The 57671-nt window shown below is 49.4% G+C and carries 64 protein-coding genes, 4 tRNA genes and 1 pseudogene (2 of these 69 running past the window's edge); 12 read left to right on the forward strand and 57 right to left on the reverse strand.

Going from position 1 to position 57671, the window contains the following annotated elements:
* Nucleotides 1-49, forward strand: partial view of a porphobilinogen synthase gene (hemB, locus tag RGU75_RS05875; protein WP_322233905.1) — the final stretch only. It extends 977 nt beyond the left edge of the window; the window shows 49 of its 1026 coding nt (coding positions 978-1026); its start codon lies beyond the left edge, outside the window; it ends in the stop codon at nt 47-49.
* Nucleotides 50-237: 188 nt separating this feature from the next.
* Nucleotides 238-1395 (forward strand): magnesium transporter CorA family protein, encoded by a 1158-nt coding sequence (locus tag RGU75_RS05880; RefSeq protein ID WP_322233907.1) that lies wholly within the window; start codon nt 238-240, stop codon nt 1393-1395.
* A gap of 80 nt (nt 1396-1475) precedes the next feature.
* Here the strand turns inward: RGU75_RS05880 and RGU75_RS05885 are convergent, their stop codons facing one another.
* From RGU75_RS05885 to rpsL, 38 genes are all read right to left on the reverse strand, one after another.
* A complete protein-coding gene (locus tag RGU75_RS05885) occupies nt 1476-2114 on the reverse strand; it encodes a peroxiredoxin (RefSeq protein WP_322233909.1) in 639 nt (212 codons plus the stop codon).
* 373 nt (nt 2115-2487) lie between these two features.
* Nucleotides 2488-4356, reverse strand: coding sequence for a protein-disulfide reductase DsbD (gene dsbD / locus RGU75_RS05890; protein WP_322233911.1), 1869 nt, complete (start codon nt 4354-4356; stop codon nt 2488-2490).
* Nucleotides 4357-4659 (reverse strand): divalent-cation tolerance protein CutA, encoded by a 303-nt coding sequence (cutA, locus tag RGU75_RS05895; protein ID WP_322233913.1) that lies wholly within the window; start codon nt 4657-4659, stop codon nt 4357-4359.
* Between the two features lie 43 nt (nt 4660-4702).
* The gene (locus RGU75_RS05900; protein ID WP_322233915.1) at nt 4703-5479 is read right to left on the reverse strand and encodes an ABC transporter permease; all 777 of its coding nucleotides are present in this window, start codon (nt 5477-5479) and stop codon (nt 4703-4705) included.
* A 1-nt stretch (nt 5480) separates the two neighbouring features.
* Complete coding sequence (locus tag RGU75_RS05905) at nt 5481-6422, reverse strand: ATP-binding cassette domain-containing protein (RefSeq protein WP_322233917.1); 942 nt, start codon at nt 6420-6422, stop codon at nt 5481-5483.
* A 221-nt stretch (nt 6423-6643) separates the two neighbouring features.
* Nucleotides 6644-7039, reverse strand: a complete 396-nt coding sequence (gene rplQ, locus RGU75_RS05910; protein ID WP_205322885.1) for a 50S ribosomal protein L17 — start codon at nt 7037-7039, stop codon at nt 6644-6646.
* 180 nt (nt 7040-7219) lie between these two features.
* Nucleotides 7220-8197, reverse strand: a complete 978-nt coding sequence (locus RGU75_RS05915) for a DNA-directed RNA polymerase subunit alpha (protein WP_205322884.1) — start codon at nt 8195-8197, stop codon at nt 7220-7222.
* A 99-nt stretch (nt 8198-8296) separates the two neighbouring features.
* Nucleotides 8297-8920, reverse strand: coding sequence for a 30S ribosomal protein S4 (gene rpsD / locus RGU75_RS05920; RefSeq protein WP_108441470.1), 624 nt, complete (start codon nt 8918-8920; stop codon nt 8297-8299).
* Between the two features lie 173 nt (nt 8921-9093).
* Nucleotides 9094-9498 carry a 30S ribosomal protein S11 gene (gene rpsK / locus RGU75_RS05925; protein ID WP_014004417.1) on the reverse strand — a complete coding sequence of 135 codons (405 nt, stop codon included), beginning with the start codon at nt 9496-9498 and terminating at the stop codon, nt 9094-9096.
* Between the two features lie 42 nt (nt 9499-9540).
* Entirely contained in the window at nt 9541-9906 is a 366-nt protein-coding gene (gene rpsM / locus RGU75_RS05930; RefSeq protein ID WP_108441471.1) for a 30S ribosomal protein S13, read from the reverse strand.
* Nucleotides 9907-9933: 27 nt separating this feature from the next.
* Nucleotides 9934-10047: a 50S ribosomal protein L36 gene (gene rpmJ / locus RGU75_RS05935; RefSeq protein ID WP_168054150.1), complete on the reverse strand. Its 114-nt coding sequence runs from the start codon at nt 10045-10047 to the stop codon at nt 9934-9936.
* A 40-nt stretch (nt 10048-10087) separates the two neighbouring features.
* Nucleotides 10088-10306: a translation initiation factor IF-1 gene (gene infA, locus RGU75_RS05940; protein ID WP_014004414.1), complete on the reverse strand. Its 219-nt coding sequence runs from the start codon at nt 10304-10306 to the stop codon at nt 10088-10090.
* Between the two features lie 35 nt (nt 10307-10341).
* Nucleotides 10342-11673: a preprotein translocase subunit SecY gene (gene secY, locus RGU75_RS05945; protein WP_108441473.1), complete on the reverse strand. Its 1332-nt coding sequence runs from the start codon at nt 11671-11673 to the stop codon at nt 10342-10344.
* 26 nt (nt 11674-11699) lie between these two features.
* Nucleotides 11700-12131 carry a 50S ribosomal protein L15 gene (gene rplO, locus RGU75_RS05950; protein WP_168054152.1) on the reverse strand — a complete coding sequence of 144 codons (432 nt, stop codon included), beginning with the start codon at nt 12129-12131 and terminating at the stop codon, nt 11700-11702.
* Nucleotides 12132-12157: 26 nt separating this feature from the next.
* Nucleotides 12158-12337 (reverse strand): 50S ribosomal protein L30, encoded by a 180-nt coding sequence (gene rpmD / locus RGU75_RS05955; RefSeq protein WP_205322882.1) that lies wholly within the window; start codon nt 12335-12337, stop codon nt 12158-12160.
* Between the two features lie 10 nt (nt 12338-12347).
* A complete protein-coding gene (gene rpsE, locus RGU75_RS05960; protein WP_322233924.1) occupies nt 12348-12866 on the reverse strand; it encodes a 30S ribosomal protein S5 in 519 nt (172 codons plus the stop codon).
* A 12-nt stretch (nt 12867-12878) separates the two neighbouring features.
* On the reverse strand, nt 12879-13241 hold the full coding sequence (gene rplR, locus RGU75_RS05965; RefSeq protein WP_108441477.1) for a 50S ribosomal protein L18: 363 nt from the start codon (nt 13239-13241) through the stop codon (nt 12879-12881).
* A 12-nt stretch (nt 13242-13253) separates the two neighbouring features.
* Complete coding sequence (gene rplF, locus RGU75_RS05970) at nt 13254-13787, reverse strand: 50S ribosomal protein L6 (RefSeq protein WP_205322881.1); 534 nt, start codon at nt 13785-13787, stop codon at nt 13254-13256.
* A gap of 10 nt (nt 13788-13797) precedes the next feature.
* Nucleotides 13798-14193, reverse strand: coding sequence for a 30S ribosomal protein S8 (gene rpsH / locus RGU75_RS05975; protein WP_205322880.1), 396 nt, complete (start codon nt 14191-14193; stop codon nt 13798-13800).
* 14 nt (nt 14194-14207) lie between these two features.
* Nucleotides 14208-14513 carry a 30S ribosomal protein S14 gene (rpsN, locus tag RGU75_RS05980; protein WP_108441480.1) on the reverse strand — a complete coding sequence of 102 codons (306 nt, stop codon included), beginning with the start codon at nt 14511-14513 and terminating at the stop codon, nt 14208-14210.
* Nucleotides 14514-14520: 7 nt separating this feature from the next.
* Nucleotides 14521-15060 carry a 50S ribosomal protein L5 gene (gene rplE / locus RGU75_RS05985; protein WP_205322879.1) on the reverse strand — a complete coding sequence of 180 codons (540 nt, stop codon included), beginning with the start codon at nt 15058-15060 and terminating at the stop codon, nt 14521-14523.
* A 6-nt stretch (nt 15061-15066) separates the two neighbouring features.
* Complete coding sequence (gene rplX / locus RGU75_RS05990; RefSeq protein ID WP_205322878.1) at nt 15067-15381, reverse strand: 50S ribosomal protein L24; 315 nt, start codon at nt 15379-15381, stop codon at nt 15067-15069.
* A 9-nt stretch (nt 15382-15390) separates the two neighbouring features.
* Nucleotides 15391-15759, reverse strand: a complete 369-nt coding sequence (gene rplN, locus RGU75_RS05995; RefSeq protein ID WP_108441483.1) for a 50S ribosomal protein L14 — start codon at nt 15757-15759, stop codon at nt 15391-15393.
* 226 nt (nt 15760-15985) lie between these two features.
* Nucleotides 15986-16258: a 30S ribosomal protein S17 gene (rpsQ, locus tag RGU75_RS06000; RefSeq protein ID WP_168054164.1), complete on the reverse strand. Its 273-nt coding sequence runs from the start codon at nt 16256-16258 to the stop codon at nt 15986-15988.
* The gene (rpmC, locus tag RGU75_RS06005; RefSeq protein ID WP_205322877.1) at nt 16258-16449 is read right to left on the reverse strand and encodes a 50S ribosomal protein L29; all 192 of its coding nucleotides are present in this window, start codon (nt 16447-16449) and stop codon (nt 16258-16260) included. Before rpmC ends, rpsQ begins: the two co-directional genes overlap by 1 nt.
* A 12-nt stretch (nt 16450-16461) precedes the next feature.
* Nucleotides 16462-16881, reverse strand: coding sequence for a 50S ribosomal protein L16 (gene rplP / locus RGU75_RS06010; protein WP_168054168.1), 420 nt, complete (start codon nt 16879-16881; stop codon nt 16462-16464).
* Between the two features lie 2 nt (nt 16882-16883).
* Nucleotides 16884-17726: a 30S ribosomal protein S3 gene (gene rpsC, locus RGU75_RS06015; protein WP_322233932.1), complete on the reverse strand. Its 843-nt coding sequence runs from the start codon at nt 17724-17726 to the stop codon at nt 16884-16886.
* A gap of 9 nt (nt 17727-17735) precedes the next feature.
* A complete protein-coding gene (rplV, locus tag RGU75_RS06020) occupies nt 17736-18068 on the reverse strand; it encodes a 50S ribosomal protein L22 (RefSeq protein ID WP_184013448.1) in 333 nt (110 codons plus the stop codon).
* A 6-nt stretch (nt 18069-18074) separates the two neighbouring features.
* Nucleotides 18075-18350 (reverse strand): 30S ribosomal protein S19, encoded by a 276-nt coding sequence (gene rpsS / locus RGU75_RS06025; RefSeq protein WP_108441488.1) that lies wholly within the window; start codon nt 18348-18350, stop codon nt 18075-18077.
* A 10-nt stretch (nt 18351-18360) separates the two neighbouring features.
* Nucleotides 18361-19188 carry a 50S ribosomal protein L2 gene (gene rplB, locus RGU75_RS06030; RefSeq protein ID WP_322233934.1) on the reverse strand — a complete coding sequence of 276 codons (828 nt, stop codon included), beginning with the start codon at nt 19186-19188 and terminating at the stop codon, nt 18361-18363.
* Nucleotides 19188-19502, reverse strand: a complete 315-nt coding sequence (gene rplW, locus RGU75_RS06035; protein ID WP_168054172.1) for a 50S ribosomal protein L23 — start codon at nt 19500-19502, stop codon at nt 19188-19190. The genes rplB and rplW overlap by 1 nt, the downstream gene beginning before the upstream one ends.
* Nucleotides 19499-20119: a 50S ribosomal protein L4 gene (rplD, locus tag RGU75_RS06040; RefSeq protein ID WP_168054174.1), complete on the reverse strand. Its 621-nt coding sequence runs from the start codon at nt 20117-20119 to the stop codon at nt 19499-19501. Before rplD ends, rplW begins: the two co-directional genes overlap by 4 nt.
* Before the next feature lie 3 nt (nt 20120-20122).
* Complete coding sequence (rplC, locus tag RGU75_RS06045) at nt 20123-20791, reverse strand: 50S ribosomal protein L3 (protein ID WP_240162494.1); 669 nt, start codon at nt 20789-20791, stop codon at nt 20123-20125.
* A gap of 196 nt (nt 20792-20987) precedes the next feature.
* A complete protein-coding gene (gene rpsJ, locus RGU75_RS06050; RefSeq protein WP_108441493.1) occupies nt 20988-21305 on the reverse strand; it encodes a 30S ribosomal protein S10 in 318 nt (105 codons plus the stop codon).
* Nucleotides 21306-21400: 95 nt separating this feature from the next.
* Entirely contained in the window at nt 21401-22600 is a 1200-nt protein-coding gene (gene tuf / locus RGU75_RS06055; RefSeq protein WP_205322864.1) for an elongation factor Tu, read from the reverse strand.
* 105 nt (nt 22601-22705) lie between these two features.
* Complete coding sequence (fusA, locus tag RGU75_RS06060; protein ID WP_322233939.1) at nt 22706-24811, reverse strand: elongation factor G; 2106 nt, start codon at nt 24809-24811, stop codon at nt 22706-22708.
* A gap of 126 nt (nt 24812-24937) precedes the next feature.
* Entirely contained in the window at nt 24938-25408 is a 471-nt protein-coding gene (gene rpsG, locus RGU75_RS06065) for a 30S ribosomal protein S7 (RefSeq protein WP_108441496.1), read from the reverse strand.
* Between the two features lie 134 nt (nt 25409-25542).
* Nucleotides 25543-25926 (reverse strand): 30S ribosomal protein S12, encoded by a 384-nt coding sequence (gene rpsL / locus RGU75_RS06070; protein ID WP_205322873.1) that lies wholly within the window; start codon nt 25924-25926, stop codon nt 25543-25545.
* 527 nt (nt 25927-26453) lie between these two features.
* On the opposite strand from rpsL, the gene RGU75_RS06075 reads away from it, so the two are divergent.
* Entirely contained in the window at nt 26454-27530 is a 1077-nt protein-coding gene (locus RGU75_RS06075) for a sulfatase-like hydrolase/transferase (protein ID WP_322233945.1), read from the forward strand.
* A gap of 16 nt (nt 27531-27546) precedes the next feature.
* On the opposite strand, the gene istB is transcribed toward RGU75_RS06075, so the two are convergent.
* Both istB and istA read right to left on the reverse strand, forming a co-directional pair.
* Nucleotides 27547-28317 (reverse strand): IS21-like element helper ATPase IstB, encoded by a 771-nt coding sequence (gene istB / locus RGU75_RS06080; RefSeq protein WP_322232626.1) that lies wholly within the window; start codon nt 28315-28317, stop codon nt 27547-27549.
* 11 nt (nt 28318-28328) lie between these two features.
* Nucleotides 28329-29852, reverse strand: coding sequence for an IS21 family transposase (istA, locus tag RGU75_RS06085; protein WP_322240175.1), 1524 nt, complete (start codon nt 29850-29852; stop codon nt 28329-28331).
* A 247-nt stretch (nt 29853-30099) separates the two neighbouring features.
* Between istA and RGU75_RS06090 the strand changes: the two genes are divergently transcribed.
* A complete protein-coding gene (locus RGU75_RS06090; protein ID WP_322233947.1) occupies nt 30100-30957 on the forward strand; it encodes a phosphoethanolamine transferase in 858 nt (285 codons plus the stop codon).
* A gap of 377 nt (nt 30958-31334) precedes the next feature.
* Here the strand turns inward: RGU75_RS06090 and rpoC are convergent, their stop codons facing one another.
* The 14 genes from rpoC to RGU75_RS06160 all read right to left on the reverse strand — a co-directional run bounded on the left by rpoC (nt 31335) and on the right by RGU75_RS06160 (nt 47189).
* Nucleotides 31335-35576: a DNA-directed RNA polymerase subunit beta' gene (rpoC, locus tag RGU75_RS06095; RefSeq protein ID WP_322233949.1), complete on the reverse strand. Its 4242-nt coding sequence runs from the start codon at nt 35574-35576 to the stop codon at nt 31335-31337.
* Between the two features lie 204 nt (nt 35577-35780).
* Nucleotides 35781-39887 carry a DNA-directed RNA polymerase subunit beta gene (gene rpoB, locus RGU75_RS06100; RefSeq protein WP_322233950.1) on the reverse strand — a complete coding sequence of 1369 codons (4107 nt, stop codon included), beginning with the start codon at nt 39885-39887 and terminating at the stop codon, nt 35781-35783.
* 324 nt (nt 39888-40211) lie between these two features.
* The gene (gene rplL, locus RGU75_RS06105) at nt 40212-40586 is read right to left on the reverse strand and encodes a 50S ribosomal protein L7/L12 (RefSeq protein WP_205322868.1); all 375 of its coding nucleotides are present in this window, start codon (nt 40584-40586) and stop codon (nt 40212-40214) included.
* 84 nt (nt 40587-40670) lie between these two features.
* Nucleotides 40671-41207 (reverse strand): 50S ribosomal protein L10, encoded by a 537-nt coding sequence (rplJ, locus tag RGU75_RS06110; protein WP_205322867.1) that lies wholly within the window; start codon nt 41205-41207, stop codon nt 40671-40673.
* 359 nt (nt 41208-41566) lie between these two features.
* Nucleotides 41567-42262, reverse strand: a complete 696-nt coding sequence (rplA, locus tag RGU75_RS06115; protein WP_322233953.1) for a 50S ribosomal protein L1 — start codon at nt 42260-42262, stop codon at nt 41567-41569.
* Nucleotides 42262-42693: a 50S ribosomal protein L11 gene (gene rplK, locus RGU75_RS06120; protein ID WP_168057399.1), complete on the reverse strand. Its 432-nt coding sequence runs from the start codon at nt 42691-42693 to the stop codon at nt 42262-42264. The genes rplA and rplK overlap by 1 nt, the downstream gene beginning before the upstream one ends.
* Nucleotides 42694-42914: 221 nt before the next feature.
* Nucleotides 42915-43451 carry a transcription termination/antitermination protein NusG gene (gene nusG, locus RGU75_RS06125; RefSeq protein ID WP_370446503.1) on the reverse strand — a complete coding sequence of 179 codons (537 nt, stop codon included), beginning with the start codon at nt 43449-43451 and terminating at the stop codon, nt 42915-42917.
* 71 nt (nt 43452-43522) lie between these two features.
* Nucleotides 43523-43903: a preprotein translocase subunit SecE gene (gene secE, locus RGU75_RS06130; RefSeq protein ID WP_322233957.1), complete on the reverse strand. Its 381-nt coding sequence runs from the start codon at nt 43901-43903 to the stop codon at nt 43523-43525.
* Nucleotides 43904-43942: 39 nt separating this feature from the next.
* Nucleotides 43943-44018 (reverse strand) — tRNA-Trp (locus RGU75_RS06135).
* Between the two features lie 139 nt (nt 44019-44157).
* The gene (tuf, locus tag RGU75_RS06140; protein WP_205322864.1) at nt 44158-45357 is read right to left on the reverse strand and encodes an elongation factor Tu; all 1200 of its coding nucleotides are present in this window, start codon (nt 45355-45357) and stop codon (nt 44158-44160) included.
* Between the two features lie 137 nt (nt 45358-45494).
* Nucleotides 45495-45569 (reverse strand) — tRNA-Thr (locus RGU75_RS06145).
* A gap of 114 nt (nt 45570-45683) precedes the next feature.
* Nucleotides 45684-45757, reverse strand: a tRNA-Gly gene (locus RGU75_RS06150).
* Between the two features lie 70 nt (nt 45758-45827).
* Nucleotides 45828-45913 (reverse strand) — tRNA-Tyr (locus RGU75_RS06155).
* Nucleotides 45914-46103: 190 nt separating this feature from the next.
* On the reverse strand, nt 46104-47189 hold the full coding sequence (locus RGU75_RS06160; protein ID WP_322233959.1) for a type 1 glutamine amidotransferase: 1086 nt from the start codon (nt 47187-47189) through the stop codon (nt 46104-46106).
* A 441-nt stretch (nt 47190-47630) separates the two neighbouring features.
* On the opposite strand from RGU75_RS06160, the gene kefC reads away from it, so the two are divergent.
* Nucleotides 47631-49469, forward strand: a complete 1839-nt coding sequence (gene kefC / locus RGU75_RS06165; protein WP_322233962.1) for a glutathione-regulated potassium-efflux system protein KefC — start codon at nt 47631-47633, stop codon at nt 49467-49469.
* Between the two features lie 147 nt (nt 49470-49616).
* Nucleotides 49617-50060, forward strand: a complete 444-nt coding sequence (locus RGU75_RS06170; RefSeq protein ID WP_322233964.1) for an ArsC/Spx/MgsR family protein — start codon at nt 49617-49619, stop codon at nt 50058-50060.
* 58 nt (nt 50061-50118) lie between these two features.
* Here RGU75_RS06170 and RGU75_RS06175 read toward each other — a convergent pair whose 3' ends face one another.
* Both RGU75_RS06175 and RGU75_RS06180 read right to left on the reverse strand, forming a co-directional pair.
* Nucleotides 50119-50313, reverse strand: a complete 195-nt coding sequence (locus tag RGU75_RS06175; protein WP_322233966.1) for a DUF2905 domain-containing protein — start codon at nt 50311-50313, stop codon at nt 50119-50121.
* Between the two features lie 171 nt (nt 50314-50484).
* The gene (locus tag RGU75_RS06180) at nt 50485-51663 is read right to left on the reverse strand and encodes a class I SAM-dependent methyltransferase (protein ID WP_322233969.1); all 1179 of its coding nucleotides are present in this window, start codon (nt 51661-51663) and stop codon (nt 50485-50487) included.
* Nucleotides 51664-51895: 232 nt separating this feature from the next.
* On the opposite strand from RGU75_RS06180, the gene RGU75_RS06185 reads away from it, so the two are divergent.
* From RGU75_RS06185 to glmU, 6 genes and pseudogenes are all read left to right on the forward strand, one after another.
* Nucleotides 51896-52684, forward strand: a complete 789-nt coding sequence (locus tag RGU75_RS06185) for an SDR family NAD(P)-dependent oxidoreductase (RefSeq protein WP_322233972.1) — start codon at nt 51896-51898, stop codon at nt 52682-52684.
* 49 nt (nt 52685-52733) lie between these two features.
* Nucleotides 52734-53149: pseudogene (locus RGU75_RS06190) on the forward strand (dihydroneopterin aldolase).
* A gap of 32 nt (nt 53150-53181) precedes the next feature.
* Nucleotides 53182-54144, forward strand: coding sequence for a tRNA 2-thiocytidine(32) synthetase TtcA (gene ttcA / locus RGU75_RS06195; RefSeq protein ID WP_416186851.1), 963 nt, complete (start codon nt 53182-53184; stop codon nt 54142-54144).
* Nucleotides 54145-54451: 307 nt separating this feature from the next.
* The gene (locus tag RGU75_RS06200; RefSeq protein ID WP_322233976.1) at nt 54452-54784 is read left to right on the forward strand and encodes a YegP family protein; all 333 of its coding nucleotides are present in this window, start codon (nt 54452-54454) and stop codon (nt 54782-54784) included.
* Between the two features lie 238 nt (nt 54785-55022).
* Nucleotides 55023-55607 (forward strand): hypothetical protein, encoded by a 585-nt coding sequence (locus RGU75_RS06205; RefSeq protein ID WP_322233978.1) that lies wholly within the window; start codon nt 55023-55025, stop codon nt 55605-55607.
* Between the two features lie 345 nt (nt 55608-55952).
* Complete coding sequence (glmU, locus tag RGU75_RS06210; protein ID WP_322233980.1) at nt 55953-57311, forward strand: bifunctional UDP-N-acetylglucosamine diphosphorylase/glucosamine-1-phosphate N-acetyltransferase GlmU; 1359 nt, start codon at nt 55953-55955, stop codon at nt 57309-57311.
* Nucleotides 57312-57432: 121 nt separating this feature from the next.
* Here the strand turns inward: glmU and RGU75_RS06215 are convergent, their stop codons facing one another.
* Nucleotides 57433-57671 carry the 3' portion of an Lrp/AsnC family transcriptional regulator gene (locus RGU75_RS06215; protein ID WP_322233982.1) on the reverse strand. 226 nt of this gene lie beyond the right edge of the window, so only the last 239 of its 465 coding nucleotides appear in the window; the start codon falls outside the window, past its right edge; the stop codon is at nt 57433-57435.

The following is a 57671-nucleotide window of genomic DNA, read 5'->3' on the forward strand; positions in this document are numbered from 1 at the left end:
ACTCACCTATTTCGCTCTGGATATTGCGCGACTCTTGCACAAAAATTAAACGAACTAATCAATGTGGTGCTTCTTTGTACCAAAGAGTCACCGCATACAAAACTTGCTTTTGCGAGCGAACAGCTTTCGCACATTCGACAATCACGAAAGTCAGATGATGGCAGAACAAGGCCATGTAATTAGCAATAATTACATGGCGCATCACTCCCATACACTTCAGCGGTTTCGTCACTCAATATGGATATTTTTTTAATCGGTGACAATCAAGTCACCCAAACTAGCGAACTACCAGACAGCGTTCCGCCGCAAGGTTTTTTATGGATAGACACCACCCATGAAGAAGTTGCCGCTGATCCAGAAGGCTGGCGCGATCTGATTGCTTGCGCTACCGGCACGCAGATCTACGACCCTCATTTAAAGGATGCGATCAATCCGGCTCACCCATCCTATTTTGACTCAACGCAAGATTACGGCATGGTGGTATTTCGCAAGCTATCGCTACATGGGAATGATAATGGTAGTCGCAATATCGATACGGCAGCGGTTGCAGCGGAGGAGCCTGATAACCCCACCACTGCGATTGGTAGTAAGCGCCCGCTGCCCGCCGCTTTTGGCAACCTGACCACGCAACCGATTACATTTTTCATTCTGGAAAATGCGCTGGTGACAGTGCACGAGCACCACAGCCGCACCATCAGCGCAACGCGCAGCCGACTGCTGGATTATGCGAATAAAAGTAACAAAGCACAGCACACAAACCGATTGCCCACGTCACCCGAAGACTTGATGCTGCGGCTTTTAAATGCAATGGTCGATAAATATTTGGAATTGCGCCAGCCGCTGACAACACAACTGGATCGCTGGCAACGTGCCTTGCTCGATCCGGCACGGCCGTTCAAGGATTGGCTGACATTACTTGATGCACGGATTGAATTACGCAAACTTGAAAGTTTGTGCGAAGAACAGCACGATGCGATGCAAGAGCTGCGCGATTATTTTGTGGATATGGATGATGAGGGTGACGGGGTTACCATCAGTCGTACCCGCGACCTGTTATTAGTGCGCATCAACGATGTCATGGAACATATCACCCGCGTGCTCAATCATGCCAGTCGTCTCGAATCATCGATTGAATCTGCTGTACAAATCCACTTCTCTGCGGTTGCACATCGGACCAATGAAGTGATGCGCACGTTGACCGTTATTACCGCGCTATTCATGCCGCTTACCTTGATTACCGGTATTTTCGGAATGAATTTTGCCGTCATGCCATTGCTACAAAATAAGACTGGATTTTGGTTGACCATGATCAGCATGGTCCTCATTGTCGTCGGGATGTTAGCGTTCTTTCGCCGCCGCCGCTATCTTGAAAATCCTCCGTCAGAGCGCCATTAATGCGGTCATCGCGGCGTAATGAAGATAGAAAAAAAAGGCCTCAAACACACGTGTTTGAGGCCTTTTTTTAAGGTACGTTTTTATTTATTTGGCTGCGGAGTTAAGCGTAAATAAGGCCGTATCGCCTTGTATCCTTTAGGAAATTTTTGCTTGAGAATTTCCTCATCTTGTAACGAAGGCACGATCACCACATCGTCACCATCCTTCCAATTACCTGGCGTTGCGACCGAGTGACTGTCAGTCAATTGCAACGAATCAATCACCCGCAAAATTTCATCAAAATTACGGCCCGTGCTGGCCGGATACGTAATGGTCAAACGTACTTTTTTGGCTGGATCAATGACGAACAATGAACGTACAGTGGCCGTTGTACTCGCGTTCGGGTGAATCAAATCGTATAGTTCCGAAACCTTGCGGTCGGCATCGGCGATAATAGGGAAGCCCACTATGGTGTTTTGGGTTTCATTGATGTCCTTAATCCATTCCAGATGTTTATCCGCAGGATCAACCGAGAGTGCAATCACCTTAACGCCGCGCTGCTCAAACTCCGATTTCAATTTAGAAGTCAAACCAAGTTCGGTCGTGCATACGGGTGTAAAGTCAGATGGATGAGAAAAGAGTACCACCCAGGAATCGCCAGCCCAATCGTAAAATTTAATCTGGCCCAGCGAAGAATCTTGCTGAAAATCAGGGGCAACGTCGCCAAGACGTAGGGTCATGTCAATCTCCTTTAAATAATTCGGTTATCGGACAAATTTGCGCCAGTGAATCGGCAAAATATCTGTAAAGATATCGTAAAAAATACCGACGGCATTCTGAAAACCACAGAAAACATTAACGCAATCTCATGAAATTTGTCTGCTCATCTGACTGCCTTCGGTGCGCATTACCAATTTCTTAGAACCGTTATTGATTCCAGCCGGGACTTTGATAGCCCTAAAACTATAATCTCATCGAAAGACTTTTCTAAGGATTTTTAACGACTATGCAAATAACTTTACCCTATGTTGAAACTCGTGACATGTTGATTTTAAGAACTTGATGCAAGGCACTATCACTGATCACTTGTAACCGGCGGTGTACCCCTTTACCTTACCGAGGCTGATCTAAAACAGCCAATGACTGCGTAAATTTATCCGCATTCTGAAAACCAATCACTCGACCGCCAGCCAACTCTTTACCTCGGTGATCAAAAAGTATAATTCCCGGAGGCCCAAATAAATTAAAGCGTTTGAGCATGGCCTTGTCGTCGGCGTTATTTGCGGTCACATCAATTTGCAGCAACACAATATCGTTGAGGCGGGCTTTAACACGCGGATCAGTAAACGTAAATTTCTCCATCTCTTTGCACGATACGCACCAGTCAGCATAGAAATCCAGCAATGCCGGTTTACCATTCGTTTGGGCCAACGCTGCATCCAGCTCAGCAACCGACTTGACTCTCACAAATTCGGTATGCGCCGCTTGCGTGCCACTACCTAATTGCGCCAGCGGTGCCAGTACATCACGACCACCCGTTACAACGCTCACTAACTGCAAAATTCCGAGTGCAGCGAACACCAAACCGACCGCTTTCGAAAACCAACTGGTGGACACGTGCCACAACAAATAAGCGCCGTAACCGATTCCTAGCGCGGCCCAACACAGAATTTGCACTGCCGCAGGAATGACCGGCGAGACCATCCACACCGCCACGCCTAACATCAGCACACCAAAGAATCGTTTAACAGACTCCATCCACGCACCTGCGCGGGGCAATAGCGCACCGGCCGAAATACCGACTAATAATAACGGCACGCTCATCCCCACAGCCATCGCAAACAACGCACTACCGCCAATAACCACATTGCGCGTTTGACTGATGTATACCAACGCGCCCGCTAGCGGAGCCGCGACGCAAGGACCAACGATCAATGCAGAAAGCGCACCCATTACGAAAACACCTACCAGTTTGCCCGATGATTGCTTATCCGACACTTGTGACAACTTGGTTTGCATCGATCCGGGCAACTGCAATTGATATACACCAAACATAGATAGCGACATCAATACCATCAGCAGCGCGAAAGCAGACAATACCCACGCGTTCTGCAACGCCGCCGACAAACCTTCGCCAGCAAGACCTGCTGCGACGCCGAGCGCGGTATAAACGAGCGCCATTCCCAACACATAAGCAACCGATAACACAAACGCACGACGTCGTTTAACCTTCGTCCCTTCGCCGACAATAATCGACGACAAAATAGGGACCATCGGTAACACGCAAGGAGTGAATGACAAGCCGAGCCCTAATAACAAAAACAACGGCATGATAACCAGCAGTTTGCCGCCCTTCAATGATGATTCGATACGGCCGATGTCAGAGCCGCCGGATAAGTCCACGGAAGATACTGCGGAATTACTAACAACAGAATTCGATGGCGTATCGATATTTGGATTTGATGTACGGGACGATGAGGAGGTATCAAGCGCTGCGCCAGCACCTTTCGCTGCAGAGATTGCACCCATCAAGCCTCCGCCAGCTGTAATGCCATCGGCAGACAGATTAACGCGATGCTCCATAGGTGGGTAACACAAGCCCTTATCCGCGCATCCCTGACCTGTAACAATCAACGTAAATGCCTTGGTGGACTCGACCGGAATATTGATGGTCACCCTGTGATGATAAATCTCCACATTTTTCTGAAAAGTCCGATCAAATTTAACCACACCCGCGGGAATTTTCGGCTCACCCAACGTCGCGCCCTCAGCCTTAAAGCTAAACCGCTCACGGTACATGTAATAACCATCTGCAATTGCATAAGTCACTTCGGCGGTTTTGGGATCAGCCATACGCGCAGAAAATTTAAATGCGACTTCAGGCGCCAGATAATCCTCTTCTGCACGCGCAGAAGACATCAATAGAACCATCAGGCTCAGGATGACAAAAAACATCGATCGCAGTTTGCTCCAGGTAAACATTCAATTCCTTTGTGTTGCTGCGCCTATCCATTCGAGATAGGCTGGTAAGCCGCTAACCAGCGGGATCGCAATGATTTCTGGCAGCGCATAGGGATGCGCCGCTTTTATAAATTCCTCAAGTTCACTGTAACGCTCCGTCGTAGTCTTAATCAGCATCGCCACCTCGTTTGCTCGCTCTAAAACTCCCTCCCATCGATATACAGACTGCACCGCCGGCAGTAGGTTGACACACGCCGCCAGCTTACGTTCCACGAGTTGCTCCGCGAGTACGTTTGCGTCGACCACATTCGGCATTGTGGTCATCACTAAAATCACATCCAACATAGTCGCCCCACGAGTCTACTCCTTACAACAAACGCCGCCGGGTCAAGACCACGGCAGCATAAAATCCCACGCAACAATACGCTACTAAAATAGCCAAATCAGTGATTGGCGTGACCGGCCAATTGCCTAACAATAGCGGTCGCACCAGATTTACCGCGGCATTCAGAGGCAATATATGGGCGACTATTTGTAGCCATGAAGGCAACTGTGCGGATGGATAATAGACGCCAGACAAAAAAATCATGGGCGTCAACACTAAAGTGAAATAATAAGTGAAGAAGTCATAACCTTTGGCCAGCGCATTGAAGACCAAGCCTAACGACCCAAACGTCATGCCGATCAAGAACAATAGAGGCAGTACCAGCAACGTGTGGAGATGCAACCCTATTCCCAGACAAAACATCACCAGAAGAATCGCCACACCGGAAAAAATCGACTTCGTCGCGGCCCACAACATTTCGGCTAATATCACGTCATCGAGCGCCAATGGCGCATTTAAAAGCGCATCCCAGGTTTTTTGCACGTGCATGCGTGAGAAAGCTGAATACAATGCCTCAAAAGACGCCGCCCACATGATCGACATGCAAATAGAGCCTGATGCGAGATAGTGAATGTAGGGAATGCCGTCAACTTCTTTTAACAAACTACCGAGGCCGTAACCGAACGCGAGCAAGGTAATCAGGGGATCAGCTATATTACCCAGAACACTGGCGACAGCGAGCTTCTTCCATACCAGAAAATTGCGTCGCCAGATCGGTTGGAAGCGTTTAGAAAATTCAGGAAGTGCGTAGATATTCATTTTAATCCCGCATTTCACGGCCAGTGAGTTTTAGAAATAAGTCCTCAAGATTAGCGGGGCGATGAATGTAACGCACGCCGTGTGCCCCCTGAAGCATTCTGACCAACGTCTGCGCATCGTTGGTATAACAAAAAACCGTTTCACCACTTATCTCTATCCGCGCCGAAGCATGGCCATTATTTGCATCAAGCCACGCCTTTGCATTGTCGCCGTAAATTTCAACGACCTCAGACTCAATATGCTGCGCGATCAACTCACGCGGCGATCCCTCAGCAATCATTTTTCCATGATCAACAACCGCGAGTCGGTCACATAAACGCTCTGCTTCGTCCATAAAGTGCGTAGTCAACAGGATTGTCTTGCCCTGACTCAGCAAAGTCTTCAATCGCTCCCAGATCATATGCCGGGCTTGTGGATCGAGGCCGGTAGTCGGCTCATCCATAAAAATCAGATCAGGATCATTCACCAAAGCGCGCGCCAGGGTCAAACGTCTTCGCATGCCGCCCGACAATTCATTGATACGCGCATGCTGCTTGGTACCTAGATTGGCAAACTCCAGCAACTTCGGAATCCTGGCGTTAATAACCGCGTCAGGAATGCCAAAATAGCGACCAAATACCAAAAGGTTTTCCGACACGGTGAAATCAGGATCCAGGTTGTCGCCCTGTGGCACCACACCGACTCTTAAGCGAGCCAAACGCGCGTCTGCCGGCACAGGGTGTCCTGCGAGGCAAATATCTCCACTGTCCGCTGTCGTCAAGCCCAGACACAAGCGCAATGTGGTTGTCTTACCTGCACCATTCGGCCCCAACAATCCGTAGCATTCGCCCGCCCGCAAGGCAAACGAAAGCCCATCGATGACAACCGTCCGAGAACCTTTTGCACCAAAGGATTTACGTAAGTCAGTGACGCTTAAAATAGATGAATCTGGGATTTCAGACATAAATTATCAATTTACCTATTTCACCTATTACGAAAGCCACGCGCCAATGCGTAGCAAATCATCGGACAGCGACGTTTCATATCAATGATAAAAATCGTGACTAATCGACAGCAGAATGAACAACCGCAAAAACTTCTTTCAGTGTACGGGAAATGCAAAAAAGCCAGGCATAGCCTGGCTTTCGATTTTAACGCAATGCGTTACTTGTAACCTGTGACGTCTTAGTCAGCTGTTGGGACTTCAGCGTCGTCGCTGACTTCAGGACGATCCATCAGCTCGATGAATGCCATCGGAGCGTTATCACCAACACGGAAACCCATTTTCAAGATGCGTAGGTAACCGCCATTACGGTTTGCGTAACGAGGGCCGAATTCAGCAAACAATTTCAATACCATTTCGCGGTCACGCAGACGGGCGAAAGCAAGACGTTTGTTCGCTAGTGTATCGGTCTTGCCCAATGTCAGAATCGGCTCGATAACGCGACGCAATTCTTTTGCTTTTGGCAATGTCGTCTTGATTGCTTCGTGACGCAGCAACGAAACAGTCATGTTGCGCAACATGGCCAAACGATGGGAAGAGGTACGATTTAACTTACGTAGGCCGTGACGATGACGCATGATAATTCCTTTCAGTTTTTGAGTTTAAATCCAGCTCTTCGATCGATTTAGGCTTATCACCTAGTCGCGGGCCGGTTAGTACGAGTTAACAACAGCTTGGTCAACATAACCAAATCGTCTCAACAGGGCCGAGATTTTAACCCGCCCGCGTTGAAACAACAAATATTAATTACAACAGAATTACTTTTCCAGACCAGCAGGAGGCCAGTTCTCTAATTTCATACCCAGAGTCAGACCACGAGATGCCAAAACTTCTTTGATTTCGTTCAATGACTTGCGACCCAGATTCGGTGTCTTCAACAGCTCATTTTCACTACGCTGTATCAAATCACCAATATAGTAAATATTTTCTGCTTTCAGGCAGTTCGCTGAACGCACTGTCAGTTCCAGATCATCGACCGGACGCAGCAGGATAGGATCAACTTGCGGTGCGCGTGATGGTGCTTCAGCAGCTGCTTCAGTACCTTCCAGTGCGGCAAACACATTCAATTGATCAACCAGCACACGTGCTGACTGACGAATCGCTTCTTCTGGCGTAATTACACCATTCGTTTCAATGTTGATGACCAGCTTATCCAAATCCGTACGTTGTTCGACACGAGCCGACTCAACTGCGTATGACACGCGGCGAACTGGTGAGAAAGATGCATCCAAAATAATACGGCCAATCGTCTTGTTCGAATCTTCCGACAAACGACGAACATTACCCGGTACATAACCACGGCCTTTTTCGACCTTGATTTGCATATCCAACTCACCGCCACCGGTCAAATGCGCAATAACGTGGTCTGGATTAACCAGTTCAACATCGTGCGGCAGATCGATATCGGAAGCCAATACAGCGCCTTCGCCGCCTTTTTTCAAGGTCAGTGTTACTTCGTCGCGGTTGTGCAGTTTAAAAACTACACCCTTCAAATTCAACAAAATATCAACAACGTCTTCTTGCACGCCATCCAATGATGAATATTCATGCACAACACCAGCGATAGTAACTTCAGTCGGTGCATAGCCTACCATCGATGACAGCAGGACGCGACGCAACGCATTGCCTAAAGTGTGACCATAACCACGCTCAAACGGCTCCATCACAACTTTAGCGTGACCTGCACCAAGCGCTTCTACTTCGATAATACGGGGCTTCAACAAACTGTTTTGCATGAAATGTCCTTTTCAATACCCTCGGCTCATTACACCGATAAGGCTGATGGCATTACGAAAAAAGCCCATCCGAGGATGGGCAACAAAAATAATAACGAATTAACGCGAGTACAGTTCGACGATCAACGATTCGTTGACATCAGCGGCGATTTCGCTGCGATCTGGCATGGACTTAAAAGTACCTTCCATTTTCTTAGCGTCAACGGATACCCATGAAGGCATACCGATTTGCTCTGCAAGCGACAACGCCTCAACTATACGTACTTGCTTTTTCGATTTTTCACGAACAGCAACAACGTCACCAGCCTTGACTTGATAAGAAGCGATGTTAACAACGTTACCGTTGACTGTGAACGCTTTGTGCGAGACCAATTGACGGCCTTCAGCACGAGTCGAACCAAAGCCCATACGATAAACAACGTTATCCAGACGCGCTTCCAGCAATCTCAGCAGCGTTTCGCCGGTGTTACCCTTGCGACGGTCTGCTTCAGCGAAATAACGACGGAATTGACGTTCCAAAATACCGTACATACGTTTAACTTTTTGCTTTTCGCGCAATTGGTTACCGTAGTCCGAAGTACGCGCACCTGACGTACGACCATGTTGACCCGGCTTTGAATCCAGTTTGCACTTCGAATCCAAAGAGCGACGTGCGCTTTTGAGGAACAGATCCGTACCTTCACGGCGTGATAGTTTTGCTTTAGGTCCAATATAACGTGCCACTTTAATTCCTTTGATGAGTGACGCCTGGCTGTATAGCCTGTAAGGGCTAACGCTACCTGACGCTAGTCTGTTCTACCTACAAACAGACGGTGGGCTTAAGAACAAAACCCGCCAAGGTCATTGGCGGGTTACTTGCTAACTGTCAATCCGAAAACTAACAGCGCAATAATTGCTTAGATGCGACGACGCTTTGGAGGGCGGCAACCGTTGTGTGGAACTGGTGTCACGTCTTGAATTTGGGTAATTTTGATACCCAGGTTATTCAAAGCGCGAACTGCAGATTCGCGACCAGGACCAGGGCCCTTGATACGAACTTCCAGATTTTTTACACCACATTCAACTGCTACTTTACCGGCGGCTTCAGCTGCTACCTGCGCTGCAAATGGAGTCGACTTGCGGGAGCCTTTAAAGCCAGCACCACCAGATGTCGCCCATGACAACGCGTTACCTTGACGATCGGTAATCGTGATGATGGTGTTGTTAAAGGACGCGTGAATATGTGCGATACCTTCTGCAACGTTCTTTTTAACTTTTTTACGCACACGTGCAGCTGCGGCGTTATTGGGGGACTTTGCCATAATAATTTCCTTGAATCCGACTACAAATCAACGCGAAGTTAATTATTTCTTCAGCGATTGAGCGGCTTTACGCGGCCCCTTACGGGTACGGGCGTTGGTACGGGTACGTTGACCACGGCAAGGTAGACCCTTACGGTGACGCATACCACGGTAGCAACCCAGATCCATCAGACGCTTGATGTTCATCGACAGTTCGCGACGTAGATCACCTTCGACGATGAATTTTGCAATTTCATCGCGCAGCTTTTCTAATTCGCTATCGTCTAGATCTTTGACCTTTTTACTGGTCGAAATACCCGTCGCGTCGCAAATTTTCTGCGAACGTGGGCGGCCAACACCATAAATGGCGGTTAAGCCGATAACAGTGTGTTGATGGTTTGGGATATTTACCCCTGCAATACGTGCCATTCGTTATTCCTCGATCAATAACGTTAGTTAACCTTGACGCTGTTTATGGCGCGGTTCTATGCAAATGACGCGTAGAACGCCTTTGCGCTTAATGATCTTACAGTTGCGGCAAATCCGCTTAACTGATGCGAGCACTTTCATGGTAGCCCTCTTTCTTTCAGCTTAAGGTTCTAAATACTATTTATTTGGTACGGAAAACAATCCGTGCCCGGCTTAAATCATAAGGAGTCAATTCTACCGTCACCTTATCTCCTGGAAGGATACGAATATAATTCATTCGCATCTTGCCAGAAATATGACCGAGAACGATATGTCCGTTTTCCAACTTGACTCTAAATGTAGCATTGGGGAGATTCTCAAGAATCTCGCCTTGCATCTGGATAACGTCGTCTTTTGCCATTCGGTCTACTGGTTCCTCTGGGCGCTGCATCCAACTTAACGCGTAGGAATTCCGCCCTTAAAATTTGCTTTACGAAGCAGCGATTCATATTGCTGCGACATCACATAATTTTGTACTTGCGCCATGAAGTCCATGGTAACCACAACAATAATCAACAAAGATGTACCACCGAAATAAAATGGTACTTTCCAGCGCGCAATCAAGAACTCTGGTAACAAGCACACCAGTGTAATATAAACCGCACCTGCAAGCGTCAAGCGCATCAAGATCTTGTCAATATACCGTGCAGTCTGATCACCCGGACGAATCCCTGGAACAAATGCACCGCTCTTTTTCAGGTTATCTGCTGTTTCCTTGCTATTAAATACCAATGCGGTATAGAAAAAGCAAAAGAACACAATCGCAACTGCATACAATAACGCGTGAATCGGTTCGCCAGGAGCCAGTGACGCAGCCAGATCTTTCAGAAAACGTACTACCGGATTAGTAGTATCACCTGAAATGAACCAGCTGGTAATCGTTGCCGGAAACAAGATAATCGACGAAGCGAAGATAGGAGGAATTACTCCAGCCATATTTAGCTTCAGTGGCAAATGACTACTTTGACCACCATAAATCTTATTACCGACTTGCCGTTTGGCATAGTTCACCAGAATCTTGCGTTGACCACGTTCGATAAATACCACCACAAATGTGACCGCCGCAACAATAAGGCAAATCAAAATCGCTGATAGTGCTGCCATCGAACCAGTACGCACCAACTCAAACAAACCACCAACTGCATTCGGCAAACCAGCCGCTATACCCGCAAAGATAATGATCGAGATCCCGTTACCAAGACCACGCTCGGTAATTTGTTCGCCCAACCACATCAAAAACATCGTACCAGTCACCAGAGTAACTACCGTCGTGAAACGAAAAGCTAAACCTGGGTCAAGTACTAAGCCTGCTTGTGATTCAAGTGCTACTGCTATCCCTAAAGCCTGAAAAGTCGCTAATAGTAGCGTACCGTAACGTGTATATTGCGTGATCTTACGTCGCCCCGACTCGCCTTCCTTTTTCAAGGCCTCGAGTTGAGGTGACACGATCGACATCAGTTGCATAATGATCGATGCCGAAATATACGGCATGATACCTAATGCAAAGACAGTAAAGCGTGATAACGCACCACCGGAAAACATGTTAAACATACCCAGAATACCGCCCTGGTTCTGTTTAAACAACTGGGCTAACTGTGTCGGGTCAATGCCCGGCACAGGAATATGTGCGCCAATCCGGTAAACAACCAATGCTGCAAGCAAGAACCACAAACGGCCCCAAGGGAAACCGCTAGCAGCACTTTTCGCAAGTTGTGGAGTAGTCGCCAATTTTCGCTCCGAATCAGTAAGCCAAATTAAGCAACAGTGCCGCCAACTGCTTCAATCGCAGCTTTAGCGCCTTTAGTGGCGATCAAGCCTTTCAAGTTTACTTTTCTTGTCAGCTCGCCAGACAGGATAACCCGTACCACACGTGCCAGTTCACCGATAACACCGGCTTGCTTCAAGACCAAAATATCGATCTCAGTAACAGGCAATTGTTCCAGTTCCGACAAGCGAACTTCTGCTTTGAACGGTGTCGCCATTGATTTAAAACCGCGCTTAGGCAAGCGGCGTTGCAAAGGCATCTGACCGCCTTCAAAACCGACTTTATGGAAACCGCCTGAACGAGATTTTTGACCTTTATGACCACGACCGGCAGTTTTACCGATACCTGAGCCAATACCGCGACCTACGCGACGCTTGTAATGCTTTGCGCCATCTGCTGGTTGGATAGTATTCAATTCCATAATTTGCTCCGTTCGTAAGCCTAAGCTTACGAAACTACTTTCACAAGATAGGACACTTTATTGATCATGCCACGCACAGACGGTGTGTCTTGCAATTCGGAAACCGAATTAACACGACGTAAGCCCAAACCGCGCACTGTCGCACGATGTGTTTCACGCGTACCGATCAAACCTTTGATCAATTGTACTTTTAGAGTCTTTGTCATCTTGATCACCTTAGCTGATAATGTCTTCAACGGACTTACCGCGCTTAGCAGCAATTTCCGATGGAGTGTTCATTTTTGCCAGACCATTCAACGTAGCCCGAACCAAGTTGTAAGGATTAGTGGAACCGTTGGATTTAGCCACAACGTTAGTTACACCCATCACTTCAAAAATAGCGCGCATTGGACCACCAGCAATAACACCAGTACCTTCTTTAGCGGGAGCCATCAAAACAGATGAGGCGCCATGCTTACCGGTCAGGGTATGCTGCAAAGTACCGTTTTTCAGCGTTACTTTGATCATCTTGCGACGGGCTTCTTCCATAGCCTTTTGCACAGCAACTGGCACTTCTTTCGATTTGCCTTTGCCCATGCCAATACGGCCATCGCCATCACCAACAACAGCCAATGCTGCGAATCCCATGATACGACCACCCTTAACCACTTTGGTTACACGGTTGACCGCAATCATTTTTTCGCGCATGCCATCATCCGGCTTGTCGCTTTGCATTTTCGATTGCATTTTTGCCATGACGATTTTCCCTTAGAACTTCAGACCAGCTTCACGTGCGGCATCTGCCAACACTTTGACGCGGCCATGGTAACGGAAACCGGAGCGATCAAACGCAACTTCGGTAACTCCGGCTTTCAATGCCTTCTCAGCGACACGCTTACCAACCAGCGATGCAGCAGAAGTGTTTCCGCCCTTGCCAGATTGGCCTGCCAACTCTTGGCGAACTTCGGCTTCCAGTGTCGAGGCCGAAGCCAACACTTTTGCGTCAGGGCCAATGATGCTGGCGTAGATGTGCAAGTTAGTACGATGCACTGCTAGGCGAGTCACCTTTAACTCTGCGATCTTGGCACGCGTTTGGCGTGAGCGGCGCAGACGTGATTGTTTCTTATCCATCGTCAACCCCTATTACTTCTTCTTGGTTTCTTTAAGGATTACCACTTCGTCCGAGTAACGAACGCCCTTGCCTTTATAAGGCTCAGGTTTGCGGTAAGCACGAACTTCAGCAGCAACCTGACCAACACGTTGCTTATCGATACCCTTGATGAGGATCTCGGTTTGCGTCGGAGTTTCACACTTTACGCCTTCTGGCATTTGGTGAGCAACAGGATGCGAAAAACCGAGCGACAAATTCAACTTATCGCCTTGCGCTTGCGCACGAAAACCAACACCTACCAAGTTCAGCTTCTTTTCGAAACCCTTAGTAACGCCGGTAACCATATTGTTGACCAGAGCACGTAGTGTTCCGGACATCGCATTGGCTTCGCGACTGTCATTCGCAGCTGCGAAATTAAGCGTACCGTTGTTGTTTTCGATAGTCACCAGACCTGTTAAGGACTGGGACAAAGTGCCCAACGGGCCTTTTACTACGATCTGCTCTGCAGAGATGGTCGCTTCCGCGCCAGCTGGCAGTGCAATCGGCATTTTACCTACACGTGACATGTTGGGCTCCTTAGGCGACGTAGCAAATAACTTCGCCACCGACACCGGTTGCGCGCGCTTTGCGGTCCGTCATGACACCTTGTGGTGTCGAAATAATTGCAACACCCAAGCCGTTCATCACATTTGGAATGTCATCTTTGCCCTTGTAGACGCGCAACCCTGGACGGGATACGCGCTCAATGCGCTCGATAACTGGACGGCCAGCGTAATACTTTAAACCGATTTTCAGTTCTGCTTTGCCACCTGCTTCGGCAACAGCAAAATCTTCGATGTAACCCTCGTCCTTAAGGACGTTAGCAATCGCAACTTTGACCTTCGACGATGGCATTGCCACGGCGGTCTTTTGTACTACTTGCGCATTGCGGATACGGGTCAGCATATCGGCGATAGGATCGCTCATACTCATTGCATATTCTCCTATTACCAGCTAGCTTTAGTCATGCCCGGAATCTCACCACGCATGGCGATTTCACGGAGCTTAATACGGCCCAGACCGAACTTGCGGAAAGTGCCACGTGGACGACCAGTCAAGGCGCAACGATTACGTTGACGAGTCGGATTCGAGTTACGTGGCAGCGCTTGCAATTTCAAGCGAGCTTCGTAGCGCTCTTCTTCCGACTTCGATTGGTCATCAATGATTGCCTTTAACTCGGCACGCTTACCAGCAAATTTCTTTACCAGGTCAGCACGCTTTTGTTCACGGTTAATCAGTGCCAGTTTTGCCATGGCAACCTCAGTTTCTGAACGGAAATTTAAATGCGGCGAGAAGCGATTTTGCTTCATCGTCGGTCTTAGCAGTCGTCGTAATACTAATATTCAGACCACGCAATACGTCAATCTTGTCGTATTCAATTTCGGGGAAAATGATCTGCTCTTTCACACCGATATTGTAGTTTCCACGACCGTCAAATGCACGACCGGACACACCACGGAAGTCACGAACGCGCGGTAGCGCGACAGTGACCAGGCGATCCAAAAACTCGTACATATGAGCGCCACGAAGCGTAACCATGCAACCAATTGGGTAGCCTTCACGGATTTTAAAACCCGCAATCGCTTTACGCGCCTTGGTCACAACTGGCTTTTGACCTGCAATCTTGGTCAAATCGCCAACAGCGTGCTCAATGATTTTCTTATCCGCAATGGCTTCAGATAAACCCATGTTCAGGGTGATCTTTAGAATACGCGGAACTTCCATTGCCGATTTGTAAGCGTATTTCGCTACCAGATCAGCAACGATCTTATTTTTATAGAACTCTTGGAGACGGGCCATGATCTCTTAAACCTTAACAACTTCGCCGCTGGACTTGAAGACGCGAACTTTTTTACCGTCCACGTCTTTAAAACCAACGCGATCTGCCTTGCCAGTTGCTGCGTTGAACAACGCAACATTTGACACATGAATTGGCATCAGCTTATCAACGATGCCACCAGTTTCACCCGTCATCGGATTTGGCTTAGTCGCTTTTTTAGCGATGTTAATACCATCAACGATAACGAAGTTAGCATCAACGCGTTGCTTTACAACTCCGCGCTTGCCCTTGTCTTTACCAGTCAGGACGATTATCTCGTCACTTTTCCGAATCTTATCCATCTCGACTCCTTACAGCACTTCAGGCGCGAGTGAAACAATCTTCATGAAGCGCTCTGTGCGCAATTCACGAGTGACTGGTCCAAAAATACGCGTACCAATTGGCTCCAGCTTTGCGTTCAGCAACACAGCTGCGTTACCATCGAACTTGACCAACGAACCATCGGGGCGGCGCACACCTTTAGCAGTGCGAACAACCACGGCGTTGTAGATCTCGCCCTTTTTAACACGACCACGCGGCGCAGCAACTTTGACAGTTACCTTGATAACATCGCCGATGCTAGCGTAACGACGCTTGGAACCACCCAGAACCTTGATGCACATAACTTCGCGCGCACCAGTGTTGTCGGCTACTTCGAGCCGGCTTTCCGTTTGAATCATAATATTTTCTTTCCCAACTTAACTCGCGGCCGCACTATGCGGATTTACGGTCAGTCTTGGTCCTGTCAGAAACATCCTGATGGATGTACTGCTTAGGTGGACGACTTCCAAAACTTCTTGCTAATTCTAACTTTCAACTGCAGAGTATTTATTTCGCTCTCATCGGGAACCAACAAGAGCGAAGCCAAGCATTATTACATCAAAATGCTTGGCTCGCAACAAATACTTATAAAACTTGTCCAACCTGTACAACACGCGTCACACTCCAGGCTTTAGTCTTGGAGATAGGGCGGCCTTCCTGGATCTCAACTACGTCGCCTTCCTTGGCCTGATTGGCTTCGTCATGCGCGTGGTACTTGTTAGTACGTACGATGATTTTGCCATACAGAGGATGCTTTACGTGGCGTTCGATTAGGACGGTAACTGTCTTATCCATTTTATCGGATACGACCTTACCAACCAGCGTGCGCTTCAGCGGTTGTTTCACTTGATCGTTCATTACTGGGCGCCCTTCAGATTGATGACGGTCTTTACCCGTGCGATATCGCGACGAACTTTCTTCAATTGCGACGTATTGTTCAATTGCTGAGTACCGATTTGCATACGAAGGCTAAACTGCGCCTTCAGCAACTCTTTCAGCTCTTTCGCCAATGCCGCTTGATCTTTGTCGCGGAGTTCAGATGCTTTCATGATTCACTCCAATTATTGGCCGATTTGACGCACGACGAACGTGGTCAATAGCGGCAATTTAGCTGCAGCCAAACGGAATGCCTCACGCGCGAGTGTTTCATCGACGCCATCCATCTCGTAAAGCATTTTACCTGGCTGAATTTCAGCCACGTAGTACTCAGGATTTCCCTTACCGTTACCCATTCGGACTTCGGCAGGTTTTTGGGAAATTGGCTTGTCTGGGAAAATACGAATCCAGATCCGACCACCCCGTTTGATATGACGTGTCATTGCGCGACGTGCAGCTTCGATCTGACGTGCCGTAATACGACCACGGCCAACCGCTTTCAGACCAAACTCACCGAACGACACAGCAGTGCCGCGCGAATGAGAAATGCCTTTGTTGCGGCCTTTTTGCTCTTTACGAAATTTTCTGCGTGCTGGTTGCAGCATGATTATTCTCCTGCTTTCTCAGCCGGTGCAACAACAGCACCTTCAGCAGCGCCATCCGGCTTTTTGGCACGGGCTGGGCGCGCAACTGCTGCACCTGGTCCTGCTGCCGTTGTAGTTTTAGGGCGTGGACGGCTAGACGGCTTACCATCGTCACGACGTGGACCACGACGCTTTTTGTCATCGTCATTAGGGATGTCGACTACCGGTGTTTCACCGTTAGGCAAACGATCGCCTTTGTAAACCCAGACTTTGATACCGATAATGCCGTACGTAGTTTCAGCTTCGCCGAAACCGTAGTCAATGTCAGCGCGCAGAGTGTGCAGTGGCACACGGCCTTCGCGATACCATTCAGTACGAGCAATTTCGATACCATTCAGACGACCGGCTGACATGATTTTGATCCCTTGCGCGCCCAAACGCATTGCATTCTGCATTGCGCGTTTCATCGCACGGCGGAACATAATACGCTTTTCGAGCTGCTGAGCAATCGAATCAGCAATCAATTGTGCATCAGTTTCAGGCTTACGAATTTCTTCGATATTAACGTGAACCGGTACACCCATCAATTTAGTCAACGCTGACTTCAATACTTCGATGTCCTCGCCTTTTTTACCGATAACAACACCAGGACGTGAGCTGTAAATTGTAATACGGGCGTTCTTTGCAGGACGCTCAATAACAACACGGCCAACGGAGGCGTTCTTCAGTTTTTTCTTGAGGTAAGCGCGAACTTTCAGATCTTCATTTAGCATAGTGGCAAAATTACTATTGCCAGCATACCAACGTGAGCTCCAGTTACGCGTTACTGCAAGTCGAAAACCGGTTGGATGAATCTTCTGTCCCATCGTGACTCCTTAGTTTCCGACAGTCACGTAAATGTGACAGGATTGCTTCGAGATACGATCACCACGGCCCTTTGCACGCGCTGTGAAGCGCTTAAGGACCGAACCTTTTTCGACATAGATCGTCGTGATTTTCAGTTCGTCGATATCAGCACCATCATTGTGCTCGGCGTTCGCAATTGCGGACTCCAGAACACGCTTAATGATAGCTGCACCCTTCTTCGGACTAAACGTCAGAATATGAAGAGCTTGATCAACTTTTTTGCCGCGAATCAGATCGGCGACCAGACGGCCCTTTTGGGCCGACAGACGCACACCGCGGAGGGTAGCTTTAGTTTCCATCATCGGACCTTATCTCTTAGCCTTTTTATCGGCGGCATGACCCTTGAACGTACGAGTCAAAGCGAATTCGCCGAGTTTGTGACCGACCATATTTTCGGAAACATAAACCGGGACGTGTTGTTTGCCGTTATGCACAGCAATCGTCAAACCGATAAAGTCCGGCATGATGGTTGACCGACGCGACCAAGTCTTAATTGGCTTTTTGTCTTTGATTGCCTGAGCAGCCTCGACCTTTTTCACCAGGTGGGCGTCGCAGAACGGCCCTTTTTTCAATGAACGTGTCATGTGTTACCCCTTATTTCTTGCCACGGCGCGAGACAATCATTGAAGTAGTACGCTTGTTACGGCGTGTCTTCTTCCCTTTTGTCTGTTGACCCCATGGCGAAACTGGATGACGACCAGCTGCGGTTTTACCTTCACCACCACCGTGAGGATGATCGACCGGATTCATAACCACACCGCGAACGGTAGGACGAACACCACGCCAACGCATCGCACCCGCTTTACCAATCTTGCGCAGACTATGTTCCGCATTGCCGACTTCGCCGACCGTTGCACGACATTCGACGTGCACACGACGGACTTCGCCGGAACGCAGGCGAACCTGAGCGTAGATTCCTTCGCGAGCCATCAACACAACGCCAGCACCAGCAGTACGCGCCATTTGAGCGCCTTTACCTGGAAGCATTTCGACGCAATGCATGATGGTACCAACCGGAATATTGCGGATTGGAAGGCAGTTACCAGACTTAATCGTCGCTTGCGAACCATTCATCACTTGATCGCCTACTGCCATGCCTTTAGTTGCAATGATGTAATGACGCTCACCATCTGCATAGCATAACAAAGCGATATTCGCTGTGCGGTTTGGATCGTATTCGATACGCTCCACTTTCGCTGGAATACCATCTTTGTTACGTTTAAAGTCAATAACGCGATAGTGTTGCTTATGACCACCACCGATATGACGAGTAGTGATGTGACCGTTGTTGTTACGACCCGCAGTTTTCGATTTCTTTTCGATCAGGGCGGCAAATGGACGGCCTTTGTACAGGTCGGGATTAACGACCTTAACCATTCCACGGCGACCCGGCGAGGTCGGTTTAACTTTAACGAGTGCCATTATTTAGCCTCCTCGGTGAAGTTGATCTCTTGACCCGGCTTCAAACATACAAATGCGCGACGAGTATGATTACGTCGGCCGTTGGATTTACCGGAGCGCTTTTGCTTACCAATGCGGTTGGCGACTTGCACCGACTCAACCTGCACTTTGAAGAGCAATTCGACAGCAGCCTTAACTTCCAATTTGGTAGCGTCTGGTGCGATACGGAAAACGACTTGCTCGTTTTTTTCCGCAACAAACGTTGCCTTCTCGGAAATAACTGGCGCTAACAGCACTTTCATCAAGCGCTCTTCGCTATGTTTTAATGCGTTCATGCCAGCATCTCCTCAATCTTGGCCAATGCCAACTTGGTGATCAAGATCTTCTTGTAGAACACCAGAGAAACTGGATCAGCATGACGTGGCTCACATACCAGTACGCCTGGCAGGTTACGCGCCGCTAATAACAGGTTTTCTTCCAGGTTGTCAGTAATGATCAACACGGAATCCAGACCCATATCTTTTAGCTTTTGTGACAACAGCTTAGTCTTTGGTGCTTCTACTGAGAAATTCTCGACAACCGACAAACGACCTTCGCGTGCTAACTGAGACAGAATCGAGCAGATACCTGCGCGATACATCTTCTTGTTAACTTTATGCGTGAAATTTTCGTCAGGCGAGTTCGGGAAAATACGACCACCGCCACGCCACAAAGGTGATGACGACATACCAGCACGAGCGCGGCCCGTACCTTTTTGACGCCAAGGCTTTTTGGTTGTGTGATGAACTTCTTCACGATCTTTTTGCTTACGGTTACCGCTGCGAGCGTTAGCCTGATAAGCGACGACGACTTGGTGAATTAGCGCCTCATTGTAGTCACGACCGAATATAGTATCCGGAGCGGCAACATTTGAAGCAGCTTGTCCTTGGTCATTCAGGAGCTTGAGTTCCATGAATTAGGCTCCCTTCTTTGCTTTGACTTTAACAGCAGGCATCACGACAACTTGACCGTTCTTTGCACCTGGAACTGCGCCCTTAACCATCAGTAGCTGGCGCTCAGCGTCAACACGTGCGATTTCAAGGTTTTGCGTAGTTACAGTAACGTCACCCATGTGACCGGTCATACGCTTACCAGGGAAAACGCGACCTGGATCCTGCGCCATACCGATGGAACCTGGAACATTGTGTGAACGGGAGTTACCGTGGGTAGCACGACCGGATGAGAAGTTGTAACGCTTGATAACACCAGCGTAACCCTTACCGATTGAAGTACCCTGCACATCGACCTTTTGACCAGCTTCGAACAAACTAGCAGCGATAACGTCGCCGGCAGTCAATTCAGATGCTTTAGCAGAATCGATACGGAATTCTCTTAGGATGGTACCAGCTTCTACGCCAGCTTTGGCATAGTGACCGGCTGCAGCTTTATTCACGCGTGAAGCGCGACGCTGACCGAATGCTACTTGAACAGCGGTATAACCGTCTGTTTCAGGCGTTTTGATTTGAGTCACACGGTTGTTCGATACGTCTACAACGGTAACAGGAATTGATTCCCCATCATCCGTAAAGATGCGCATCATACCAACCTTGCGACCAACAAGGCCTAGGCTCATTGTTTTCTCCATTCCCGCCTACGATTGGGCGGGGCTGATGTTGTACTACTAAATACGTGTGATTGTGGAATCCACGACCACACCGAAGCCGACTAGTATATCCGGGATAAATTTAATTTGCAACACCAAGTTGATCATGGTATGTGCAGAATATATCCCGTTAAATCTTTTTTACAACAGTTGCAACGCAACTGTTGTAAATCAGAAATTACTGCAGTTTGATTTCTACATCAACGCCAGCTGGCAAGTCCAGTTTCATCAATGCATCAACAGTTTTGTCTGTAGGATCAACGATGTCCATCAAACGTTGGTGCGTACGGATTTCGAATTGATCGCGTGAAGTCTTATTAACGTGCGGCGAACGCAAAACGTCAAAACGCTGAATACGTGTTGGCAAAGGTACCGGACCCTTAACGACTGCACCAGTGCGCTTTGCTGTATCGACGATTTCTTGTGCCGACTGATCGATCAAACGATAGTCAAATGCTTTCAGACGAATCCGGATTTTTTGATTTGGAGCAGACATGATTTTCCTTTAAAGAACGACCCTTGAATGAATAGCCATCCAAGGTATATTTAACAACCTGTCCGGCCTAAAGCGCTCCGAACAGGTACACCAACTTATTGTGGATCTGGCAGGATCTTGGCAACAACACCCGCGCCAACTGTACGACCACCTTCACGAATAGCGAAGCGCAAGCCTTCTTCCATCGCGATTGGGTTGATCAACATCACAGTGATCGACACGTTATCGCCCGGCATGACCATTTCTTTGCCTTCTGGCAAAGCGATCGAACCAGTGACGTCCGTGGTACGGAAATAGAACTGTGGACGATAGTTGTTGAAGAACGGTGTATGACGGCCGCCTTCATCTTTCGACAACACATAGATCTCGCCAGTGAAATGCTTGTGTGGCTTGATCGAACCTGGCTTGGCCAAGACTTGACCACGCTCAACGTCTTCACGCTTGGTACCGCGCAACAACACACCGACGTTATCGCCAGCTTGACCTTGGTCTAGCAACTTACGGAACATTTCAACACCAGTACAGGTCGTTTTTTGTGTGTCGCGGATGCCGATGATTTCCAGCTCTTCGCCAACTTTCACAATACCACGCTCAATACGACCAGTCACAACAGTACCGCGACCGGAGATCGAGAATACGTCTTCCACTGGCAGCAAGAAAGCACCGTCAACTGCGCGCTCCGGGGTTGGAATGTAGCTATCCAACGCATCGGCCAGTTTCATGATCGCTTCTTCGCCCAACGGACCTGTGTCGCCTTCCAGCGCCAGCTTCGCTGAACCCTGGATGATTGGCAGATCGTCGCCTGGGAAATCGTACTTGCTCAATAACTCACGCACTTCCATTTCAACCAGCTCGAGCAACTCAGCGTCGTCAACCATGTCTACTTTATTCAGAAACACAATGACGTATGGCACACCAACTTGACGCGCCAACAGGATGTGCTCACGCGTTTGCGGCATTGGACCATCAGCAGCAGAACAAACCAGAATCGCACCGTCCATCTGAGCAGCACCAGTAATCATGTTTTTAACATAATCAGCATGGCCTGGGCAGTCAACGTGCGCGTAATGGCGATTCGCTGTTTCGTATTCTACGTGCGAAGTATTAATAGTAATACCGCGTGCACGCTCTTCCGGGGCAGAGTCAATCGTGCTGAAATCGCGCATGTCGCCGCCGAATTTCTTGGTCAGCACTTTAGAAATCGCCGCAGTCAGTGTAGTTTTACCATGATCAACGTGGCCAATCGTACCGACGTTAACGTGCGGCTTGGTCCGTTCGAATTTACTTTTTGCCATTTTATTCTTCCTTCAAAAGAGCGATTATTCAATGAAATACTGAAATTTTTCAGGCAAATGCCTACCCCTTCCGAGGCGGGCAAAATGCCGTGTCTTACTTATTAATTACTTAGTCTTCGATGTCACGATTGCGTCGATGATGTTCTTCGGCGCTTCGGAGTAATGCTTGAATTCCATCGAATAAGTTGCACGGCCTTGAGTGGCCGAACGCAACGAAGTCGAGTAACCAAACATTTCTGACAATGGTACTTCGGCTTTGATAATTTTGCCGCCACCGCCAGCAATCTCATCCATACCTTGCACCATACCGCGACGTGAAGACAAATCGCCCATTACTGTACCGGCGTAGTCCTCTGGCGTCTCAACTTCAACGGCCATCATTGGCTCCAGAATGACCGGGCTAGCTTTACGGCAGCCGTCTTTGAATGCCATTGAAGCGGCCATGCGGAAGGCGTTTTCGTTGGAGTCAACGTCATGGTACGAACCGAAGAACAGTGTGACTTTAACGTCAACAACTGGATAGCCGGCCAATACACCTGAAGTCAATGTTTCACGAACACCCTTTTCAACTGCAGGAATGTATTCGCGCGGAACAGTACCGCCTTTAATAGCGTCGACGAACTCAAAGCCCTTACCTGGCGCTTGTGGCTCGATCTTCAGAACCACGTGACCATATTGACCACGACCACCAGATTGCTTAACGAACTTGCCTTCAATTTCTTCGCAAGTCTTGCGGATCGTTTCACGATACGCAACTTGTGGCTTACCAACGGTCGCTTCGACGTTAAATTCACGACGCATACGATCGACAATAATATCCAGATGCAACTCGCCCATACCGGCGATGATGGTTTGACCCGATTCTTCGTCGGTACGTACGCGGAACGATGGATCTTCAGCGGCCAGGCGATTCAGAGCCAGACCCATTTTTTCCTGATCTTGCTTAGTCTTTGGCTCAACTGCTTGCGAAATAACTGGCTCAGGGAAGATCATGCGCTCGAGCACAACAATTGCTTTGTCGTCGCACAATGTATCGCCGGTAGTTGTATCTTTCAGACCAACGACCGCTGCGATATCACCCGCCAACATTTCTTTAATTTCTTCGCGTTGATTTGCGTGCATCTGAACGATTCGGCCGATACGTTCTTTTTTCTCTTTAACAGAGTTATAAACTGTGTCGCCCGAATTCAAAGTGCCTGAATAGCAACGGATAAAGCACAATTGGCCAACAAACGGATCTGTTGCAATTTTGAATGCCAATGCTGAGAATTTCTCAGTATCTTCTGCTTTACGCACTACTGGCTCATTGTCCTCATCCATACCTGGAACAGGTGGAATATCGACTGGCGATGGCAAGTATTCAATCACGCCATCCAACATTGCCTGCACACCCTTGTTTTTAAAGGCTGTACCGCACATCATTGGAACGATTTCACTAGCGATAGTACGCTGGCGAATCGCCGCTTTGATTTCTTCTTCTGTCAAATCACCTTCGTCGAGGTACTTGTTCATCAGTTCTTCTGATGCTTCAGCAGCCGCTTCGACCATGTTCTCACGCCATTTTTTGGCTTCGGCCATCAGATTTTCAGGGATATCACGGTAGTCAAACTTCATACCCTGAGTTGAATCATCCCAGTAAATCGCTTGCATTTTTACCAGATCGATGACGCCTTCAAAATTTTCCTCGGCACCGATAGGTACTTGCATAGGAATTGGGTTCGCTTTCAAACGCGCACGCATTTGTTCGTAAACTTTGAAGAAGTTAGCACCAGTACGATCCATTTTATTGACAAATGCCAAACGTGGGACTTTGTACTTGTTAGCTTGACGCCATACTGTTTCAGATTGCGGCTGAACGCCACCAACTGCGCAGTACACCATACAAGCGCCATCCAATACGCGCATCGAACGCTCAACTTCAATTGTGAAGTCAACGTGACCCGGAGTATCAATGATGTTGATGTGGTGCGGAGGGAAGTTACCCGCCATACCTTTCCAGAAACAGGTGGTAGCAGCGGAAGTAATAGTGATACCGCGCTCTTGCTCTTGTTCCATCCAGTCCATGGTGGCCGCGCCATCATGCACTTCACCAATTTTGTGGTTCACACCGGTGTAGAACAACACACGTTCAGTGGTTGTTGTCTTACCAGCATCAATGTGAGCGGAAATACCGATGTTGCGATAGCGCTCAATGGGGGTCTTGCGAGCCATGATTTATTCCTAAGTCTTTTAATGCACGAAACCGAGCGCTATTTTTCAATGAAAATATGCGCTCGGCTCGAGCAAATTTCAGATGCGAATAACTGTCTCCATCTCGGGAAACAGCTATCCAGTCTATTAGAAGCGGAAGTGCGAAAACGCCTTGTTCGCTTCTGCCATACGGTGTACTTCATCGCGCTTTTTCATTGCGCCGCCGCGACCTTCAGCAGCTTCGAGCAACTCACCGCCGAGGCGTTGTGGCATCGATTTTTCGCTGCGCTTGTTAGCTGCTTCACGCAACCAACGCATCGACAAAGCCATACGGCGAATAGGACGAACTTCTACTGGCACCTGGTAGTTTGCACCACCAACGCGACGCGATTTAACTTCAACCAGCGGCTTGCAGTTACCAATAGCCAATGCAAACACTTCCAGCGGATCTTTGCCGGATTTAGTTTGAATGTGCTCAAAAGCACCGTAAATAATATTTTCAGCTACCGATTTTTTACCGGAAAGCATCAAGACGTTGACGAATTTCGCAACATCAATGTTACCGAACTTAGGATCCGGCAATATGTCCCGCTTGGGAACTTCACGACGACGTGGCATTTCGATTCCTTTCAATCTTCAGTTGAGTGTGTAGAGCTTTGCTCCTGCACCCTCGCGGACAGCCATCATAGCTAACCACTTACTCGGCCCATTGGGGACCGACACCTGTTTCATCCGGCCTAAGCCTGACGAAATTATTTCTTTGTAGCTTTAGCGCGCTTGGTACCGTACTTCGAACGCGATTGCTTACGATCCTTGACGCCTTGAGTATCCAATGCACCGCGAACCATGTGGTAACGCACACCCGGCAAATCTTTTACACGGCCGCCGCGTAACAACACGACGCTATGCTCTTGCAGGTTATGGCCTTCACCGCCGATGTACGAAATAACTTCGAAACCGTTGGTCAAGCGTACCTTGGCAACTTTACGCAGAGCCGAGTTTGGCTTCTTTGGAGTTGTCGTATAAACACGGGTACATACTCCGCGTTTTTGCGGGCTATTTTCCAGCGCCGGCGATTTGCTTTTTACAACAGCAGATACGCGTGGCTGGCGAATCAATTGATTGATGGTTGGCATCGTTTTTTATCCAACAAAATTACGACGTTAATAACAACAATCCCGAAATCGGTTGTCCGGGATTGGACAGATACTTGCACGAAAAACCCGCGCAGTTCGATTTGGCAATAAAGGAGAAACGCACCACAGCAGGCGTAAGCACACTAAAGAACGTCGAAACCAGTAAAACTTAGAATCGAGAACCCGCGAGTATATCGGCATGAGGCGTTTAGGTCAAGTCTTGCACTACTATATGCATGGGTGTGCAAACTTTGCAACAACTAACGAAAACAAACGCCATACTTTGCTATATTTCGGCCTGAGTCTCTCCCCTCCGTCTCATTATGAATGAATCCCTGACCTTCGCCCTCAACCGCGAAGGAACAGTCCGACTAGAATCATAAGTAACAAGCTAACAACTGGTAGTTTGGTTGTTTATAGCGCGCAAGTGTGCGGCGTTACGGGATAATAGCTTTTCTCTTTTTCCCGTCATCACAATGCCCTACTTGCTGCGCCGAAATAATCTGTTTGTATTAATTACCTATCTAATGTTGTCATTAGTTCCGTTTGCGCCTTGGCTGTTTGGTCAGATAGTGGTCCGGCCGGGCCGGGTCGTCGCAATCGAATTTATCGCCTGGATTACGGTGTGGGGGATTTTCAAACGCCCAGCAATGTTCCATTGGCTGCTGCTGCCCGCATTTATCGCATTACCCGTCGAGCTTTACTTGCGCAAGTTTTATGGACAAGGTATTTCCACGCATCATTTAGGGATCATTGCAGAGACATCTCCAGCGGAAGCAATTGAATTCCTGGGCAATAAAATCTGGCTGCTGGCATTTTTACTGGTGGTTATCATTTTGTGGTGGGGCCTGAGCTGGATTGCTGCGATCCGAACCCGCGATCTGGACTGGCGTGGCGGCTCACGTGGGATGATTTGTGTGTTGGCTTTGGTGGCATTTGGAATTTGGCTGTACGGTGAACAAGTTGGGATTAAGGCATCCCCGTTCGCGTCGCTAATCGTGTCGCAGCCGCTGAGTAAAAGTTCGCCGCCGGATAGCGCTGCGATCATAGCCGTTACTAAAGATGGCGCAAGTAGCGTCCAGACTCCGATGGCGGGAGCAAGCGACATATCGGACGCGGGCCTCACTTCTGTACCAAAGGAGGCCGTAACCTCAATTAAATTAGGCAAGCTACCGAGCTGGGCAAGCATTCCCTTTCAGGTTGAGCCGTTCGGCGCCACTTGGCCGTTCGGACTGGCGGTGCGCGGATACGATTTTTGGAAAGAGCATCGATATTTAGAGGATTTGCAGCACAAGAATCGCAATTTTGCATTTGTTGCGCATCAGGCGAGTCAGCAAGAAACCCCACAGATCGTTGTCATGGTGATAGGCGAATCATCACGATATGATCGCTGGAGTCTGAATGGTTACGCGCGTGAAACTAATCCGCTATTAAAACAAGAACCAAACCTTGTCAGCTTTTCAGACGTGCTTACCGGGGTCGCCGCGACGCGCTTGTCAGTTCCCGTGATGATTTCACGTAAGCCAATTGCGTATTCTGGTCAACGTGACCGCTCATTCTGGCCGATCGTGACCGCTGCGCCTGCGATGTTGTTACGCGGTTAAATTGTAATGTCTGCGGTCACGATGGGTCGATAGTTTTCTCCTTTTTGCTGGTTTTAGGTCGTTCTGCGCCACGCAGTGAATCGCCGGTCAGTGTCAGCCGATGATTGCGCTGCAGAATGCGGTCCAGGATGGCGTCGGCAATAGTGGCGTCGCCAATCCAGGCATGCCAATGGTCAACAGGAAGTTGACTGGTAATAATCGTCGCTCTGTTTGCCGCCCGGTCGTCAATCATCTCCAGCAAGTCGGAACGGGTCGTGCTGTCGATCGCGCCCATGCCCCAGTCATCAAGTACCAAGACATCGATCTTGGCGAGTTGGAGCAGCCATTTCCCAAAGCTGCCGCTGCCGTGCCGGATGCGTAGTTCTTCCTGTAGACGGGGTACGCGTTGATAAACAGCAGAGTATCCGCGCCGACAGGCGTACTGTGCCAGTGCGCAGGCCAGCCACGATTTGCCAGCACCGGTCGGTCCGGTAATGAGAATGCTGTGGCCAGCACTGACCCAATCTCCCAGCGCCAGACTCATCACTTCACGGCGGTCGATGCCACGCCCCGAGCGGGCATCAATGTCTTCAATCGCCGCTTGTGCGTATTTCAGGTGGGCGTTCTTAAGCAGGCGCAGGAGCTTGCGGTCATTGCGGCAATGGACTTCGCGATCAACCAAGAGTGCCAGACGTTCCTCGAAACTCATCGCCGCCATACTGGCCTGCGTCAATTGTTCCTCCAGTCCGGTCGCTAAGCCATCGAGTTTTAAGGTCCGCAATTGGGCCAGAGTGGTATGCATCATCATCGTTGACATCCTCATTGATAGTAATCAGGGCCACGCACATGGGCATGGTCAGGACTGACCCAATCGCCAACTGGGGCACACGGTGTGCGATCACGGTTATTTTTGAGAATGTCACGGACGTGGCGGTATTGGCAGGCACCGAGCTGTAAGGCCAGCATGCATCCTGCTTCAAGACGTGGCTTGCCGTAGCGCTTGGCCAATGACAGCAGACCAAGACAGGCACGGTAGCCGTGCTCGGGATGTCTGTTCTCGGCCATCAGACGCGTCACCGCCTCCGCTGTCGCCGTACCGATGGTCTGTCCCCAGTGAATCAGTCGCTGTGGCGTCCATTCCAATTGCGCACGATGCGCCACCGGCATATGCAGGGTGTCGGTGGTGAACCCGCCTTCGCCACTGTTGCGCGGATGACTGGCGACACGTTGACCGCGATGCAGGATTTCCACTGTCGTCGCTGTCATCCGGGCTTCCAGCACCTGACCGACCAGGGCTTGCGGCACACTGTAGTGATGGCGGCCGATCTCAACGTGGTAATCGTTATGCACCCTGACAGTCTTGAAATGCGCCATCTCATAACATTGCAATGGCAAAGGCCGTAGCGCCGGGACATCGAGTTGGGCAAACGCACTGGCGCGACTACCGGGTAGCTTCTGAAACGGCTTATCGTTAAGTACGCTCAGCAGCGGTGCGATGGCGACATCGACCTCGTGGACGCTGCTAAATTGCTGATGTCGCAGACGCGCCATGATCCAGCGCTCGACGATCTGCACTGCTGATTCGGCCTTCGCTTTATCCTGAGGATGACGCGGACGGGCTGGCAAGATGGAGGTGCCGTAGTGGCGCGCAAAATCGCGTACGGTGTCGTTACTGCGTGGTTCGTAGCGATTGGCGTCGGCGATCATAGCCTTCGGATTATCGGGAACAATCAACTGCGGTACCCCGCCGAAGAAGCGCAGCGCACGCGCTGTCGAAGTGAGCCAGTCGGCCATCGTCTCACGCGGCGTAGCACAGGCATAGGTGTAGCTCGATGCGCCCAGAGCAGCGACGAAGATGTGGGCACGGCTACCATCAGTGAGACCGATAGTCGGACCAGCATAATCAATGAACAGTTTCTCGCCAGCCCGGTGAATCTGGCGCATAGAGCGTTTGAGCTGTTTGGCAAACTGCCGGTAATTCACGCAGAACTGTGAGTAGGCATAGGTCTGGTGCTGGGCATAATCGGCACGATACTCTTCCCATAGCAACATCAGCGTCATCCCCTTGCGCCGCAGTTCGTGATGCAGCCTGGCGTAATCTGGCTGGACATGGTCTCGGGTCCGTTCTGGCGTGACCAAAAGCCGGTGCGCCAACTCGGTGTCGTCTACATCTTGCACCGCCGACCAGTCCAAACCGGCAACGGCGGCCAGGCCGACATACTTGGTGACGACTCCTTTTGAAATCCCCAGTGCTGCGGCAATCTGCTGGTGCGATAGTTTGGCATCCAGTTTTAAACGTAATACGTCTTTTATCTTACGCATAGTGATCCTTTGTACGGGCACGTTGTCTCCAGACAAACTGGAAGCGTACCCGTTCGGTTGCTCTATGCGTAACATCATCACGGTGCTGTACGACACCATTCCGGTATCGTGACCGATGATTCTGCTATCGTGACCGCCGATTCTGGTCGGGCTTGAAATCGGTCACGATAGACCGGAATGAGCGGTCACGATGCGCCAGAATGGTCGGTCACGATAGACCAGAATCGGTGGTCACGATCGGCCAGAATACCCACCAATCGTACAAAGCTTGCGTGCCGGATTTTCAGAAAAGTCCTTCATCACAGCCTATAAGGAAGCTGGTTTCAAGACCTACTGGATTTCTAACCAAATGTCCTTCGGCAAATTCGATACGCCGATTTCTGTATTCGCCAATGAAGCGAACGTCACACAATTTATCAATCTAGGCGGTTTTACAGATACTTCGAGCTTGGATCAGGCGCTGCTTTCGCCTTTTCAGTCCGCAATTCATGACCCGCATCCAAAAAAACTCATTGTGCTGCATACGCTAGGCAGCCATTGGAATTATAGCCACCGATACCCACAGGCATTCGATAAGTGGCTACCGTCGCTCTACGGCATCTCAAATCCTGCTTATACCAACCTGGGGAACAAGCCAGCGCTCAATAACAGTTACGATAGCTCCGTACTGTATACCGATTGGTTTTTAGAGCAGGTCATTAAGACGCTCAAATCTACTAACCAGCTGACGGCCATGATGTATTTTTCTGACCATGGGGAGACTTTATACGATGGCAGTTGCAAGATCGCTTTCCACGGACACAATACGCAGTTCGAGTTCCATATTCCAGGTCTGATGTGGTATTCAGATGCGTACAAAGTTGCGTACCCAGAAAAAGTAGCGCAATTGATACGTCATAAACGTGCCCGCATCAACACTGAAAATGTGTTTCATTCCTTATTGGATTTGTCGGATATCCGATACCCGGACGAACATCTGGAAAGGAGTTTCCTCAGCAGTAAGCTGCGTCCTCAGAAGCGCTATGTGGACAGTTATGGCTGGTCTGACTACGACAACTCGACCTTTAAAGGCGATTGCAGAGAAGTGAAAGACAACGGCAAGCCCTTAGTGCAATTGAAAGATTAATGGAGGGCTAAACAACGCAGTCGGTCGCCTCGTATTTTTTGAATTAAATGCGCAAAGGGCTTAAAGTATAAGAAGTGAATAAGTCTCTTTTACCCCGAATAGAGGACTCTGTAATCCTACTTTTACCATCGTCCTAGCCAAATACCCGCTCCGCATCAACCTACCGGCCCAACGGCATAAATGGGGCATTGCAGCGTCTTTCCACCTCCACGATACTTGACCACCAGCGGTCGGAAAACCAGAGAAGTTAGCCACAACTTCACAGCCCCACTTTTCTATTCCGGTACAGCGCAAGAAACACCGTTGGGTACGCACAAATAAAAACGGCACCGAAGAATATCTTCGGTGCCGTTTTCTATTGAAACGATGCTAACGAATTAAGCTTCGCCGTCAGTCGTTCCCAGTGTTTCCGCTGCGTGCACTTCCGCTTCAGCCTGAAGGTTACGCGCCTGTTGCTCAGATTGCAGCAACGCAGTGCGCTCTTCCGCTTCCCACGTGTCTTTTTCCTTACGTGCACGGTGGAATGCCAGACCCGTACCAGCCGGGATCAGACGACCAACAATGACGTTCTCTTTCAGACCGCGCAGACCATCGCGTTTGCCCATGATCGCAGCCTCAGTCAGGACACGAGTAGTCTCCTGGAACGATGCTGCCGAAATGAACGAGTCGGTCGACAACGATGCTTTGGTAATACCCAACAATACGTTTTCGTAAGTTGCTGGAATCTTGCCGGAAGCAATCACGCGATCGTTCTCATCGAGCAACTCTGAACGCTCAACTTGTTCACCAGTGATGTAATTAGCATCGCCAGCATCAACAATTTGCACGCGACGCAACATCTGACGAACGATTACTTCGATGTGTTTGTCATTGATCTTCACGCCCTGCAGACGATACACATCCTGCACTTCGTCAACGATGTAACGCGCCAATGCTTCAATACCCAGCAAGCGCAGAATGTCTTGTGGATCGGCTGGGCCGTCAACAATCATTTCACCCTTGTTCACCACTTGACCATCATGGACCAGCACTTGTTTGTCCTTAGTAATCAAGAACTCATGCTTGTTGCCGTCCATGTCTGTGATTTCCAGACGTTGTTTACCCTTGGTTTCTTTACCGAATGCCACGGTACCGGTAACCTCAGCCAACATACCAGCATCTTTCGGTGAACGCGCTTCAAACAACTCAGCAACACGCGGCAGACCACCGGTAATGTCACGTGTTTTTTGCGATTCAGTCGGGATACGCGCCAGTACTTCACCAACGTGTACTTGCTGACCATCTTTCACGGTAATCAGCGCACCGACCTGGAAACCAATCGTCACAGCGTGTTCAGTGCCGGATATCTTCACTTCTTGTTCTTGTTCATTCAGCAATTTAACTTGCGGACGAACAGTTTTAGTCACAGAGCCACGACGCTTGGCATCGATAACAACCAATGTCGACAGACCGGTTACTTCATCGATCTGACGTGCAACGGTTGAACCTTCTTCAACGTTTTCGAACTTCACAGTACCGGTGTACTCGGTAATGATCGGACGTGTCAGCGGATCCCACGTTGCCAATGTTGCACCAGCCTTGATCGTCATACCGTCATTAACGATCATCGTTGCGCCGTAAGGCACTTTATGACGTTCACGCTCACGACCATGGTCATCAGTAATCAACACTTCGCCGGAACGGGAAATAACGATTAGCTCGCCCTTACCGTTAGTGACGTAACGCATGGTTGCCGTAAAGCGCACCACACCGTTCGACTTGGCTTCAACACTAGACGCGACAGCTGCACGCGATGCCGCTCCACCAATGTGGAACGTACGCATCGTCAGCTGGGTACCTGGCTCACCAATCGACTGCGCCGCGATCACTCCGACTGCTTCACCGGCGTTAACCAATGAACCACGTCCCAGATCCCGACCGTAACATTGTGCGCACAGGCCATAGCGTGTGTCACAAGTCAGCGGCGTGCGAACTTTCACTTCGTCAATACCCAGACGTTCGATTTCTTCGACGGAGTCTTCGTCAAGCAATGTACCGGATTCGTACAACGTTGCCTGCGTTTCAGGATTCACGATGTCATTCGCAGCAACACGGCCAAGGATACGGTCACGCAACGCTTCGATCACTTCACCGCCCTCAACCATCGCCTTCATGACTGCACCGTTTGACGTGCCGCAATCATCTTCGATCACAACCAAATCTTGGGTCACGTCAACCAGACGACGCGTCAGGTAACCCGAGTTTGCTGTCTTCAACGCAGTATCTGCCAAGCCTTTACGCGCACCATGGGTGGAAATAAAGTACTGCAAAACGTTCAGACCTTCGCGGAAGTTCGCGGTAATCGGCGTTTCGATAATCGAACCATCCGGTTTTGCCATCAAACCACGCATACCAGCCAACTGACGAATCTGTGCTGCGGAACCACGTGCACCGGAGTCGGCCATCATGTAAATGGCGTTGAACGACTCTTGCGTACCTTGGGTGCCGTCGCGGCGAACGACGTCTTCAACCTTCAGCTGTTCCATCATGGCTTTACCGACGTCATCACCGGCTTTGCCCCAGATATCAACCACTTTGTTATAGCGCTCGCCAGCAGTAACCAAACCGGACGAATATTGCTGTTCGATCTGTTTGACTTCTTGTTCTGCAGTAGCGATCAATGTCACTTTTTGTGGCGGGACCAACATGTCGTCCACGCAGATCGAGATACCGGCACGCGTCGCCAAACGGAAACCCGACTGCATCAGTTGATCGGCAAAGACAACGGTCGCACGCAAACCACACTTACGGAACGAAGTGTTGATCAGCTTTGAAATTTCTTTTTTCTTCAACGCACGGTTCAGAACGGTGAATGGCAGACCCTTAGGCAGAATTTCTGACAGGATCGCACGGCCAACGGTCGTTTCGTAACGCTTGATGGTCTTGACGAACTCGCCCGTGACCAAGTCCTTCGGATACTCGGTAATACGGACGGTGACACGGGTTGTCAGTTCGACTTCCTTGTTGTCATACGCACGGATCGCCTCTGAAACATCCGGGAACATCATGCCTTCGTTCTTACCGTTGATCTGTTCGCGAGTAGCGTAGTACAGACCCAGCACGATATCTTGCGAAGGAACGATCGACGGTTCGCCGTTCGATGGGAACAGAATGTTGTTCGACGCCAGCATCAGCGTACGTGCCTCCATCTGTGCTTCGATCGACAGTGGAACGTGGACCGCCATTTGGTCACCGTCAAAGTCGGCGTTAAACGCAGCGCAGACCAATGGATGCAGCTGAATCGCTTTACCTTCGATCAGGACCGGCTCAAACGCCTGGATACCCAAACGATGCAATGTAGGCGCGCGGTTCAACATGACCGGATGTTCACGGATCACTTCTTCCAGAATATCCCACACCACGGAAGTTTGATTTTCAACTTCCTTCTTGGCTGCCTTGATGGTGCTTGCAATGCCCATTACTTCAAGTTTGTTAAAAATGAATGGCTTGAATAGTTCCAAGGCCATCAATTTCGGCAAACCGCACTGATGCAATTTCAGTTGTGGACCAACCACGATCACTGAACGACCAGAGTAATCGACGCGCTTACCCAACAAGTTTTGACGGAAACGACCGCCCTTACCCTTAATCATCTCAGCCAATGACTTCAGCGGACGCTTGTTGGCGCCAGTCATTGCCTTACCGCGACGACCGTTATCCAGCAACGAATCGACAGCTTCCTGCAACATCCGTTTTTCATTACGCGTAATGATTTCCGGCGCGCGCAATTCCATCAGGCGCTTTAGACGATTGTTACGGTTGATGACGCGACGATAAAGATCGTTCAGATCAGAAGTGGCGAAACGACCACCATCCAGCGGTACCAGCGGACGCAATTCTGGCGGCAGCACTGGCAACACTTCCATGATCATCCAGTCCGGCTTAATACCCGAACGCTGGAATGCTTCCAGCACTTTTAGACGCTTGGAATATTTCTTGATTTTGGCTTCTGACTTGGAATCTTTCAAGTCTTGACGCAAAGTTTCAGCTTCGCGATCAATATCGATCGCGCGCAGCAATTCACGGATACCTTCGGCGCCCATGAATGCCGTGAAGTCATCACCGTATTCTTCGTATTTAGCTGCGTAGTCGTCTTCCGACATAATCTGGCAACGCTTCAGCGGCGTCATGCCTGGATCAGTAATAACGTACGCTTCAAAATAGAGAACGCGTTCGATATCCCGCAACGTCATGTCGAGGACCATACCCAGACGTGACGGCAACGATTTCAGGAACCAGATATGTGCAGTTGGCGATGCCAATTCAATGTGGCCCATGCGCTCACGACGCACTTTTGCCAGCGTGACTTCAACACCACACTTTTCGCAGATTACACCGCGATGCTTCAGACGCTTGTACTTACCACACAGGCATTCGTAGTCTTTGATTGGGCCAAAAATCTTGGCGCAAAACAGACCATCGCGCTCAGGCTTAAAGGTACGATAGTTGATGGTTTCTGGCTTTTTTACTTCGCCATAAGACCATGAACGGATTTTATCTGGCGACGCGAGGCCAATTTTGATTGCGTCGAACTGTTCATTTTGCTGAACTTGCTTGAATAAATCGAGCAGTGCTTTCATGTATCACTCCAGGTTGGCGTGAAAAAACTAAATTCTTTTATTAGTACGGTGGGCTGTTTCTCTCATTATTCACAAATGAGGGGGCAACTTTCACCGACCTTTTAGCTGCTAGTTGAATCAGTTGTGGGACAGGGTCATTTGGCGCCTATTTTAGTAGTCAGCCGCATAAACCCTGTCCCACAATGGATCAAAATCGAAACCGCTTTAGTCGCGATCGAGATCCATATCAATACCTAGCGAACGGATTTCTTTCAACAGCACGTTGAAAGATTCCGGCATACCGGCTTCGATAACATGGTCACCCTTGACCAGGTTTTCATAGACCTTAGTACGACCGTTCACGTCGTCTGATTTAACTGTCAGCATTTCTTGCAGTACATACGATGCGCCGTACGCTTCCAATGCCCACACTTCCATCTCACCGAAGCGCTGTCCACCGAATTGCGCTTTACCACCCAACGGTTGCTGAGTAACCAGCGAGTAAGGACCGGTGGAACGTGCATGCATCTTGTCGTCGACCAGATGGTGCAGTTTCAGGTAATGCATATAGCCAACGGTGACACTACGCTCAAACGCTTCACCAGTACGACCGTCATACATCGTGACCTGATTCTTCGATGGCGTCATGCCAAGTTGCTTAGCAACGGCATCTGGATAAGCCAGATTCAACATACGGTTGATTTCGGCTTCGTTTGCACCATCAAATACCGGCGTTGCGAAAGTCACACCTTTTTTCAGATTCGCGGCCAAACGCAATATCTCGTCGTCGCTCATGCTGTCCAGATCTTCAACTTTGCCCGATTCGTTATAAATCGTGTTGAGGAACTGACGCAACTCGGCAATTGCAGTTTGCGCCTTCAGCATTTCGCCAATACGCAGACCCAGACCCTTTGCAGCCCAACCCAAATGGACTTCCAGAACCTGACCGATGTTCATCCTTGACGGAACGCCCAGCGGGTTCAATACGATGTCAGCTGGCGTACCATCGGCCATATGCGGCATGTCTTCGATAGGCAGAATGCGTGAAACCACACCCTTGTTACCATGACGACCCGCCATCTTGTCACCAGGTTGCAGACGACGCTTAACAGCCAGGTAAACCTTGACCATTTTTTGCACGCCAGGCTGCAACTCATCGCCTTGAGTCAGCTTCTTACGCTTTTCTTCGAATGCCAGATCAAACTGATGACGTTTCTCGGCGATCGATTCTTTGATCGCTTCCAGCGCGATAGCAGTCGGATCGTCCGATGGACGGATATCAAACCAATGGTATTTATCCAGGTCAGCCAAGTATTCCTTGGTCAACTTGGCGCCTTTGGCCAATTTCTTAGGACCACCATTGACGACCTTGCCGATCAACATACGCTCTAGACGTTCAAAGGCATCGCCTTCAACAATCCGCAACTGATCGTTCAGGTCGAGACGATAGCGCTTCAGTTCGTCATCGATAATTTGCTGCGCACGTTTGTCGCGCACAATACCTTCGCGTGTAAATACTTGCACGTCGATAACGGTACCGACCATGCCCGATGGCACGCGCAACGAAGTATCTTTTACGTCTGACGCTTTTTCACCAAAAATCGCACGCAGCAGTTTTTCTTCTGGTGTTAGTTGCGTTTCACCTTTAGGTGTAACTTTACCAACCAATGTATCGCCAGCTTCAACTTCTGCACCGATATAAACAATCCCTGCTTCATCCAGACGCGCTAGCTGATTTTCGGCCAGGTTCGAGATGTCACGCGTGATTTCTTCGGCGCCCAGCTTGGTATCACGTGCCACAACCGATAACTCTTCGATATGGATCGACGTGTAACGATCATCAGCAACAACTTTTTCAGAGATCAGAATCGAATCTTCGAAGTTATAACCGTTCCATGGCATAAATGCCACGAGCATGTTTTGACCAAGAGCCAACTCACCCAGGTCAGTCGATGCACCATCAGCGATAACGTCAAGCTTAGCAACGCGATCACCGACTTCAACGATAGGCCGCTGATTGATGTTGGTGTTTTGATTCGAGCGGGTGTATTTGATCAGGTTGTAAATATCAACACCGACTTCACCAGCCAACGCTTCTTCATCATTGACCCGAATCACCACACGGCCAGCATCGACGTAATCCACAATACCGCCGCGCAACGCTTGCACCGTAGTGCCAGAGTCAATCGCCACAGTACGTTCGATACCGGTACCAACCAGTGCCGTTTCCGGACGCAAGCAAGGAACTGCCTGACGCTGCATGTTGGCGCCCATCAACGCACGGTTCGCATCATCGTGTTCCAGGAATGGAATCAACGAAGCCGCTACCGAAACCACCTGACCGGTTGCCACGTCCATGTATTGAACACGTTCGGGCGATACCAGAATTGTTTCACCCGCTTCACGCGCCGAAACCAATTCATCCGACAACTTGCCCGATTTGTCGATGGTCGCATTCGCCTGAGCGATGATGTAACGACCTTCTTCAATCGCGGACAGGAAATCGACTTGTTCAGTGATTTTGCTGTCAACAACCTTGCGGTATGGTGTTTCAAGGAAACCGTACTCATTCAAACGCGCATACAACGCCAAGGAGTTGATCAGTCCAATGTTTGGACCTTCCGGTGTCTCAATCGGGCACACACGACCATAGTGAGTTGGATGCACGTCACGGACTTCAAAACCAGCACGTTCACGCGTCAAACCACCGGGTCCAAGTGCCGAAATACGGCGCTTGTGGGTGATTTCCGACAGCGGATTGGTTTGATCCATAAACTGCGACAATTGCGACGAGCCAAAGAACTCACGAATTGCGGCCGAAATCGGCTTGGAGTTGATCAGATCATGCGGCATCAAATTATCAGCTTCAGCTTGGCCCAAACGTTCCTTGACCGCGCGCTCAACCCGTACCAAACCAGCACGAAATTGATTTTCTGCCAATTCACCGACGCAACGCACACGACGATTACCTAAGTGATCGATGTCATCGACTTCGCCGCGACCATTGCGCAACTCAACCAAGATCTTAATGACAGCTAACACGTCTTCGTTCGACAGCGTCATCGCACCGGTCAACTCATCACGACCAATACGACGATTGAACTTCATACGACCAACAGCCGACAGATCATAACGATCTTCGTTGTAGAACAGCCCGTTGAACAACGCTTCAACTGAATCTTCAGTTGGCGGCTCACCAGGACGCATCATGCGATAGATAGCAACTTTAGCCGCCATCTGATCGTTAGTGTCGTCGCTACGCAGCGTTTGCGATATGTATCCACCTTGGTCCAGATCATTGGTGTACAACGTCTGGATAGCAGCAATATCAGCTTCGCGTAACTTGGCCAGCAACTCTTCAGTCAACTCGTCGTTCGCGTTAGCAACTACTTCGCCGGTATCTTCATCGATGATGTTGCGCGCCAAAACGCGGCCCAACAAATAATCTTCTGGAACCGAGATATTCTTAATACCAGCAGCTTCGATGTCGCGAACATGCTTCGAATTGATACGCTTGTCTTTGGCGACCAATGCGTTGCCAGCTTTATCAACGATATCGAAACGCGCAACTTCACCACGCAAGCGCTCAGCAACGAACTCCATCTCTGCGCCTTCATTGCGCAATGCGAAATTGTCGAATACAAAGAAGTTAGCCAGAATCTGCTCGACCGACATACCAATTGCTTTTAGCAGGATCGTGACAGGCATCTTACGACGACGGTCGACACGGAAGAACAAGATGTCTTTAGGATCGAATTCGAAGTCAAGCCATGAACCACGGTAAGGAATGATACGGGCCGAGAATAACAACTTACCGGACGAGTGCGTTTTGCCGCGGTCATGTTCAAAGAACACACCAGGCGAACGATGCAACTGCGACACGATGACACGTTCAGTACCATTAATCACAAACGAGCCAGTAGTTGTCATCAAAGGCAATTCGCCCATGTAAACTTCTTGCTCTTTCATTTCTTTAACAACCGGTTTAGTTGGAGATTCTTTATCAAGAATAACCAATCGCACCTTGGCACGCAGAGGCGACGCGAACGTCAATCCACGTTGTTGACATTCCTTGACATCGAACGGTGGATCACCGAGGACGTACGACAGGAATTCGAGACGCGCAAATCCATTGTGCGAAACGATAGGAAAAATGGACGAGAAGGCAGATTGCAAGCCCTCGTTTTTGCGTTGAGACGGTACTTTGTCTTGCTGCAAAAAGCCCAGATACGACTCGAGCTGGGTCGCCAGCAGGAACGGAACTTGATGAACATTCGCACGTTTCGCAAAAGATTTGCGAATGCGTTTTTTCTCAGTAAATGAGTAATGCATGGACACTCCGTGAGTGACAGGAAGGATAGAGAATTCAGGATTCGATAAGTTAGATAGATATATCTCCCGGCTAACCAAATTGATTAACCGTTAAGACAAACTATAAAACCCAACAGCTACGAAACCTCAAGTCTCAGCCCTTCGAGCTTGGCTGCAAAAAGAACGCTATAAACCGGTCAAGAGCTAACCTGGTTCAACGAGTAAAACTTATAACAACAATAAAATTGAAAACGACAAAGGAGCCAAAGCCGAACCCCCACTTTCGGGGGATTCTGCACTTTGACTCCTGCACCTCCTTGACGGAGGCGCACTGTGAAATCAGAATTACTTGATTTCCGCTTTCGCGCCAGCTTCAACCAATTTCTTCTGCGCGGCTTCAGCATCTGCTTTAGAGACAGCTTCTTTAACTGGCTTCGGTGCGCCGTCAACCAGGTCTTTAGCTTCTTTCAAGCCCAGACCAGTGATTTCACGAACTGCCTTAATTACGCCAACTTTGTTCGCGCCGAATTCAGTCAGGATAACTGTGAATTCAGTTTGCTCTTCAGCAGCAGCAGCGCCACCGCCAGCAGCGCCGCCAGCAACAGCAACAGCTGCAGCCGAAACGCCAAACTTCTCTTCGAATGCCTTAACCAGGTCATTCAATTCCAAAACGGTCAGGGCGCCAACTGCGTCCAGGATTGCGTCTTTGTCAAGTGCCATGTGAAACTCCTAAATTTATTTGATAACAACATCTAATTAGTACTAACGCTGAAAAAAGCGTCGAAATGCACCTTAACTATGAAATTAAGCGGCTACTTCTTCGACTGCAACTTCGCCGGCAACAACGCCAGCGTCGGCTTCTTTTTTCGCTGCCAAAGCAGCCAAACCACGCACAAATCCGGATATCGGAGCTTGCATCATGCCCACAACCTGGGCCAGCAGAACTTCACGACTTGGGATATTTGCCAACGCTACGACAGCCGCTTTATCAAGCGATTTGCCAGCGAAGTTACCCGCTTTGAGGACCAGTTTGTCGTTGGTTTTTGCAAAGTCAGCAAGGACTTTAGCAGCAGCAACGGCATCAACCGAGATCGAATAGATCAACGGACCGGTCATTTCGTTTGCGAGTTCAGCAAAAGCGGTACCTTCAACGGCACGACGTGCTAATGTATTTTTCAATACACGCAAGTACACCCCTTGGGTACGCGCATTGGCGCGCAGTTGCGTCAAGTGACTAACCTGGATGCCACGGTATTCGGCCAAGACGATAGTCTGCGCAGCTTTCACTTTTGCAGAAACTTCGGCTACAACGGCCTTTTTGTCATTCAGATTGAGACTCAAGATCAACCTCCATAAATGATGCTCAGTAACAACATAGCCGCAAGTGGCTACTCACCTCACATCGGTTCGAACACGGCGTCCGAAGTTAGGAGTTCAGTACCAGGGCGCTATAAATAACGCAGCAGTGTTGAGACTACAAAACTTGTTCGGGTGCACCATCTGCGCTGGGGTCCAGACAACTTAACATCATCTGACATTTTAACTTTGTGCATAAACCTGCATGCACGCCGCCCAACGGTCTTTGATTGTCTAAACCGCCATCATCGTTGACGATGACGATCTAGCCCAAAGATTTGCCTTAATCACCAGCGCTAGTACAAGTTGTACCTTCGCGGCGCCATAAGGACTTGATTCAGTAATTAAGCAACCAAGCTTGCTTGCTCAACGCGGATACCAGCACCCATCGTTGAAGACAGCGAAACCTTGCGCAGGTAAACACCTTTGCTGGTTGTTGGCTTAGCTTTAGCTAATGCATCGATCAGTGCCAACAGGTTCGATTTCAGATCAGCATCGCTGAACGATTTACGACCGATTGTTGCGTGAATGATACCGCCTTTGTCGGTACGGTATTGCACTTGACCAGCTTTCGCATTTTTAACTGCAGTAGCAACGTCAGGAGTAACAGTACCGACTTTTGGGTTAGGCATCAGGCCACGTGGCCCTAGGATTTGACCCAGAGTACCAACGATACGCATTGTGTCTGGCGAAGCGATAACGATATCGAAAGGCATGTTACCGGCTTTAATTTGCTCAGCCAGGTCTTCCATACCAACAATATCTGCACCCGCTGCTTTAGCTTGTTCAGCTTTTTCGCCTGAGGCAAAAACAGCAACACGAACACTCTTGCCTGTACCAGCTGGTAATACGACGGAGCCACGGACAACTTGATCCGATTTCTTTGCATCAACGCCCAATTGGACGGAGACATCGATTGACTCATTGAATTTAGCAGTTGCGCATTCTTTGATCAAAACAATGGCGTTATCGAATGGATAAGCCTTGGTGCTGTCAATTTTTGCTTTGATTGCTTTTACGCGTTTAGTTAACTTAGCCATTACAGACCCTCTACCGTGATGCCCATCGAACGAGCGGAACCGGCGATAGTACGCACGGCAGCTTCCAGATCAGCACCAGTGAGGTCGGGCTTCTTCTGAGTAGCGATATCTTCTGCTTGTTGACGAGTAATCGAGCCGACCTTATCGGTATGCGGCTTAGCCGAACCCTTAGTGATACCAGCTGCTTTTTTGATCAAAATAGTTGCAGGAGGCGTCTTCATGATGAACGTGAAGGACTTATCCGCAAATGCTGTGATCACAACTGGAATTGGCAGACCTGGCTCAACACCTTGAGTCTGGGCGTTAAACGCTTTGCAGAACTCCATAATGTTAAGACCGCGCTGACCCAGTGCTGGACCGATCGGAGGGGACGGGTTTGCTTTACCAGCTGGAACTTGCAGCTTGATAAAACCAATAATTTTCTTTGCCATGATGGCTCCTACGTTGGTTGAGTGTTAGCGCCTTTTCGCTCAGTTGCCTGACCTAATTGGGCTCCTCTCTTACTAATAACAGCGAATTGACAAGTTCTTCGAACTTACTGCGCTTCGCTGGGCGCATCCTAAAATTTCTCTAATACTCACTTCTGTATTACTAATTCTTTGCTTCCGAGCCCTGCATTCCTTGCGACGATTAACAACATTCGACTCAAAAATTAAACTTTTTCGACCTGCCCAAATTCCAGCTCGACCGGTGTGGCACGACCAAAAATGGTGACCGTCACGCGCACGCGCGATTTTTCGTAGTTCACTTCTTCAACGTTACCGTTGAAATCTGTAAACGGACCATCTTTAATACGCACTAACTCGCCGACTTCATACAATACCTTTGGACGCGGCTTCTCGACACCATCTTGCATTTGCTGCATGATTTTGTCGACTTCGTGCTGTGGAATTGGAGTCGGCTTGTTTGACTTGCCACCAATAAAACCGGTAACTTTATTCGTATTCTTGACCAAATGCCATGTTTCGTCAGTCATTTCCATTTCAACCAGAACATAGCCAGGAAAGAAGCGACGCTCGGTGACAGATTTTTGACCGTTCTTGACTTCAATTACTTCTTCAGTTGGCACCAAAATCTGGCCAAACTGATCTTGCATACCGGCACGTTCAGCACGCTCGGTGAGCGCACGCATGACGCTTTTTTCCATACCAGAATAGGCGTGCACAACATACCAGCGCTTCTTGCCCATAGGCGCAGACGCCGGTGTCGTTACATCGACCGGCGTTGCTTGTGCGTCGTCTTGTGTGCTTTCGCTCATTATTATTTCCAACCCAGAATCACGTCGTACAACAAAACCTCGAGGAGCTTATCGGTGCCCCATAGGAAAATTGCCATCACCAGAACAAAGACAAATACGATTGCAGTAATTTGCATCGCTTCTTTGCGGGTAGGCCAGACCACCTTTTTAGTTTCGCGTATAGCTTCTTTCGCGAAACTCAGAAAACCACGACCTTGCGTCGAGGTCCATGCCAAGGCAATCGCCACAAGCAAACCGGCGACCAAAACGCTTGCACGTACCAAGCTTGGCTTGTCCGACAAAAAATAAAAGCCGACTATGCCGGCAACGACAGCTAATACTGCCAATACTACTTTGAGCTTGTCGCCGGATGGGCTGACTGTTTGCACAGGGTGGTTAGACATACTTGGATTTATACTTTCAGTACCCTACACCTAAATCGGTGGCAGGGGCGGAGGGCATCGAACCCCCAACCTCCGGTTTTGGAGACCGGCGCTCTGCCAATTGAGCTACACCCCTAACGCTTAACATTACCATGAGTTATCTGGCTTCTTAACTCACTCTAGACTCTACTACTCACTACTTTTACAACCACTATTTGCTGAGACATCAACGCCGCAAGACGGATAAATCCAGAATTGCGGCGCGTTCAGCTAACTTATTGTGGATCTGGCAGGATCTTGGCAACAACACCCGCGCCAACTGTACGACCACCTTCACGAATAGCGAAGCGCAAGCCTTCTTCCATCGCGATTGGGTTGATCAACATCACAGTGATCGACACGTTATCGCCCGGCATGACCATTTCTTTGCCTTCTGGCAAAGCGATCGAACCAGTGACGTCCGTGGTACGGAAATAGAACTGTGGACGATAGTTGTTGAAGAACGGTGTATGACGGCCGCCTTCATCTTTCGACAACACATAGATCTCGCCAGTGAAATGCTTGTGTGGCTTGATCGAACCTGGCTTGGCCAAGACTTGACCACGCTCAACGTCTTCACGCTTGGTACCGCGCAACAACACACCGACGTTATCGCCAGCTTGACCTTGGTCTAGCAACTTACGGAACATTTCAACACCAGTACAGGTCGTTTTTTGTGTGTCGCGGATGCCGATGATTTCCAGCTCTTCGCCAACTTTCACAATACCACGCTCAATACGACCAGTCACAACAGTACCGCGACCGGAGATCGAGAATACGTCTTCCACTGGCAGCAAGAAAGCACCGTCAACTGCGCGCTCCGGGGTTGGAATGTAGCTATCCAACGCATCGGCCAGTTTCATGATCGCTTCTTCGCCCAACGGACCTGTGTCGCCTTCCAGCGCCAGCTTCGCTGAACCCTGGATGATTGGCAGATCGTCGCCTGGGAAATCGTACTTGCTCAATAACTCACGCACTTCCATTTCAACCAGCTCGAGCAACTCAGCGTCGTCAACCATGTCTACTTTATTCAGAAACACAATGACGTATGGCACACCAACTTGACGCGCCAACAGGATGTGCTCACGCGTTTGCGGCATTGGACCATCAGCAGCAGAACAAACCAGAATCGCACCGTCCATCTGAGCAGCACCAGTAATCATGTTTTTAACATAATCAGCATGGCCTGGGCAGTCAACGTGCGCGTAATGGCGATTCGCTGTTTCGTATTCTACGTGCGAAGTATTAATAGTAATACCGCGTGCACGCTCTTCCGGGGCAGAGTCAATCGTGCTGAAATCGCGCATGTCGCCGCCGAATTTCTTGGTCAGCACTTTAGAAATCGCCGCAGTCAGTGTAGTTTTACCATGATCAACGTGGCCAATCGTACCCACATTCACGTGCGGCTTGGTCCGCTCAAATTTACTTTTTGCCATCTTGGAACTCCTAAAGATTTGATGAGAATGTTCAGGCACGCGCCCGACTGCATTGCATTGAATACTACGATTGACTAATCCAGAGAACACAGCGCTAACTTCACACTGATTCGGGCACTGCAAACAAACTGTATAGCTGGTGCCCTTGACGTGGATCGAACACGTGGCCTCTCCCTTACCAAGGGAGTGCTCTACCACTGAGCTACAAGGGCTATGCTGCCCGTACACCGAAAACTCACAGTGGCACGTTCAACTTATAAACTTGAAAACCATTTACTTGCAACTCATGTACTACTAAATCTGTAATGCCAAACTTTTTACTGAACTGGAGCGGGTGAAGGGAATCGAACCCTCGTCGTAAGCTTGGAAGGCTTCTGCTCTACCATTGAGCTACACCCGCGAGATCATTTCTTCAACCACAACATTTTTACTTACTCTGCACAACAGTACTACTTCACTATTTCCGGCAATGGTGGAGGGGGCTGGATTCGAACCAGCGTACTCGCAAGAGGGCAGATTTACAGTCTGCTGCCATTAACCACTCGACCACCCCTCCGCACGGAATCCAAAACTATAGTGAAACTTCCTGACTTTGTCAACCACTACCGATAATTTCTTATGAATTAGTTTCATAATGCATTAAACAGCTTTATCGCTGAAAGCCAAGCCCAACAGTATACAACGAAGATTTTCAAATAGACAAGCGCTACATCAAAATATAATGATATTTCTTGCGAATGTGTATTTTAGAAACGCGTTTCCCGCGCTGCCCGCAAAAATCCATCCAATATTGGCGTGCAATCGAGCAATTCTGGACCACCTGCACGGTGGAATTCGGGATGCCATTGCAAACCCATGACAAAAGGTGCTTTGCGATAGCGGATAGCCTCTGTGATGTTATCTACGCCGGACACTGCCTCAACGGAGAGATCGCGACCAAGATCCTTAACTGCCTGGTGATGAATTGAATTCACCACCCACTCTTTGCGCGTATCACTGTCCGACGCAAATAGGGCCGCCAGCGACGATCCCGGTGGAAACTGGATCGCGTGATGTAGACGATCATATTCATCGTTCACATGGGCGATCGAGGTCGGGACGTCGGTAGCGATGTCCTGATACAAGGTCCCGCCCAACGCGACATTGATTAGTTGACAACCACGGCAAATGCCCAGTACTGGCTTGCCTGCCTCTATAAATTCGTGCAGCAACTCGAGCTCATACATGTCACGCACGCGGTCACCACCCCACTCTGGTCTGGTAGCGGCTTCGGCATAGCTTTGCGGCGAAACATCTGCACCACCTTGCAATACTAATCCATCCAGATGCTTGGCATAGTCACGTAGACGAATACTACTAGGATGTACCAGGCCATTGGTGTTCACGGTCGGAATCATGAATACGAGTACGTCGCGCGACATCACCCACTGTGCAATCGATTCTTCAAGATATTGCAATGTCCGTCCGCGTAAACCTTTTGCCCCTTCTTCAGGATGAAATATACGCGCGGAAACGCCAATTTTCAGCGTACGCTGCATCATTCTGCGGCCAGCCTTGTCCGATATTGCTCGGACCCGCGCTGCAATCAATTTCCAGGTTTGCGTCCATGGCGCGTCATCTGCTCGAGCGCCGGAAGTTGCGCTGCCAGCGTGGCCTAAACTGGTATACACCGTCGGTTGTTCCGCCGGCTTAATAATTTTTTCTGCCATGGCGGGAGACGACGCAGTTACTGGCTCAGGAGACGCAGCAAGCGGCTCAGAAGCATTTTCGGATATAACAGGGGGCTCAATAGGAAGGGTAGGTATTGATTCAGAATTTTTCTTATCGGTCATGGTGTCGAAAACTTAAAGTGGAATGTAGGTAGACTATCGCCAGGGCAAAACTATCCGTAGCAGCTAAATTTCGCTAATCCTCGTTATTACATTGCTTTATTACGTTGACCACTCAGCACTTTATTGATACTTCTGGCGATCCATTCGCTTCCGCGCAAACTGGCTCACTGCGCTGGCGCCAGCGATACAATTTTGCCAGCAGGATAAAAAATTATTTACCAAAGTATAGGCCTACTTAGTTTAATTTAGCGCTTGATGCAATATTTAGGCATATAGAACGGTCGATCAAGCGTTACCTCTGCGTTGAGGCCTAAACACGCCTACAACCTCTGGCATCATCGCGGTATCACGATGTTTGATACCATGATTCCACTTGGAACAGCGTCGAGCAACTATCGATCAACGTGGTGCAAATGTCCCACAATAAATTACACATAGCCAATGGAAAAAAGTCTCTTACTCAATGCATTAATCTATTTGGCCGCAGCTGTCGTCGCAGTACCGATTGCCAAGCGCCTAGGACTAGGGGCGGTCCTAGGTTATCTGTTGGCGGGTATGGTAATTGGACCTTGGGGTCTGCGCCTGATCGATGGCGTTGAAGATATTTTGCATTTTTCTGAGTTCGGCGTAGTTCTGCTGCTCTTTTTGATCGGACTGGAACTTGAGCCTAAACGTTTGTGGTCATTGAGGCGGCCAATTTTCGGTTGGGGCGGTACGCAGGTTGGTATCGTCACGCTAGCGCTATTTGGCGCAGCAATCGGCTTTGGTGCTGACTGGAAAACCGCACTCATCGCCTCGCTTGGGTTATCGCTATCATCCACCGCTATCGTGCTCGCCACGCTGTCAGAGCGTAAATTGACAGCCACGCCTGCAGGTTCTGCTGGATTCGCGATACTGTTGTTTCAGGATATTGCCGCGATTCCGATGATTGCGATTGTTCCCTTGCTAGGGGTCGCCGCGGTCCAAGGCAGCGATGCCGGTTGGCTGAGCGCTGCTAAGGCTGTTGCTGTAATCGCTACACTGATTTTTGGTGGCCGTTTTTTGGTACGACCTCTGATACGCATGATCGCCAAAACCGGCCTGCGAGAAATTTTCACGGCATTTGCCTTACTCCTGGTGATCGCGACTGGATTACTGATGGAGTGGGTCGGCATGTCGATGGCATTGGGCGCATTTTTAGCTGGTGTTTTGCTGGCCGATTCTGAATACCGACACGCCTTGGAAACCGACCTGGAACCTTTCAAGGGCTTGTTACTTGGCTTGTTTTTTATTGCAGTAGGGATGTCCGTAGATTTCGGCGTATTTCTTGCGCAGCCATGGTTAGTACTCGGCTTGGTCGCAGGTTTTTTACTTATCAAAATAAGCGTGCTATATATCCTCAGCAAGCTATTCAAAATCGCCCGAGCCCAACAATTTTTGTTCGCACTATTGCTATCCCAAGGCGGCGAATTTGCTTTCGTCGTATTTGGTGCGGCTGCCGCAGCCAAGGTCTTCACACAGGAGACTTCCTCACTCCTGGTGGTGGTCGTGGCGCTCTCAATGGTCACCACACCCTTATTGCTAATTTTTTATGACAAGGTCGTCTTGCCGTATTTTGTGTCAACGCGCCAGCGGCCCGATGACGTCATCGACGACAACGAAAATCTTGTCATCATTGCTGGGTTTGGACGCTTCGGACAAATTGTAGGACGCTTGCTGCACGCCAATCAGGTCAGCATGACGGTGCTTGACCATGACCCTGATCAGATCGATTTATTACGTAAATTCGGCTTCAAAGTTTTTTACGGTGACGCTACCCGCATCGATTTGTTACGCACGGCGGGCGTCGCCAAAGCGCGCCTGCTGGTAGTTGCCATTGATGATATTGACGGCAGCTTGCGATTGATCGCTGCAGTTCGACGCGCTTATCCTTTGCTGCCGATTGCGGCGCGTGCACGCAATATTACCCACTATTACGATTTGATGGACCTTGGCGTCACTGTTATTGAGCGCGAAACCTTCGACTCCGCCTTACAACTTGGTCGACAAGCTTTACAACAACTGGGCTTCGGTCCATCGCGCGCGGAGCAAGCTGCGATAAAATTTCGTGCACACAATTTACAAACCGTGCATGATATTTATCCGCATCATAAAGATCAGCAACAGATGGTTTCGTTAGCAAGGCAAGCGCGTGCCGAACTTGAAGAAATGTTCGCGCACGATCAGATGATTCGCAATAACGAAATTGCAATTGGTGGTGAAACAGGCAAGGATCCGGATGCGGACGATGGGCGCGACTGAGTCGCCAACGCAGGCGGAATCAACCTTCACGGCGGATCGGGCGATCTCGCTGCTGCTTAGAACCGACAAACTCGACATCCTTCGCTAGCGCGTTTACACTCAACGCCGCCAGCATTTGGCAGCAGTATTACAAAAAGGCTTCCAATTATGATCACAATTTATCACCATCCTCGCTGCCCGTTTTCGCGCGAAGCACTTCACCTGATCGAAGAAATTTCGGCCCGTGAAAACCTTATCCTCGAGATAATCGACTATCAGCAACTACCGTTGAGTATCCCGCAGCTGATTAACTTGCAAAAGAAATTAGGCCTTCCGATCAGTGCCATGTTGCGCAATCAGGATCCAAAGTACACAAAACTCAAGCTCTCCAAGGCTGACGACTCCCAGCTATTACAAGCACTCGTTGATTATCCAAAATTGCTACAGCGCCCCATCGTGGAATATCAAAATCGTGCCGTCATCGCACAACCATCCGCAGTGGTAGAGACATTATTTGAAACCTCGGGGAAAGCAAAACCCCGGTCAAAATCTGCGGCTGCGGCTGCGGTTACCGTTGCGGATGTGGTCCCGGCACCACCTTCGGCAGAATAAACCGCCTATAAGACGCATGACCAGCAAGCTATCGCGATAACACTTGGACGCCCCTTTTCTACAGAAATCGTGCGAGCAAAAATACGACTGTCGAAATCAGAATCGTCGAGGCAAATGGCAACGAGAATACTTTGCCAAACAGCTTAAATCGGACGTCTCCAGGCAAGCGTCCGATGCCCATTTTTTCTAACCATGGCAGAGCGCTGGACAATACAATTACCGCAAGAAAAATTACTAAAACCCAACGAATCATACCGTTCTTTCAATTGAAGCCACATCTTGATGCCAGCGGCAGGACGGTCTTACGTACAACACCTTAGAACATGATCGACAGCTATGACCAAGCCGCTAAATGCGTTAAGTAAAACAAACAAGTTTGGCAATTTAATTTGAGCCTATCGCTATTTAGGCCCATCAAGCTCGATCACAATTTGTGGCAACGATCATTGCGTCCAAAGCGGGCCGGAAAAATTGCTTGCTTCCCTACAATCAACACCTTAAATAATTCACCCATCTCAGCCGGAGATATTAATTTTTGAACCGCATTCGCCTGAGGTAAATACTGCAAGGCATTTTCCGGCGGGGTCCGCAACAACAATTCGGCAATCCCTGCATCAAGTAGAAAAGCCGCCTGGCAGGTATACCCCAACACATCCATGCCACCATGAATGGCGGCGACGGCCATCGCGGTAAAGTCAACATGGGCCGTCACATCCTGCAAACCCGGCCAATAAAATGGATCTGGGTGTGCGTGGTGACGATAGTGGCACATCAGCGTGCCTTGATCGCGCTGTCCCAAATAATATTCAGCCGCAGGAAATCCATAATCGAGGAATATCGCCACACCACCAGAACCGGCGTTCAACATTGCGGCTACCGAGTGCATAAAACCGATTGCTACCGGATGGACTTCTGTCAAATAGCCAACCGCCAAGTCATCAGCGCCTGGGATTTGCTCCACCAACGATGGATTTGCTAACCGATCAACATAGACGAACTGCGCCTCACCGACTGAATCCGTCACCTCTTCTAAGCCAACTCCGCGCTGCATCCAGGTCTGTTCGCCCCGTACCAGCATCTCAACCGGCATCGCATCCAACACTTCATTACCGATCACCACGCCTGAAAAAGACGCTGGCAACCGATCCAGCCACTGCACTTGCCTAAAGACACTCAGCTTCTGCTCTTGCCGTGCGCGCAACTCGGCCGACAGCTCAACGATGTAATATGCGTCAAGACTAAACCCATTGGCATGCAATTCGGTCAGGATATCAAAGGCCAATTGCCCGGTACCGGCGCCGAACTCCAGCATCTGCGGCGCTAACGTTGCGTCTGTCGCAGTGATCAGTTCTGTGGATAATTGCGCAAGTGTTGCGCCAAAAAGCGGCGTAATCTCCGGTGCGGTTGTAAAATCACCGTCTTTACCCAGTTTTGCTGCGCCACCGCTGTAATAACCGAGGTTTGGTGCGTATAACGCCAACTCCATATAACGAGCGAATGAAATCCAGCCATCATAATGACGGATTTCGGCGGCAATGAGGTTGTGCAGCAAGCGTGACGCGTGCTGCGCTTCGATAGAAGCTTCGGGTAGTTGCAGTTGCATGGCGATATTGTAGGAGATATCACCGGTTTCATAGCAACTTCAATAGCTTTTTTTAAATGCTAACATACTGTCAATTCGCTGCAAATCTTAGCGCAAGCAATGACAAACAAAGACGAATAGTCATCCCGAGCTTGCACGATTTTTGAAACAACTCAGAAAATTATTCGAGAATATTAAAGAAACATACTCGACTTTAATGAATTTTAGCCAATTTTAGTGAATTTTTTCCCCAATGAATTACTCTCCCACACGGCCGCTATTAAACGCCAAAGTAGCACTTGTTACCGACGCCTCGAATCCACTCGGCAGCATCATTTCGCGCGCGCTGGCACAACAAGGGTGGGACCTTGCCCTACATTACGGGGATGCACAGCCACCGGCATTGCTGCTGAAGCTCGTCAAAGAATGCGAAAATCTGGGTCATCGCGTGCATCTCATCAGCGCCGATCTAGCCGATGAAACACAGGTTAAGTCGTTGATCCCACGGATCATTGTCGCCCTTGGAAGCCTAACGTGCGTGGTCAATAACGCAGCCCGTGTTGTGGCTGATGTTGCCGCCGATTTTTCAGCCTCACACCTGGAACGGCATATGCGCACCAATTTAGCCGCGCCAATTCTATTGGCGCAATCGTTGCATGCAACCACTGCTGAAGGAGCGCAAGCGGTGGTCATTAATTTATTAGACCAAAAACTGTTTAATCCCGCACCTGACTTTTTATCTTACACATTGTCAAAAGCGGCACTTCAAAAGGCGACAGACTTGCTGGCCCTGGCGCTGGCACCAAGGGTACGCGTGGTTGGCATTGCCCCGGCGCTCAATCTTGATGCTCCCGGTTTGACTCTCACATTGGACGCTGCCACGACCGCGGATGACTTTGCCGCCAGCATCTGTTTTATCGCCAGTTCGACCGCCGTTACCGGCACCACTTTGCTGATCGACGGCGGCGCGCATTTGCGCGCTCGTTCAGGAAATCGGAATGTCATTGTCCCGACCACAGCATCTGCACTATCGGCGACCTGATTCATGAAAAAATCAGCCAACATCAACCTTATTTTTACTGACTGAAACCATGCCATCTGCGCTCATCCATCCCGATCTTAGCGACTGCCGCCGCCTATTTTTGCGTAACTACGAAGTGCAGATCAATATCGGCGTCTTTGAATTCGAAAAAAAGGCGAACAGCGGGCGCTCATCAGCGTTGATCTGTTTATCCCATTGGCGGTGTCGACACCCAATAATGATCAACTCGATGAAGTTGTCGACTACGACTTCATGCGTAACACTGTCGCGAAACGCATGCAGCAAGGCCATATACATCTCCAAGAGACTTTATGTGATGACCTTGCCAGCGCGTTGCTGGCACATCCCAAGGTACGTGCCGTGCGTGTCATCACCGAAAAACCGGACGCTTATAACGACTGCGATTCAGTTGGCGTCGAAGTATTTCGGATCAAACCGAAAGCATCATTGTTGGAGCCATTATGAATTCCGTATTAAAAACATTTTTCGATCCAAATATGCTGGATCTCATCCCAGCCATACCCCATCTCGCGAGCGCCGTTGCTGAGCAGCCAGCGCCGCCGAGTGCAAAGCAAGTCGAAAAGATCGCCCACGAAAATAACAAGCTGCATAAACGTCTTTGTCGGCAAGTCGGACAAGCCATCGGCGACTTCAACATGATTGAAGACGGCGACAAAATTATGGTGTGTTTATCGGGCGGCAAAGACAGCTACGCGCTGTTGGATATTTTGATCACGTTACGCCAGCGTGCACCGATCAATTTCGAGATCATCGCAGTCAATCTGGATCAAAAGCAGCCGAATTTTCCTGCGCATATACTGCCCGACTACCTGACCAAACTCGGCGTGGCGTTCCACATTGAAAATCAGGATACTTACAGTATCGTCAAGCGCCTGATCCCGGAGGGCAAAACCACTTGCTCGCTATGTTCCCGCCTGCGCCGCGGCATTCTATATCGCGTCGCCACAGAACTGGGTGCCACCAAAGTCGCGCTTGGTCATCATCGTGACGACATCATGGAAACTTTCTTTCTAAACATGTTTTTTGGCGGCAAGTTAAAAAGTATGCCGGCCAAGTTACAGTCAGACGACGGCAAACAAATCGTCATCCGCCCATTGGCCTATGTAAAAGAAGCGGATCTCAGCCGCTACGCTGAAGTGAAACAATTTCCGATCATTCCCTGCGATTTGTGCGGCAGTCAGGAAAATCTGCAGCGCAAACAGATCAAAGGCATGCTGCGTGATTGGGAAAAGAAGCATCCTGGGCGCGTAGATAACATTTTCTCGTCGCTGTCCACCGTCGCGCCCTCGCATCTGATGGATCGCAACCTGTTCGACTTCACCGGACTGAAAGCAACCGGCATTGCCGACCCCAACGGCGATATTGCCTTTGATGATGAGCCATGCGCCGTGCCAACTAATACTGTCTCAAGCATCATTCCGTTGCAAGTTGCCGAATAACTGAATAACCAGTTCGGCAAATCAAACGGCTTATTTTTGACGCTAAACGTTACAAATAAGCCGTTTTCCAACTTTGGATCACTGATTTAACCGATAAACCGTTTATGGCAGTTAAACGCACAATTCACCATCTTGCAAATTTTCAATGGTAGTTGCGAGATCGGACTATATAATCAAAACTCCTGCTGGCATTAAGCAAAGTCGATAAGCGGCCTCAATAAGCTGTATCAATCCGCCATGTCAACGGGACGTGAATTTGTTTTACGGGTGCTCATCTCGCTCTATTAATCATCGGAGAAGAAATTATATGCCCGCTTCCTACACCCTCAAAAGGGACAGCGATGGACAGTTTTATTTTGTGTTGTACGCAGCTAATGGTGAAGTCGTCTTAACCAGCGAAACCTACGCAGCCAAAGCATCTGCAGAAAATGGCATCGCCTCAGTACAAACCAACAGCTCGCATGATGACCGGTACAGCCGAAATCAGGCAGCCAATGGCAAGTTTTACTTCAATCTGAAAGCTGCCAATCATCAAGTCATCGGCCACAGTCTGATGTACAGCACGACCGTTGCCCGCGATGTTGCCATCGCCACGGTAAAGAAAAATGGACCAACGCAATCGGTAGTCAATGACACGTGACGACATAGTCACGTAATGGGCCAGTCAACGTCATCACATAACGGTTTAAAAATACGATTTCCATCGACCTCCGCATAACTTGGCGGATCACTTGATGGTTGTGTGAAGTTAGCTTTCTGTTGCGAGACTGTTGCACAAGAGGCAATAATTATTATTGTATTTGCAACCAACTGTAAGCCGCGTCATCTTTTCTGACGACAATCCGTTCTAGACTGCACAATACTAATTAAGGGCTCACATGAAACATCGATACCTTCATCGTTATGCTGTCCTGGCGTTCACTATTGCAGCCACTCTTACTGTCGCCGGTTGCGTGGTCGCACCGCAACAGCGCGTAGCGCATGAAAATCACATTGTTCAAACACCACCAGCGCCATTATCCGAGGTGATCCCGCCGCCACCTTATCCCGATGCCTATTGGATTGGCGGCCACTGGAAATGGGAAGGTAACCGCTATGTCTGGAACAACGGACACTGGGAACAATCTCGTCAAAATCAAGTGTTTCAGCATCCTTATTGGAGTAACAATGGTGTCGAATGGACCTATCATCCAGGTCGTTGGGTAACGCTGGTTCCAACCACTAGCACCTCAGCAATAGTCATCAACGTCGCGCCGCCTCCACCTAGAATCGAAAACCTGACGCCCTCGCCTAGTCCGAACCATGTCTGGATCGGCGGCTATTGGCGCTGGAACAATGGCGAGCACGTATGGGTCAGCGGACATTGGGAAGTGCGACGCGACGGTTATTTTTATGCACCGGCACATTGGTATCGAAGTGGCAACACCTGGACCTTTTCTAGCGGATTCTGGCAGCACTATTAAGCCTTTAAAGTGTCTTTGATGAGATGAAGTTGCTATAAATCGCATATTTACCTCCCACCGTGGCAATGCCACCATGGGAGGTTGACGTCTAGACGGATTATTTATCTGGGTTGACGTCCAATCCGTATTTAAAAATATCCTCAGCGTCGTAGCAGAAGCTCCAGCATCGACCAAATGGAAAGTACTATCTTTCTCGCTTCGTTCTCTTTTAAGGCCTCTCATTACTGATCGCGGAGATATTGCCTTGCCATATTGTTTATCCGCTATTGCCGACCAAAAACCATTGAAATGATTGTGGGCCATCGTGCTAAAATTTCGCACCTCATTTCACTGCAAAGTACCGTCATGAACGTCGTCATCCTCGCCGCTGGAATGGGCAAACGCATGCAGTCCGCCCTACCCAAAGTCTTACATCCGCTGGCGGGTAAATCCTTGCTAACGCATGTTATCGATACAGCACGCACCTTATCGCCCACGACGTTGTGCGTCATCTACGGGCACGGCGGCGATGCAGTGTTGACCCAATTTACTGCTGCCGACTTAGTATTTGCCAAGCAAGAGCCGCAACTAGGCACCGGCCACGCGGTCATGCAAGCGATTCCGCAACTCGACGACGCTGTGCCGACACTAGTTCTATACGGCGACGTGCCGCTGACCACCAGCGCATCGTTGCAACGTCTGGTAGCCGCAGCTGGCTCAGACAAACTCGGCATCTTGACAGTACAACTTGACGACCCAACCGGCTACGGCCGCATCGTTCGAGAAAATGGCGCAATTGTTCGTATTGTGGAACAAAAGGACGCCACCCCAACCGAGCGCGCTATTACCGAATGCAACACCGGCATCATGGTCGCACCCACCGTGCTGCTAAAGCAATGGCTCGCTGGCTTATCGAACAACAATGTACAGGGCGAATATTATCTGACCGATATCGTCGCCAGCGCCGTTGCCGGCGCCACCGAAGTCGTATCAGCGCAGCCAGACGCAGTATGGGAAACCTTAGGCGTCAACAGCAAAGTCCAATTGGCCGAACTGGAACGCATCCATCAACGTAGCGTTGCGGATCGTCTGCTGGAACAGGGCGTGACCTTGCTTGATCCAGCGCGTCTTGACGTGCGCGGCACGCTAACTTGCGGTCGCGATGTCACGATCGATGTTAATTGTATTTTTGAAGGAAGCGTCACGTTAGAAGATGGCGTGACTGTGGGTGCCAATTGCGTCATCAAAAATGCCCACATTGGCCTTGCAGCCAATATCAAACCTTTCTGCCACATCGAGCAAGCGACAGTCGGTGCAGCCTCCCAAATCGGACCTTATGCCCGGTTACGGCCCGGTACCACACTGGGCGAAGAAGTCCACATCGGCAATTTCGTCGAAGTCAAAAACAGCCAGATCGCCGCGCACAGCAAAGCCAATCATCTGACCTACCTCGGCGACGCGACAATCGGTTCGCGCGTTAATATCGGGGCCGGCACCATTACCTGTAACTATGACGGCGTCAATAAATCCCGCACCATCATTGAAGACGACGTATTTATCGGTAGCGTCAGTCAACTCGTGGCACCCGTCACGGTCGGCAAAGGCGCTACTTTGGGAGCAGGAACTACGCTGACCAAAAATGCGCCAGCAGGCAAACTCACCGTAGCGCGCAGTAAGCAAATGACGATCGATGGCTGGGAACGCCCTGTAAAAATAAAAAAATAGTACTTTTGGTAAGTTGCGCCAGAATTTGAACGCTAGCCAAGGCGGTTCATGGTGAAAGTTACGCCATTCAACCGATCATCATTAACCGCCTTAGACCGTCAACACAGCGAGCACTTCTGTCTCAAACCGCAATGTTAGTCTCAAACTTGCTGCGCAAAATCGAAAAATACGTTTTCACGTTGCGTACATTTTTTTGCGCCGCAAATAACTTATGCGCCATCGCATGATAGGCCGCCATATCGGCAACCTGCGCTACCAACACAAAATCCGGCCCTGGCGATACGCGATAGCATTGCAACACTGACGCCTCTTTCGCAACCAGCGCCTCAAATGCCACTTGATATTCGTCACCCTGATGAT

The organism is Glaciimonas sp. CA11.2 (genome assembly GCF_034314045.1).
Lineage (GTDB): Bacteria > Pseudomonadota > Gammaproteobacteria > Burkholderiales > Burkholderiaceae_D > Glaciimonas.

Bases quoted from the DNA above. Each gene is read 5' to 3' on its own strand.
- RGU75_RS05880 (WP_322233907.1), top strand. From the start codon at position 238: ATGGATATTTTTTTAATCGGTGACAATCAAGTCACCCAAACTAGCGAA.
- RGU75_RS05885 (WP_322233909.1), bottom strand. From the start codon at position 2,114: ATGACCCTACGTCTTGGCGACGTTGCCCCTGATTTTCAGCAAGATTCT.
- dsbD (WP_322233911.1), bottom strand. From the start codon at position 4,356: ATGTTTACCTGGAGCAAACTGCGATCGATGTTTTTTGTCATCCTGAGC.
- cutA (WP_322233913.1), bottom strand. From the start codon at position 4,659: ATGACCACAATGCCGAATGTGGTCGACGCAAACGTACTCGCGGAGCAA.
- RGU75_RS05900 (WP_322233915.1), bottom strand. From the start codon at position 5,479: ATGAATATCTACGCACTTCCTGAATTTTCTAAACGCTTCCAACCGATC.
- RGU75_RS05905 (WP_322233917.1), bottom strand. From the start codon at position 6,422: ATGTCTGAAATCCCAGATTCATCTATTTTAAGCGTCACTGACTTACGT.
- rplQ (WP_205322885.1), bottom strand. From the start codon at position 7,039: ATGCGTCATCGTCACGGCCTACGTAAGTTAAATCGTACCTCTTCCCAT.
- RGU75_RS05915 (WP_205322884.1), bottom strand. From the start codon at position 8,197: ATGCAAAACAGTTTGTTGAAGCCCCGTATTATCGAAGTAGAAGCGCTT.
- rpsK (WP_014004417.1), bottom strand. From the start codon at position 9,498: ATGGCAAAGTCCCCCAATAACGCCGCAGCTGCACGTGTGCGTAAAAAA.
- rpsM (WP_108441471.1), bottom strand. From the start codon at position 9,906: ATGGCACGTATTGCAGGGGTAAATATCCCAAACCATCAACACACTGTT.
- rpmJ (WP_168054150.1), bottom strand. From the start codon at position 10,047: ATGAAAGTGCTCGCATCAGTTAAGCGGATTTGCCGCAACTGTAAGATC.
- infA (WP_014004414.1), bottom strand. From the start codon at position 10,306: ATGGCAAAAGACGACGTTATCCAGATGCAAGGCGAGATTCTTGAGAAT.
- rplO (WP_168054152.1), bottom strand. From the start codon at position 12,131: ATGGAATTGAATACTATCCAACCAGCAGATGGCGCAAAGCATTACAAG.
- rpmD (WP_205322882.1), bottom strand. From the start codon at position 12,337: ATGACAAAGACTCTAAAAGTACAATTGATCAAAGGTTTGATCGGTACG.
- rpsE (WP_322233924.1), bottom strand. From the start codon at position 12,866: ATGGCAAAAATGCAATCGAAAATGCAAAGCGACAAGCCGGATGATGGC.
- rplR (WP_108441477.1), bottom strand. From the start codon at position 13,241: ATGGATAAGAAACAATCACGTCTGCGCCGCTCACGCCAAACGCGTGCC.
- rplF (WP_205322881.1), bottom strand. From the start codon at position 13,787: ATGTCACGTGTAGGTAAAATGCCGATTGCACTGCCAGCTGGCGCGGAA.
- rpsH (WP_205322880.1), bottom strand. From the start codon at position 14,193: ATGAGTATGAGCGATCCTATCGCCGATATGCTGACCCGTATCCGCAAT.
- rpsN (WP_108441480.1), bottom strand. From the start codon at position 14,513: ATGGCAAAACTGGCACTGATTAACCGTGAACAAAAGCGTGCTGACCTG.
- rplE (WP_205322879.1), bottom strand. From the start codon at position 15,060: ATGGCCCGTCTCCAAGAGTTCTATAAAAATAAGATCGTTGCTGATCTG.
- rplX (WP_205322878.1), bottom strand. From the start codon at position 15,381: ATGGATAAGATTCGGAAAAGTGACGAGATAATCGTCCTGACTGGTAAA.
- rplN (WP_108441483.1), bottom strand. From the start codon at position 15,759: ATGATTCAAACGGAAAGCCGGCTCGAAGTAGCCGACAACACTGGTGCG.
- rpsQ (WP_168054164.1), bottom strand. From the start codon at position 16,258: ATGAACGATCAAGTGAAACAACCGCTGAAGCGCACGCTGGTTGGTAAG.
- rpmC (WP_205322877.1), bottom strand. From the start codon at position 16,449: ATGAAAGCATCTGAACTCCGCGACAAAGATCAAGCGGCATTGGCGAAA.
- rplP (WP_168054168.1), bottom strand. From the start codon at position 16,881: ATGCTGCAACCAGCACGCAGAAAATTTCGTAAAGAGCAAAAAGGCCGC.
- rpsC (WP_322233932.1), bottom strand. From the start codon at position 17,726: ATGGGACAGAAGATTCATCCAACCGGTTTTCGACTTGCAGTAACGCGT.
- rplV (WP_184013448.1), bottom strand. From the start codon at position 18,068: ATGATGGAAACTAAAGCTACCCTCCGCGGTGTGCGTCTGTCGGCCCAA.
- rpsS (WP_108441488.1), bottom strand. From the start codon at position 18,350: ATGACACGTTCATTGAAAAAAGGGCCGTTCTGCGACGCCCACCTGGTG.
- rplB (WP_322233934.1), bottom strand. From the start codon at position 19,188: ATGGCACTCGTTAAAGTTAAACCGACCTCGCCGGGTCGCCGTGGAATG.
- rplW (WP_168054172.1), bottom strand. From the start codon at position 19,502: ATGAACGCATTAAAACATAGCGAAGAGCGCTTGATGAAAGTGCTGTTA.
- rplD (WP_168054174.1), bottom strand. From the start codon at position 20,119: ATGGAACTCAAGCTCCTGAATGACCAAGGACAAGCTGCTTCAAATGTT.
- rplC (WP_240162494.1), bottom strand. From the start codon at position 20,791: ATGGAGAAAACAATGAGCCTAGGCCTTGTTGGTCGCAAGGTTGGTATG.
- rpsJ (WP_108441493.1), bottom strand. From the start codon at position 21,305: ATGTCTGCTCCAAATCAAAAAATCCGGATTCGTCTGAAAGCATTTGAC.
- tuf (WP_205322864.1), bottom strand. From the start codon at position 22,600: ATGGCAAAAAGTAAATTCGAACGGACCAAGCCGCACGTTAACGTCGGT.
- fusA (WP_322233939.1), bottom strand. From the start codon at position 24,811: ATGGCTCGCAAGACCCCCATTGAGCGCTATCGCAACATCGGTATTTCC.
- rpsG (WP_108441496.1), bottom strand. From the start codon at position 25,408: ATGCCACGTCGTCGTGAAGTTCCCAAGCGGGACATATTGCCGGATCCT.
- rpsL (WP_205322873.1), bottom strand. From the start codon at position 25,926: ATGCCAACCATCAATCAATTGATTCGCCAGCCACGCGTATCTGCTGTT.
- RGU75_RS06075 (WP_322233945.1), top strand. From the start codon at position 26,454: ATGTTGTCATTAGTTCCGTTTGCGCCTTGGCTGTTTGGTCAGATAGTG.
- istB (WP_322232626.1), bottom strand. From the start codon at position 28,317: ATGATGATGCATACCACTCTGGCCCAATTGCGGACCTTAAAACTCGAT.
- rpoC (WP_322233949.1), bottom strand. From the start codon at position 35,576: ATGAAAGCACTGCTCGATTTATTCAAGCAAGTTCAGCAAAATGAACAG.
- rpoB (WP_322233950.1), bottom strand. From the start codon at position 39,887: ATGCATTACTCATTTACTGAGAAAAAACGCATTCGCAAATCTTTTGCG.
- rplL (WP_205322868.1), bottom strand. From the start codon at position 40,586: ATGGCACTTGACAAAGACGCAATCCTGGACGCAGTTGGCGCCCTGACC.
- rplA (WP_322233953.1), bottom strand. From the start codon at position 42,262: ATGGCTAAGTTAACTAAACGCGTAAAAGCAATCAAAGCAAAAATTGAC.
- rplK (WP_168057399.1), bottom strand. From the start codon at position 42,693: ATGGCAAAGAAAATTATTGGTTTTATCAAGCTGCAAGTTCCAGCTGGT.
- nusG (WP_370446503.1), bottom strand. From the start codon at position 43,451: ATGGGCAAGAAGCGCTGGTATGTTGTGCACGCCTATTCTGGTATGGAA.
- secE (WP_322233957.1), bottom strand. From the start codon at position 43,903: ATGTCTAACCACCCTGTGCAAACAGTCAGCCCATCCGGCGACAAGCTC.
- tuf (WP_205322864.1), bottom strand. From the start codon at position 45,357: ATGGCAAAAAGTAAATTTGAGCGGACCAAGCCGCACGTGAATGTGGGT.
- RGU75_RS06160 (WP_322233959.1), bottom strand. From the start codon at position 47,189: ATGACCGATAAGAAAAATTCTGAATCAATACCTACCCTTCCTATTGAG.
- kefC (WP_322233962.1), top strand. From the start codon at position 47,631: ATGGAAAAAAGTCTCTTACTCAATGCATTAATCTATTTGGCCGCAGCT.
- RGU75_RS06170 (WP_322233964.1), top strand. From the start codon at position 49,617: ATGATCACAATTTATCACCATCCTCGCTGCCCGTTTTCGCGCGAAGCA.
- RGU75_RS06175 (WP_322233966.1), bottom strand. From the start codon at position 50,313: ATGATTCGTTGGGTTTTAGTAATTTTTCTTGCGGTAATTGTATTGTCC.
- RGU75_RS06180 (WP_322233969.1), bottom strand. From the start codon at position 51,663: ATGCAACTGCAACTACCCGAAGCTTCTATCGAAGCGCAGCACGCGTCA.
- RGU75_RS06185 (WP_322233972.1), top strand. From the start codon at position 51,896: ATGAATTACTCTCCCACACGGCCGCTATTAAACGCCAAAGTAGCACTT.
- ttcA (WP_416186851.1), top strand. From the start codon at position 53,182: ATGCTGGATCTCATCCCAGCCATACCCCATCTCGCGAGCGCCGTTGCT.
- RGU75_RS06200 (WP_322233976.1), top strand. From the start codon at position 54,452: ATGCCCGCTTCCTACACCCTCAAAAGGGACAGCGATGGACAGTTTTAT.
- RGU75_RS06205 (WP_322233978.1), top strand. From the start codon at position 55,023: ATGAAACATCGATACCTTCATCGTTATGCTGTCCTGGCGTTCACTATT.
- glmU (WP_322233980.1), top strand. From the start codon at position 55,953: ATGAACGTCGTCATCCTCGCCGCTGGAATGGGCAAACGCATGCAGTCC.